We start from the raw sequence: 57,671 nt of genomic DNA on the forward strand, positions 1-57,671 counted from the left end.
GGGAAGCCTTCCTCAAGATGAGATATCCTTTAAGGGTCCTGGAAGAATACCAGGTTGATAGGTTAGAAGTGTAAGTATAGTAATATATTAAGCTGACTAATACTAATTACCCGTATCTTTGGCCATATTTTTATCTTCCTTATAAAAACCCTGGTGGTTAAAGAAAAGAGGAAACACCTGTTATCATTCCGAACACAGAAGTTAAGCTCTTATTCGCTGATGGTACTGCGAGTTCGCGGGAGAGTAAGTTATTGCCAGGGTTTTTATTTTGTATTTTAAGCCTTGATTTTATTGTGTATATTTATCTTTACATATTAGTAAGATTATTTTATTTTAATAAGGAAATTTTAAAATATTATGAAAAAAGCAAACTTTTTGAGTATTAATTTTTTAATTTTGCTTTTGGTTTGTTTTGTCAGCGTTAATTTATTTTCTAAGGATATTTTCAAGTTTAAGCTTGTAGGTCAATATTTTCCTTTTTATCATAAGAATGATAAAGGAGAATATGTAGGTCTTATTTTTTCTATTTTAGATAAATGGGCAAAAGATAATAATGTTAATATTAGAGTTGAACCTGTTGATAATTTAAATGAAAGCAAAATTGAAGACGAAGCAATATATTTAGGGTTGACTTATAATTCAAAATTAAATGATTTATTTTATTTCAAAAATGAGCTTGCCAGGAGTATTGCAATTTTATTTTCTAAAGGCTCTAATAAAAAATATAAAAATACCCATTCAACATTTTTATCCAATTTTAATATAGGGGTTGTTAAAAATACAATATATGAAGATATTTTAAGAATAAGAGGTGCTAACACTATTTTTTTGGCTGATAATGTCCAAGAGTTATTATTAGCTTTAAAAAATGATAAAGTTGATTATATATATGGTGATTGCAAGACTTTATCTTATGTTGCAAAGCGTTTTTTAGATGAAGGTCTTGAAATTTTTAATGGAGATATTTTCTACAGTATCAAAAATAGGGTAGCTATTAGTAGAAATGCTCCTGAGATAATAAAGAATTTGAATTTAGATTTGTTTTCGTATTTAATGAAAATGCCCGATGAACATATTTTTTCTTTTTTAGACAGTGCTTCTAAGGGAAATTTTATTGATGTTGGTTTATATAACGATTATCCTCCTTTGAGTTTTATTGATTCAAAGGGGAAATTGTCTGGCATTTTAGTAGATTTATGGAGTCTTCTCTCAAGACAACATATTTTTAAACCTATTTTTAAGGGATTTCCTAAAGAGGATATTAAGAAATCATTAGATGGAAAGTCAGTAGGCATTTTTGGAGGAATTATTAGCAATGATAGTGTATTTGAAAATGTTAATTATGTGGTAAGCAAGCCGATATATCCTCTTAATTTTAAATTTTATTCTAAAGATTTAAGCAATAATCTTGGTCCAATAAATTCTCAGTTTATTGATTTTGATTTTAATAATATTCAATTAAATAAGAATCAAGATATTGTTAATAACTTTGTAGATATTGTCAATAATTCATATGGGTTTATAGAAAATTCAATAACAACAAAATATTTATTGAAATTAAATGGATATAACGGCAGATTAAAATCTTACGATTCGATTTTTAATAAAAATAGATTTTTAGTATTAGCTATTGATAACAGGATTTATAAGATTATTAAATATATTCTCAATTCTATATTTGATGATATTTCATTTGAATCTTTACTTCAAATAGATAAAAATTGGCTAGATAAAGAAGAGATTAATAGCTCTCGAATAAATAGTTATAAAATTATGAATAAGGTTAAATTTAATATAGAAGAAAAAATTTGGTTATTAAAAAATAATAAATTAAATCTTGCTGTTAAAAATTGGTATCCAATAGATTATGTTGAAGAGAACAATTATAAAGGAGTAAATCAATTTTTGCTTGATAAGGTTAGAATGTTTTCAGGTTTGGAATTTAACATAATTGAAACACACAGCAATTTAGATCTTAAAAAATTAATCAAATCTGGAAAAATTGATATGCTAAATACTAATGCGATCGATTCAAATTTAGATAATGTTTTTAATATAAAACTAAATTCTAGAATTCCACTTTATATTTTTTCAAATAAAAAAAGGGTACTTCCGTCCAGATCTTTAGAAAGGTTTGCTGTACTTGATTTTTTATATAATAAAAATTTAGCTTCTAATATTAAGTCAAAGCTTATTTTAGTAAGTAGCTTTAAAGAAGCCCTACTTCTTCTTTATAAGGGAAAGATAGATGGGATTATTAGCGATGAGTATACAGCTGCTGCTGTATTTGAAGAATTAAATGTTGTTGATGTTGAAAAGCTTCCTACTTTTAGAGATTTGGCTTTCGATTTGAGTCTTGCTATTTATAATCAGGATTACATCTTGAAAGAAATTATTCAAAAAGTTGTTATGCGTTCAAATGTTGATAGTCATATGTATTTAAATGATTGGAAATTTGATGTTTATTATAAATCTAAAGACAGTAGGTTTAAAAATTTCAAATTTTTAGTGTTAACAGTCATTATATTTTATTTTACTTTTTTAGGATTTGTAATAATTTTTATGTTCAAATTGTCATTTGAGCAGAAAAGAAGATATTCTTTTGTGATGAATGAAAAAAATATTGCAGAAGCCGCTAATACCGCTAAGACCATTTTTATAGCAAATATCAGCCACGATATTCGTACTCCCATTAATGGAATAATGGCAGCTACTGAGCTTTTGGATACAACTATTCTTACAGATATTCAAAAAGACTATGTTAGGATGATAAATTATTCATCTGATTCTTTACTTTCTTTGATTGATGATATATTGTATTTGTCTCAAATAGATGTAAATGAATTACATATCGAGAGTCAAGAGATTGATTTAGAGAGCGAAATGGAAATGGTTTTAAAAACTTTTCAATCTCAATGTGCAAAGAAAAATATTGATTTATTCTCTTATTCTAAATCTATTTTTAAAAATTACATAAAAGGTGATATTGTAAAAATTAAGCAAGTTTTAATTAATTTAATAGGAAATGCTTTTAAGTTTACAGATGATGGTGTTATTGTTTTAAACTATGAAGAATTATGTAGAACAAGAACTGATGACAATAGAGTATTGGTTACGATTGAATTTAAGGTAATAGATACAGGCAAAGGCATTAAAAGAGAGAATCTTTCTAAAATATTTGAAATATTTAAACAAGAAGATGATTCTTCTTCAAGGGTTCATGAGGGTGCAGGATTGGGGTTGTCAATATCTAGAGAGCTTATAAGGCTAATGGGGGGGCTTGGCATTACTGTTGATAGTAAAGTGGGGGAGGGTACAACTTTTTCATTTATGTTGCCTTTTTTCTTGGGTGGCGAGCTTAAAAGTAAAAATTCATCAATCAATAGATTTCAATCAATAAATAGTAATAATAAAGTATTGAATGTACTTTCGAGTCAAAAGTCTATTAAAATTTTTGAGCACTGTTCGGCTTTGTTGGGCTACTCGTCTAATGTACACTATGTAGCTTCTTTTAAGGATGCTTATAAATTCTTTAAGGAATACTCTTTTTATAATTTTGTTTGTATTAATGTAAATAACGATAATATTGAAGCAAGTATTCGATTTGCTAATAATATTGAAAAACTAAGCTCTGATGTACAAATAGTTTTTTTATTTTATTATTTAGATAATGAAGCTTTAAAAAATTTAAAATATATGTATGTTAAAAAGCCTTTAATGGGGCTTAATATATTTTCTATTCTTTTTAAAAAAGAGTTTAAAATGGAAATGGATTTTGAAGATTTGGCTCCAATAGATAGTGATTTTAAGATAAAAGAACCTATTAAGGTGTTAATAGCTGAAGATAATAAGGTAAATCAAAAAGTATTGAAAGACATGCTTGTTGTAATAGGCATTAATGAAAATTTTATTGATGTTGTAGATGATGGGGTAAAGGCTTTAAAATTTTTAAGAGAAAAAAGATATGCTATCTCTTTTATTGATATACGAATGCCAAGATATGATGGATTTTCAGTGGCTAAAGAAATTAGAAAATTTGAAAAGGCAAAGAATTTAAAACCATGTGTTTTGGTTGCTGTAACAGCGCATGCTTTGCAAGAGTATAAAGACAAGTGTTTTGAAAGTGGTATGAATGATTATATTTCAAAGCCTATACACATAAGTTCAATTAAAGTTATATTAAAAAAATATTTACAGCTTGAAGTTGATAATATTTGGGAGAATGAAGAGTTGAATCAACCTATTAAGTTTCCCAATTTAGATGTTAATAGAGCTTTAAAAGAATTAAATCTTTCATATGCATCATATTCTGAACTATGTAGAGGGCTTGTTGATTTTATTTCTATCAATATTATTGATTTAGAAAAAGCTTTTAATGAAGAAAATTTATCTTTAATTAGGGATATATCTCATACAATATCTGGAGCTCTTTCTAATATGCGTAGTGAATTGTATAAAGATTTTAAAAAAATTGAAACAAGTAAAGATTCAATTTATGAGTTGAAAAAAATGTATTCTTTTGTAAAAGGTGATTTATTGCAGCTAATAAGTGATATAAAGGAGAATATTTTGTTTGAGTCTGAGATTGTTAGTGAGAATAAGCTATACTTTAAAAGCAATGATCAATTTTTATACCTTCTCAATAAACTTTTAATTGGTATTAAGACCAGAAAGCCAAGAGAATATAAAGAAATTCTTGAGAGCATTGACAAGTATGTTTTAGATGAGAATATTAAAGTATTATTTAGTGAGCTTCGCAGGAATTTAAGATTATATAGATTTGCTGAGAGTTCTAAGATTCTTAAAGGGATTATTGAAAGGTTTAGCAATAGAGATATTAGTAGTGGAGATGATAATTAAAGATAAAGTTTTTGAAGTAGAGAATCAGAAGCTTTTAATTGTGGATGATTCTCCCACCAATTTAGATTTATTGGTAAATATATTGCAAGATGCTTATGAAGTTGAGGTTGCAACAAATGGATTAGATGCCTTAAAGCAAGTTGAAAAAGATAATCCTGACCTTGTACTTCTTGATATAGGTCTTCCAGATATTAATGGCTATGAGGTATGTAGAAAGCTAAAAAGCGATCCTGATACTAAAGAGATTCCTGTAATTTTCATTAGTTCAAGAAGTTCTACAGATGATCAACTTGAGGGATTTAATGTTGGTGGAGTAGATTATATTTTAAAGCCTTTTAATAGTCGAATAATTGACGCTAGAGTTAAGACGCATCTTGAATTAAAGCGATTAAGGGATTATTTTAAAAGTTTGTCTAGAATTGATGGGCTTACTCAGATTCCAAATAGAAGATTTTTTATGGACAAATTTTCTAAGCTGTGGATGAAAGCTTTAGAAAATAAAGAAATAATAATTGTTGGGATGTTGGATATTGATAATTTTAAAAATTATAATGATAATTATGGCCATACCAATGGTGATGAGTGTCTTAAATTGATTGCTAAGGCTTTATATAAGGTTTCTTTAAAATATAAAATAGATGTTGCTCGATATGGAGGAGAGGAATTTATTTTTTTTTCTGTTAATAAGAGTTTAAGTGAAATGATTTGCATTATTAAAACAATGATTAATGATATAAAGTGTTTAGGAATAGTTCATGAGTATAGTGGTATTTCTGGCATTGTGACTGTTTCAATTGGGCTTGCTCAAGAAATTCCTATTGATAATAATTTTACCAATATCATAAAGCTTGCTGATAGCAAGCTTTATGAGGCTAAAGTTTCTGGAAGGAATCAGTTTAGATATTAAGATTTTTATATTTATTAAATTTTAGTATTTATAAGTTACAGAGATTCCAATAGAATCGTAGTAAAAATAAGAATTACCAGTTGCTATTCTTTTTGAAATATCAGCCAGTCCAGCTGTGTTATTTGTGTATGTAGGATTTGTAGCTAATTTTAATTGAAGACCAATTGCTAAGGGTTTGACAACTTCAAAATTAGCAATAATAGAAATATTGTGATAAAAAATGTCACTTCCCCAACCTTTGTTTTTCCACGAGCTTATGTTTCTTTCTTTGCCAATTTGTGTTTTTCCTTCATAAAGTAAACCTATAATGTTAAGAGGTATTGGCATTTTGTAAGCTAAAAGAGCGTAAGGCTTTATTAGTATGCCATTTATATTTTTACCATCGTCTGCTTTATATTTCCAAAGTTGATCTTTGTTTGCATGAGGATTAATTAAGTATGTAAAATCATTGCCAATAACTGTAATAATGTGTGTCCATTCTCCTTGAAAAATAGCGTTTAAATCAAATTGTAATCGTCCCCCTATTATTACTTCTGAATAAAATTCAATAGTATTTGAATATTTTCCATTTTCAATGTGCACCCCAACTCCTTTAAATCCAAAAGCTTCCCAACCTATACCAATTTCATTTGATGCATATAAATTTAAAAAAGCAATGGGAGTAAAGTTTAGCATGCTTTTAAATGAGATATTTACAGGAGACAATCCAATATTTAAATCGATGTCTATGCCATTGTTTTTAAAAAGTATAGAATTGGGATTGTTTAAAGCTTTAAAATTTTTATAGTATCCCAAGTATGATATTAATTTTATTCCTCCCCAATAATTGGCTGGAATTCTTAGACTTGGTTCAATACTTTTTAAGTTGGGATGTTTAAAGCTTCGTGAAAATTTGCTTCCATTTGTTCCCAGCTCGTGGGGAGGATAATAAGCAGATTGAAAATTGAAATAAAAATATTCATTATTGACTTCTAAGTTTTGTTGATCTTGAGCAAGAATCATTTTTGCTTGCAAAAATAACAAGCAAAAGCAAATTTTTTTTATTAACATTTTTACTTTAAATACCTTTTCCATTCATTTTTTTAACATTATTTTAATTATCTTTTCCCTTATTTCATCAATTTTAACAGATGCATCAATATTGTTAATTCTAGAGCATTTTGAGTAAAATTCTATTAGTGGTTTTGTTTGTGATTTATATTCTTTAAGCCTTGTTTTTAAGCATTCTTCTTTATCATCTTCTCGTTGGTAAAGATCTCCTCCGCAAATGTCGCAAATGCCATTGGTTTTTGTGGCTAGGGTGTATATATTGAAAATATTATTGCAAGATTTACAAATTCTTCTTCCCGAGAGTCTTTTTATTACCAACTCTTCATTGATTAAAAAGTTTATTATTTTTACATTTGGCAAAAATTTGTCAAGAGCTTCGGCTTGACAAATATTACGTGGAAACCCATCTAAAATAAAATTTTTGTTATTTTCAATGGCTTTGATTTTATCTTCTACTATTTTGATTGTAATTGTGTCAGAGACCAGTTCCCCTTTTTCAACAATTTTTTTTATTTCTTTTCCAAGGGTTGTAGAATTTAAAATATTTTCTCTAAATAAATCTCCTGTTGAAATGTGATGGTATTTAAATTCGCTAGAAATAATTTTTGAAATAGTCCCCTTTCCAGAACCTGGAGGACCCAAAAATACAAGTCCCATTATATATAACTCCTGTTTAGATATTTATTATTTTAAGGGTTTATTTAAAAACATTTAATAAAAATTTAAGTCCTACAATTGTTCCAATTGTAGATCCAAGGTTTACAAAAAGAACTATTAATAGAATTCTTGTAACTTTGTTTTTGAAATATCCTTTTGTTGTTGATAGTTCTTCTTGTAGATTTTCAAAATCTTTGACCTTTGGTTTGTTTATGTAAGCTTCAACAAGTCCTGCTACCATACCTGTTCCTATGAATGGTATTAAGGAAAATATTGGAGAACCTATAATAGCTGTTAAAATTGTTAAAGGGTGAGATTTTAATAATATGGCTGCAATGCCTGAGAAAAGAGAGTTGGATATTATCCAAAGCTTTAAATTTTTGTATGCAAAATCAAATCCTTTAAAGTAAAAAGAGCTTGCTATTAGCAAAATGATTGAAATTGCAATTAAGTAAGATAGTGCTTTGCTAAATGAAAAATGTTTTTTAGGTATTCTGTTGAGTTCCTCAACGTTTATTACTTTTTTATTTTGACTTATTTCTTTTAGAGTTCTCATTATTCCATTCACATGGCCTGCGCCTACAACGGCAAGAATAATGCCTGTTCCTTCGAGTATTTTGTTTGTAATAAATTCATCCCTCTCGTCAATTAAAGCTTTTTTTACTTTAGGTATTTCTTTGGAAAGTTCTTCCATTATTTTTGAAAGAGCGTCTTGTTCTTTGAGTTTTTCAATTTCATCTTTTGTAATTTTTGTATCTGTTAAGGAAAAAAGGCTTGAGATTATTTTTATTTTTTCAAATATTGGAATAGGTATCCAAGCTCTTTTTAGAGTTGTTTCAATTTTTCTGTCGGCAAGAATTATTGGAATATTGTGTTTTTCAGCTTTTAAAACAGCTGTTTTCATTTCCTCGCCAGGTTTTATTCCCTGTTCTTTTGCTAATTTTTTTTGAAAATTACTAAGAATTATGTTTATTATGAGGAAGAAGGCTTTTCCTTGTTTTAATGCTTTATCTATATCTAAGTTCCTCCATTTTTCATTTTCATCGGTGTTTAAGATCGAATGATAGCGAGCTTCATCAAGCTCAACAGCAATATAGTCTGGCTTTAAGATTTCTATTAAATTTGCAGTATCTTCTGAGCTTTTTTTTGACACGTGAGCAGTTCCAAGTATATATATTGTTTTATTATGTATATTAAATTTACTTACATGAGAAAAACAGTCTTCTGTATGGGTGTTTTCTTTTTCGTTGTCCAAAAAATATTCCTTGTTTAAAAAATTTAGCCATTAATCAGTTAGTATAGCTTTTAATAATTTTACCATATGGTTTAGTGGAACTATATAGTCTATGTTGTTTTCTTCTATCGCTATTTTTGGCATTCCAAAAACCATTGAACTTTCTTCATCTTGAGCAATAGTAAGTCCCCCGGCTTTTTTTATATCGCCAATTTCTCTTGATCCGTCATTTCCCATCCCAGTCATTATTAGGGCAATTGCTTTATCTTTTGCAATTTCTGCAATAGATTGAAATAGTACTCCAATAGATGGTTTGTGACCATTTATATGTTTGCCGTCGAAGGTTTGTATTTGATAGTTACTATCGATTTTTTTGATTTTTGTATGATGTCCGCCTGAGCTTATGTATGCATGTCCTTGCTTTAATATTTCTTTATTGGTGGTTTCTTTTACGCTTATTTTGCAAAGATTATTAAGATTTTTTGCAAATTCTTCTGTAAATCCTTTAGGCATATGTTGAACAATTATTATTGGTGGAAAGCTTTCAGGTATTTCTGGCAATATTGATTTCAAGGCTACAGGCCCCCCTGCTGATATTCCAATTGCTATTATGTCGAATTTTCTCATTTTAAGTTTTTTAATTTCTTTTTCATTTAATATTTTTTCTTTTGTATATTCTTCAAGTTTGGTTAATGAGAAAATGTCATTTTTGTGATTTAAAAAAAAATTAGCTTTTTCATAATTTTTTGTTTCCATATATTTATTGTGGACAATTTTGTTTTTTATAGATATCGATCCATAGGCTAAAAGAGAACTAATAATTTGTTCTTTTTTGTTTTCATGTGATTTTTTATTTTTAGATACCAATATAAGATCATCAGCGCCCTTTAAAGCAGCAATGTTTATTAGATTTTGATTTGAAGAGGTGACTACAATTGGTATTGTTTTGTGTATATTGTTTTTTTTCTCCAAAAAGAGAATATCTTCACTATTGTTTTCTTCTAAATTCATTAATATTACTTCGGGGTTATGTTTTTTAAGTTTGTTTGTTGCGAATTTGCCATTAGAAGCAGTTGCAATGACCTTGAGTTTAGGAGACGAATTAATAAGGTCTGATATGAGCTTTCTTTTTACAGCAAAATATTCTATGACAAGTACAGAAATTTTTGTTTCCACTGTTACTTTTTCCCTATTAAATTCTTGTTAAATTATAACTTATATTTATTTTTTAATTTAAATTTTTCTTTTTGATAGCCAGTATCTTTTTTTTCATATATTATTGCCCAGGGTGTTTTTAAAAATTTAAAAGGAAGGTTAAGTCCAAAAAGTGACTCTGAGTGTCCTATAAATAAATAGCTATTTTTAGACATGTTATTGTAAAATTTTTTAAGCACTTTAATTTTTGATTTTTCATCAAAGTATATTAATACATTTCTACAAAAAATAACATCAATTTGTGAAAAATTACTTTCAAAGTTTAGATTATGATAATCAAATCTTATGTGATTTTTAATTTCATTTTTAATTTTATATCCGTTTGAATGAGAATATATATAATGTCGGTATTCTTTGGGAATATTTTCACATTTATTTGATGAGTAATATCCTTCTTTTGCTATCATCAAAGATTTTAAACTTAAATCAGAAGCGATAATAACAAAATCTATTTCTTTTGGAAGTTTTGATTTGAGTACAAATGCTAATGAATAAGGTTCTTCTCCTGTTGAGCATCCTGCAGACCAGATAATAATTCTATTTTTTTCTTCTATGTTTTTAATATTAATTAAATTAGGAATTACAAATTTTTCAAAAGTTTGAAAATGTAGTGAATTTCTAAAAAATCTTGTTAAATTGGTTGTGACTAAATCTAAGAAATATTCTTTTTTTAATTTTTCACTAATTATTAAATTATAAAGTTGTGATGGATTTTCAATAGCAAGTTCTCTTACCGCGTCATTAATTCTGCTTTGAAGAACAAATTTATTTTTTTCGTCAAATCGCATTCCGCTGTTGTTGTATATAAAGTCGCAAAATTTTAAAAATAGTTCATCTTCAATTTCTAGCATTTTTGGGAACCTGCTTAATTATTCTCTTTATAAATAAGTATTGCTTATTTATAATAAATCTCTAGGTAAGAATATTTTTTTTGAAAAAACTGTAAAATTAACATAAATAATTTTATTATAAAATATGGATTTATAAAAAGGTTTTTGTTTATTTTAATTTATTTGCAGTAATAAATGAGGAATTTAATAAGTGTTGGAAAAAATATTTGCAAATTCCTATTTAATAATATCTATTTAAAAAGATTGATGATGAAGATTGAATGATGTTTAATGAGTTTAAAAGAATAATTTTTAAAGAAGATTTTAGGTATGAAATTTTTAGAAAATTTTTTCATATTTTTAGCTTAATTGTTTTGATTTTTTATGAAATAAATTTTTGGATAGGGTTTGTCTTTAATATGCTTTTTATGATTTTATACTTAACTTCTGAAGTTTTTAGAATTACTAAAAAAAAACTACTTTTCTTTAAGAATATTTCAGATATAATATTAAAATCAAGGAAAATATTGCCCAATAAAGTATCTTTTTCGCCCGTTTTTTTATTTTTAGGCATATTGGTATCATATTGCTTAGTTATGGAACCTTTTAATTATATTGGAATATTCTCAGTATGTCTTGGTGATGGATTTGCAAGTCTTGCTGGAAAGTTAATTCCTTCTTTTAAGCTTGTAAATGATAAAACGATTTCTGGTAGCTTTGTTGTATTTTGCGTTACTTTTTTTTCATATTATTATTTTTTTCCTTATTTAACAGCAGCTTTAATTCTTGGGATTTTAGCAGTATTAGTAGAGCTTTTTGATTTTGCGAATTATGATAATTTATTTTTACCACTTGTTGTTTCAAATTCGTCTTATTTTTTAACTTCCTTTTTTTATAGCCAATAAAAGAAAATTTTTCCTGATTTTTTTAAGTAGATTGGTATACCAACTGAGATTGGGAGAAAGGCATAGGGTATTTTTAGCAAATTTAAATAAATTCCACTTAATATTAAAAGCATTGAAACAAAAAGGAAAAAATAGTCAAGGTTTTTTTTTCTTAAAAAGGCTACTATAAAGTTTATTAAAATAAGCAACAAGAATGCGTCTATGTAAAATTTTGTGCTTTCGATTTTAAGAATGCCGTAGTCTTGGTTATTTTCGTATGAATTAATAGGCATTGTGTAACTATATATGCATGCAAAGGTCAAAATAATGTAAATTGTATAATGTATTGATTTTATTTTGAAATCGCATATATATAAACTTAGAAAAAATAAATTTAATAATGAAAAAGTATTTACAAAAAGGATAAATTTTGTAAATAGGTAATAACTTGAATTTAGGTTGTTTTTTAAAAAAAAATCTTCAGAGATCAAAATAGGATCTAATGTGAATGAACTGATGAAACAATAAAAAAGTATAAATTGTATATTATTGGTTCTTTTGTAGTTAATATATGACCATAGTGAGCCTATGATTCCAGTAATAAAGATGGCGAATTTATTAACTAGCATTATAAAATTATTATTGTAAATCTCTAGAACATAATTTTGATAATTTTCGTTGTATTTTATTTTATAAGAAAAAATCAGTATAACTAGTGTTACTAAAATTAAAATTATAAAGAGAAATAAATTAATAGAAGCGTTTAATTTTGCAAGTATTGACTTCATTTAAACTTCCAGGAATGCGTGTTTTTGATTTTTTTTATATTTTTTTTAATTTTTGAGTTAAGTTTTTCAAAAAAATCTATCTTTGTTTTTGTTTCAATTAAATCGACGCTGACAACATAATTTTTCAAATTCAAGTCTTTTGCTTTTTCATTTGGGATAATAAAAGAGATTATGTCATAAAAATTTTTGTTATTAATGTTTAGTACTATTTTATAAAAATTTTTAGGTATCAAAATTTTGCTTTTACCAATAAATCCTTTATTTTCCGTTAAAATTCCAGCACTAATGATATATATATATCCTTTTAAGATTGCCCATTCTCTTACCAATTTTTCAAGTTTTAGCCAAATTCCAGAATTAAATTCGCTTTTTTGAGGTGACATATTGGATAAAAAATATGTATCTCTCATTGCATCCTCAGAAAAAGACATGTCTGCAGAACTTACTATGTGTCCCCTGTCATAGCCGCTCTTAAAGTAATCTTCAAGTTTTGGAAAAGTGCCTTTGATGTTGGTGTCTTCAAAGAATTTAGAACTCCTTTTAATTTTTTTTGATTTTAACAAAGTCAATGCCAGTTCTACCATTTCTCTTTTAAGTGGATAAGCAGCCCATTCGGATTGTCTTGCACTTTCAGCATACCCTAAGGTATAGTGTTTTTTGTGTATTATTTGGGTAGTAAGATATCCTTTTGGTATTAATTGGGATTCTTTTATCGGAATAAATTTTGTAATGTTAATGTATTTATTTTCTATTATCTCTAAATAATTGTAAATTTTATGTTTAATTTGCTTTAGGACTTTTGGATTTAAGGAAAAAAATAAAAATCCTGTTAGACATAAAATATAGCAGTAAAGAAAAAATTTTGATCTTTTTTTCATGTTTCTGTTTCTTTTTCGTCCTTAAAATTATATCTAATAGTGAAATTAAAAGAAATGTTAAATGTATCTAAAAATAAAAAATCAATTTTAAAGTCCATTCCTATTAAAGGTATTGCATTTTTAGTAGAAATTTCAATAAACATGTAAGGCTCTAGTACATAGGGTAATTTTTCGTAAAATTTAATGTCCCCTATAAAGTTTGTAGATAAGTAAAAATGACCACCTATGCCAATAGTGGAGGAAAAATATTTTGTTTTTTTAATTAAGTTTGCAATATGCCAGTTTATTCCTCCTCCAATATACGATTTAAAGTATTGCATATTTTTAGGGATATTAAGGCTTTCTTTTGTTAATATCATAGCAACGATTAAAAAATCAAAACTATTATTAGAGAAGGTGTAGTAGGGTCTAAAAATAAGATGTTTAATATTTGAATTTAGAAAAAATCCAATTCCAATTCCAATCCCTGTAGAATATGTGAATCCTCTTTCCGGGCTAAAAAAATTAGAACTTTGTTCGGATTGATTATTTTTTTCATTAGTATTGTCTTTTTCATTTGCAAGTGCATTTAAAGCAGAAATGATGAGCAATGTTAAAGAAATACAAATGTTTGGAGTTTTTTTCATAAACAGATTATTTTAAATGGTATAAAAATTGCGGTGTCTTTTCAATACTATAATTAGAATATGTATTCAAGGAAAATTTTCCTGTTTAGTATAAAAAATATTTTTTATACTAGGTGGCTGTTGTATGCTATTTTTATTGTATATTATACAATATTACGATATGTTTAATTTCTAGGAGACTGCATTTATGTTTTTTAATTTTTTGAAAAAAGATCTTGTATTTGTTTTGCCAGAAGTAAATTCAAAAGAAGATGTAATTGATTTTTTAGTTGAAAAAATCGATGATAAGGGATATATAGATAGCAAAAAAGAGTTTCTTCAAGGAATTCTTGATAGAGAGAAAATAGGTGACACTTCTTGGGAAAATGGGGTTGCAATTCCCCATTTTATAGGAGATGTTGTTAAGACTAGTTTTATTTCATTGCTTTACATTAAAGGTGCTGGGGTTAAATGGTCTGAAGAAAATCCCCCTGTTAATTTAATATTTTTGATTTGTATGTCAAAAAAGCAACAAGGCAATGAGCATCTTAGGGCTATTGCGTTTATAGCTAAACTTTTTGAAGATGATGCTTTTCAAAATGCTTTAAGTGGTGTTGTTACTACTGATGACATTTATTATTACATAGAGAATGTTCAAAGAAAAGCCAAAGAAGAGGTTTTTGGAGCTACAAAATCAGAGAAAATAGTTGCTGTAACTGCTTGTCCTGTTGGAGTTGCTCATACGTATATTGCAGCAAAGAAAATTGAAAATGAAGCTAAAAAGCAAGGTTACAATATTAGAGTTGAAACCCAAGGATCTATTGGCATTGAAAATGCCTTAACAGAAGAAGAAATTAGGGATGCAGCTGTTGTGATACTTGCTGTTGATAAGGATGTTGATGAAAAGAGATTTGAAGGTAAGAGAGTTTATAAAGTTTCAACTGTAAAAGCAATAAACAATACGGAAAATATTATTAAGGAAGCGTTTAACGCTCCAGTATTTTTTTGCAAAGATTCTGGAGCTAATGGCAGTTATAAAGGCTCTATTGCAACAGGCAAAGATAGTTTTTATAAATATTTAATGAGTGGAGTATCTCCAATGATTCCTGTTGTTGCAACTGGAGGAATTTTAATTGCTCTTAGTATTGCTTTTGTTGGGATTGGTTCTGATGGACCTAATTTTTCTGAGCATCCATTTTATAAGCAGATTGCAGATATTGGTTCTGTAGCTTTTGGAATGATGCTGCCTGTGCTTGCTGGGTTTATTTCAATGGCAATTGCTGATAAGCCTGGTCTTGCTCCAGGTCTTGTTGGTGGAGTAATGTCTGGAAATGTAAAAGCAGGTTTCTTGGGTGCAATATTTGCAGGGTTTCTTGCAGGCTATGTTGCAAGGTTTTTAGCAAAGAGATCTGTTCCTGAGTGGTTAAGGCCCGTAATGCCTATATTTGTGATTCCGCTAATAAGCACTATTATTGTTGGCTTTTTTATGTTGTATGTTGGTGTTTATATTGGAGAATTTATGGCTGTGCTTGAGAGTGGGCTTAAATCTTTACAGAGTAATTCAGAAACGTTTGGTGTGTTGGGTAAAATTTTTTTAGGTTTAGTGCTAGGATCAATGATTACTATTGATATGGGTGGGCCCTTTAATAAAGTGGCATTTCTTTTTGGAGTAGGGCTAATTCCTCAAGTGCCAGAAATAATGGGGATGGTGGCAGCAGCAATTCCTGTTCCCCCTATGGCTATGGGGCTTGCAACTTTTTTAGCGCCTAAATTATTTGAAAATGAAGAGAAAGAATCTGGCAAAATAGCCTTTTTAATTTCATTTATTGGTATTAGTGAAGGAGCTATCCCTTTTGCTGCTAGTGATCCTGGAAGGGTAATTCCTTCAATAGTGTTGGGAGGAGCTGTGTCAAGCATTATTGCTGCTTTTTTAGGTGTTGCTAATCATGCTCCACACGGAGGGCCAATAGTGCTTCCTGTTATTGATAATAAATTTGAGTTTATTATTGCAATTGCTGTTGGAGTTGCAGTTGCAACAACTTTGGTAATTTTTTTGAAATCTTTAAAATTAAAGGAATCTGAATGAATGAATGAAGATAATATTTTTTTAATGAAAAATAATATTAAAGAATATGATTGGGGGGGGATTAGTTTTATTCCCAATCTTTTGGGCGATAAGATTGATGGAAGGCCTAAGGCTGAAATGTGGCTTGGAGCACACAAAACATTTTCTAGTAAGATTTTACATAGAAATGAATATGTGTTTTTAAGCGATTTTTTAGAAGATCATAAAGAGCTTTTAGGTTGTGATGACGAATTTCCTTTTTTGTTTAAGGTATTGTCTGCAAACAAACCTTTATCTATTCAAATTCATCCTTCTAAAGATATTGCCTTAAAAGGGTATGAATCAGAGAATAATAAAGGGATAGACATTAATGATCCTAAAAGGATATATAAAGATAAAAACCCTAAAATTGAACTTATTTATGCCCTGAGTGATTTTTATGCGCTAAAAGGTTTTTTACCTTTGGATGAGATTAAAAAAATTTGTGAAATTCTGAAATTAAATTTCGACTTTCAATCACATAGAGACTTTGTAAAGACTATTTTTGATTTACAAACTTATGAACTTGAGAATATTATTGAAAAAATTTTAAAAAATTTGAATCTTATTGATGATTTTAGAGGTTACTGGTTTAATGAAATTTACAATATTTATGGTGTAGATGTGGGTCTTTTAGTATTTTTGGGCATGAATATTTTAAAACTAAAGCCAGGCGAAGTTTTTTATACAAATAGTCAGGAAGTACATGCATATCTTAAGGGAGACTGCATTGAGCTTATGACCAATTCCGACAATGTTATTAGAGCTGGACTTACTACCAAATATATTGATAAAGAAGAGATGTTAAGAGTTGGGCAATTTGATGAAGGAGCTTTATCATTTTTAAATCCCGATTTTAAAAACAGTTTTAGTGTATTTAGACTTCCAAATACTAATTTGAAATTAATTCAAAAAAAAATAAATGAGAGTATTTGTATCAATAGAAATAGCGCAATGATCTTGTTAGTCTTAGATGGGCGTGTGAATATAAATAAATCCTTAGGCCTTAACAAGGGTGAGAGCATTTTTATAGGCAGAAAAGCTGAAAACTTGTTTATTAATGGAGATGGTCAAGCTTTTATTGCTGGTTTTAATTAAAATTAAGCTTGCTTGTGTAAGCTTAATTTTAATGCCAATTTAATTATTTGGTTAATTAAATGCAAATTTTATGAATCCAAATCCAAAAAAATTGAATTTAACTCCTTCAAATAAAATGTTTGGCTTTGTTAGTAATATTGTTGGTCCTAGTGCAGGATAAACTTTAAATCCTATGTATAAATTTTTTGCAAAGTTATATTCCATTATAAAAGGAATTCTTATAACAGTGCCTATTCTCTCATAATCAGTCTCTTCCTCCTCATCAGGAGGTATAAGGGATGTTTTTGACCAATCTGCACCTATTCCAATGCCACCTCCGATTTTCATATATTGTCCAATTTGCTTTTTGAAAATAATATCTATTCCGCCGTTTAGATAATTTTCAAAATTGTTTGATTTAAGGCCAATAAAACCTCCATATCCAAAATCAATATCTACATAAGGAATTGTAATTATAATGTTTGCAATAGGATTGCCTATTCCGATGCCCATTGAAAATAAGTCATAACTTTTTTTTTCTTTTATACCTTTAAGCTTTGCGATACAGGTGGTTGAATCTTCTTCTTTACTGCATCTGACCATATAATTGTCAGATGCAAAAGAAAGGTGCATTGCACTTAATGCTAATGTTAAAATGTATATTTTTTTAAAATTTTTTATCATTTATTCTCCATTATATATATATTTTTATAAAGCCTGTGCCCAAGAAATTAAATCTAGCTCCTTCAAATGACATTGGACTGCCCAATAGCATAGTTGTTCCAATGGTAGCAACAGCTTTAAACCCAATCACAATATTTTTAAGAAAGCTATATTCTATTACTAAGGGTAGTCTTATTACGACTCCTATTCTATTTTGAAGAGAATCTGATTGTTGAATTTCATTTTCTTCTTCGTCGCCAAGTTTTTCATTCGATTTTTCAGGACTTCCTTTTGACCAATCTGCACCTATTCCAATGCCGCCGGAAATCATAGTGTTTTTGTGTATTTCATCTTTGAATAAAAGATCTATTCCTGCTATAACATAGGGCATGAAATTGTTGGGTTTAAGTCCTACGAACCCTCCGTAGCCAAGGTCTATGTCTACGTATGGGACAGATATTGTAATATTTGTAAGTGGGTATCCAATTCCAAAGCCTATGCCAAATAAACGGCGTACAGACTCTTCTTTTGCAAGAAGTTTTTCAAAATCAAAGTCATCTTCAACCTCCGCTTTGCTTTTTGATTGGGCAGTTAATAAGCCCGTTGTTAAAATAAGTATTATTGTTGCTAATAGCATTCTCATTTAAATTCTCCTTTTTTATATCCAATTTTAGATATTATCTTTACAATATTTTTAATAAAGCGTAAAAAATCAAAAATATCGATGTTTATTTGCTTATTTTGATAGCAAAACTTTATTGTTAATTTGTTCGTTGTTTTGTTTATCAAAAAATTTTTAATCACAAATATAGGTATTATTATACTACTTGACTGGATATTGATGTTAATTTTGTTTGTTTGTATAATGCTTTTGAAAATATATTTTTGCTTTTCTTTTCCGGTCTTTGAAAAAAATGTAAATCTATGAATTTGCAATAAATAAATTTTATTGCAATGTTTTATTTTAAAATACTTGCAAAAAAACTTTATTTGCTTTAAGGCTTTTGAAACTAATTTTAGGCTATTGATCCTTTTGTTCAAAAATTTATCCCAAAAATTTGAATATTAAGTTTTTAATCTATAAACAAATAGTATGTCAAAGTTTTGAATTTAAAATGCTGTTTGATATTATTTTAATTAAGACTAAATTAATTAAAAATAAGTTTAGTATATAATTTATTTTTATTAAACTTATACAAAGCTTATGATTAAACTGTATATTGTTTTTTTTTATTTTTTTTCTTTTTTATTGGGATTTTCAGAAAATATTTTTTTTAAAAATTTAGGATTCTCTAATAATGATCAGTATTTTATGTTTGGCGAATATGGGTTTGAAAATGGATATTATTATTCTTCTGTATACTTTGTTGATGTTATTAAAAATAATTTTGCAGACTCTGGAGTGCATTCTAGGATTTTTAAGGAGCACATTGAGTATTCAGATAGTTACGATAAAAGTCTTTATGAACTTTTAAAGATGATTAATTTTAAAGTTAAGGAATTTAAAATTAATCATCTAAGAAGAGGACGAGAAATTTATTTTTATGTTAAGAGTGAAATTCCAGAAACAGATCTTTTAAATTTTGTTGATTTTAAAACAGGAAATGAATATCAAGTTTTTGTAAATAAGGATATTAATTTTCAAGAACTTTCTTCTTCTTTTAATATTTTTTTATCTGTCAGATATTGTAATTCAACTATAGAAAAACATCTTATTGTTGGAAGAGGGAATTACTATAGGAAAAATGTTATTGATTACAAAATAAGAGAGATTTTTTTATTTCCAAATGAAGATGGAATTGTTTTTGTTTTGGAAAAAATCATGTTAAATTCTTATGGAAATAAATATAAGCGATTTATGGTTGAAATTAAAAAATATTGAATATAATTATTTAGTGTTTTAAGAAGTTTAATGCTTTGTTAAGGATAATGTATGAGTGATTTTATAGCATCAAAAGAAGATGATTATTCTAAATGGTATTTGGATATAGTTCAGAAAGCAAAACTTGCTGATTATAGTCCCGTAAAAGGGTGTATGGTGATTATGCCTTATGGGTATTCTATTTGGAGCAAAATTCAGAGTATACTTGATAAAAAATTTAAAGAGACAGGACATGAGAATGCATATTTTCCCATGCTTATTCCTTATAGTTTTTTAGAAAAAGAAAAGGACCATATTGATGGATTTTCACCTGAGTTTGCTATTATTAAGGATGCTGGTGGAGAAAGTTTGGCGGAGCCTTTAGTTTTAAGGCCTACTTCTGAGACAATTATTTGGAATATGTATAGCAAATGGATTAAGTCTTACAGAGACCTTCCTATTAAAATTAATCAATGGGCAAATGCTATTCGATGGGAGAAGAGAACAAGACCTTTTTTGCGTACTACCGAATTTTTATGGCAAGAAGGACATACTGCTCATGCTACTAAAGAGGAAGCATTAGAAGAAACTTTGCTTATTTTAGATGTATATAGAAAATTTATAGAGGACTATTTAGCTATTCCAGTTTTTTGCGGTAAAAAATCTGAAAAGGAAAAATTTGCGGGAGCTGTTTCTACTTATTCAATTGAGGCGTTAATGCAAGATAAAAAAGCGCTTCAAGCTGCGACATCTCATTATTTAGGTTCAAATTTTGCAAAGGCATTTGGTGTAAAATTTCAAGACAAAGATGGCAAGATGAGACATGTATTTGCTAGTAGTTGGGGTGTTTCTACTAGATTGATTGGTGCTTTGATTATGGTTCATTCTGATGAGAAGGGTTTAATTTTGCCGCCTCGCATTGCTCCAATAGAAATTATTGTTATTCCTATTTTTAAAAAAGAAGATGAAATTAATAAAAGAATTTTGGACTATTCTGATTGTGTTGTGCAGACTTTAAAAAAAGCAGAATTTAGGGTTGAAATTGACAAGGATATTAGAAGTTCTCCAGGATTTAGATTTTCATCTGCTGAGTTTAAGGGAATTCCAATACGTCTTGAAGTAGGGATAAATGATATCCTTTTAAATTCTGTTACTATTGTAAGAAGAGATAAAGACAGAAAATTTAAGTATCAAATATCGCTTGATTCTCTTGTCAGCAAGGTTAAGGCAGAACTTGATTCTATGCAAAAGGATTTATTTAAAAAAGCACTAAATTTTATGACCCTAAATACCAAGGAGATTTTTAGAAACGGGAAGGATAGTTATGAATTATTCAAAGCTCATGTGAGTGATTATTCTGGATTTGTGATTTCTTGTTGGTGTGGTAGTTTGAATTGTGAAAATATTATTAAAAATGAAACTAAAGCTACAATTAGGTGTATTCCTGATGATTTTAAAGCCAAGGATTTAACAGGTATGACTTGTATTTATTGTTCTTCTAAGGCTAAGTATTTTGTTTTATTTGCCAAATCTTATTAATTTATTTGGCTTTAATTAATTTTTTCTTGATCTTCTAATTCTTTAAAATTTATTATATGTATAATTGCAATGTTAAAGGCAAAGTCAATTAGTAAAGCTAAAGAGATTAATATTGGTAGCATTGGTGTTATGTTGGAAACATTTAACTCTATTCCTTTTGTATAGGTAGAGCAAAGCATTGTAATTATATAAATTAAGCTGTTTGGAATATGAGGAAATGCAAGGACAAAAAAAAATGATAAAGTACTCATATAGCTTATTTCGTAGATAGAAATGGGTAAACTAGAATATGATTTTAAAATTATAAAAAATGATATTACTGAAACAAAAATAGTCCCAAATTTAGAAACGAAATTTATCAGAGGTATGTTTATAATTATAGATTTTTTTATATTTATTCTTTCATTTTTAATGTCTTCTATTAAGATCACATAGGGGGAATAAGAATCTTTTGTTAATCCTGAAAATATTATGTTTTGGAATGATACAAAGATTCCTTTATATATCATTCCAAAATTTTTTGTTAATCTATAACTGATTGTTGGTAATATTACGAATAAAATTATAATTGTCCATATCAAAAAGAATGTTATGCTATTTGTGTAATTTTGATAATCTTTAAAGTTTTTCAAACTTGCGGTGTAATCTGCTGTTATAAAAATGATTCCTACATTTAACATATTTGCAATAAATCCATTTGCATGGTAAAAAAGATTGGATGCGCTAAGCATCAGTTCTCTAGCTATTCTGCCCTTTTGTTTTGCATAATAAAAGCTGGTACCTATTATTATTGAAATCATATAGATGCTTAGTAGATTTGGATTGCTAGACGTAAATATTTTGAAAATATTTTTTGGGAAAAATGTTTCTAATAAAGCTTCTTTTTCAAAAAAATATGTATTTTGTACTGTTTTTTCCAGTATTGGAATTCTTTGCGGAAGATATATTATAGCAGCTGTTATTGATACAACAACTCCAGATAGATTAGTTAAAATTCCATAATAAATTGTTTTACTAAAGAGTTTTTTAAAGTTTTTATTTTCAATAATATTTTCAATTCCTAATGGAATTGAAAATATTAAAAAAGGAATAAGAGATAAGTATGATAATCTTATAAAAGCATGGGATAAAGAGCTGTAAATCTCAAGAGGGAGAAATAATCCCAAAAAGATTCCAATAGGTAGAGTGAAAAAAAAATTAATTTTTACATTCATATGACTTTTCCTTTCAGAGATTCAAGGTATACTGCGTATAATAAATAGTACTAAATTTTTTTGTAAATATAAACTTTAGAGTTAAAATTGTACTTGTGTTTTTGTATTGTTTGTTGGTGTTTTTGGGGGTTGTTTGTATAAATATCCTGATTCTGTAGATACAGATTTAGATGCAAGATTACCAAATATTTTAACTTTAGAGGAGCATGATAAGCAATTTTTTACTAAAGATTTTTATAAAAATCTTATTTCAAGCAGTAAAGAAATTGGTCTTAAGCTTCATAAAGTTTTAGTGGATTATTTAAATCCACAGTCAGAAGAGGTTGACAGAGTTTTAAAATATAATCAAGTGATTAATATTTATTGGTCTTTTCTCAGATCAATTGCAAAAAATATTTCAAAATTGACCATGGAGCAGAAAATTTTATTTAGATTTGCTGCTCTTATTCCGAATGCACTTGGATCTGAAATTCAGCTATTGATTTCAAAAACTATTTGGGACAATCATTATAATGAGTCTTTTATTTATTTTGATGAATGGCTTTATGGGGTTCATAGTTTTAAGCTTAGTAGATTAGCAACTGATTTATCGGTGGATAATTTTAAAGAAGAAGATCTAGAAAAAATTTTGCTCAATAAGAAAGAAAAACTTTTGGCAAATATTGATTTTGCAAAGAGCAGTCTTAAAAGAACCGATAAGATTAGAGAAGAAGCTCTTTGCAAGTTAAGAAGTATGTTTGGATTTTTATTTTCAAATAATAGTCAAAACGATTCAACTTATATGTCTGAATACGAAGTGCAAAGTCCTTATTCTAATTCAATTTTAAAGCCTTTAAATTTTGCTGGTGATTATGTTGATGACCTTATTAAGTCAAATAGAGATATCAATGTTTTTATTAATAAAATTGAAGATGCTAACAGAGAGCTTTTTGAAATTCAAAATAAAATGAATAATATTGGAATGTCTCTTGAATCAACCATTGCATATGATGAGGTTGAGGTTATCAGAAGTGCTAATAAACTTGCAATAGGGTCAAGAGGCAATCATTTTCCTATTCTTTTGAGAAATAATGTAGTTGCTAACCCCCAATTTTTTGGAAGTAGAGAAAGAATTATGCAGCTTGTTTGGGAAATCGAAGATATTCAGCCCAGACTTTTTCAAAAAGCTTACAGAGGAGATTTGATTAGGGTAGTTCCTTATTTTATATTAATACCTTCTTATGGAGATAAAGGAATTTGTTGGGAATCAATTGATATTAAGAACAGAGCAAATGGCAGGGGTAAAATATTAATACCTATGTATGCCAAAAACTTAAGAAAAGCGGTTATTTTAGGCATTGGCGATTTTGTTTGGGAACTTGCAAAAGAACAAGCTTCTTTTAGATGGATGGAAACAGGACTTACAGGGCAATATTACGATTATTATGTTAAGTTTATTAAAAAAGGAAATGTTAAAAATTTTTTTCTAGAAGATTATTTTCTTTGGATAGAGAAGGAAAGTAAAGGAATTCAAAAGCTTGAGAAATTGGTACGTGGTATAATGTGGAGAAATTTACCCTTTTCTAAAAATTTAAAAGAGGTACTTGCTAAAAAATCTTTTATATACAAGGATCTGATTGATAAAGATAAAAATATTCAAGCATCCGATGGATATTGAATTTGTTTTTTTATTTTGCTAGAATTCTAATTATTTCTTTGTTTTTAAGTGTTTTAAGTTCTTTTTTGTAATTGTCGTCAATGTAAATTTTTTTCTTCCCCATTGATTCGATTAATTTTATATTTTCTGTTTTTATTGCAGCTTGCATTGGTGTTTTTCTATTTTCAAGCGTAGAGCTTAAATCAGCTCCACTTTCTTTTAAAAATTCAAATATTTTTTCGTTACTAGTATATATTGCCCAAAATATTGGAGAATGACCCGTATCATCTATTTGATTAAGTCTTATTCCATAATCTATTAATATTTTTACGATTTCAAATTCATTGTTTATTATTGAAATTGAAATTGGAGATATTTTATGTTTAAAGTTTATTTCTGCTCCAAGATTTAGCGCAATTAAAACTCCTTTTTTATTGTTGAAAAAAACAGATATTATAAAAAGATCGTTTTTAATTTTTTCTAAATTTTGTAAGGTTTTTTTATCGTTTATATTTATTGAATTTATAAATTTATTTAGAGTGTTTTTATTGTTTTGATAATCTTTGCTATTGAAAGTATATAAATTTTTTTGTAATTCTTTTACTATTGAGACACTTGTATTAGTGTTTGTTGAATTTAAATTCATTATTATTTGTAATAACAATAAAGGTACAATGAATTCTTTTTTCATGTTTTAGAGATTTATGTTCCTTTAATAAAGTGTTTAATTTTAGATGATTGCTTTTTTAATAAGTATAAATTAACATTTATTATAGTTTATCATAAGAGCATTTTTCAATGTTTTTGGTCATAATTGACAATTATGAAATGATTTTTTGCCTATTTTATACTAAATTTATAATTTAGGTTTTAGTTTTACTGTTTTGATAGTTTTTGTATTGGTGTTGATATAAAATGTGGTTATGTTAAGTTAGTATTTGCAAAATTTTGATAATTTTTTAAATTGAGGTGTGTATTTTATTATATATAGTTTATATTGTAAAATGCTTTTATGAATCTGTTGATTGAAATTGCTAAATTTGTTTTGATTTTGTTTTTGTTTCTTTCTTGTAAGCAAAAACAAAGTGAGATTCAAAATCTTATTTATCTTTTAAAATCTTCTAATAAGAATAGATTAGATAAGTTTCTTATTATTGATAGGGTTGTTAATATATGTATTGCAAATAAAAATTATGAAAATGCTTTAGAAATTGTAAATAGTGGAATTATTGATGATGGATCTAGAGAATATTATCCTTTGTACCTTTATTTAATGGGCAACATTTATAATTCTATGGGAGAAGATTTTGTAGCTTTTAGTATTTACAAGCATGTTGTTGACAATTTTGATGATTTTTTTTACGAAAACCGTTCAGTGAAAACAAGAGTGGCTAAAAAGATTGTTAATTTAAATATTGATTCAATCGATAAGATCAAGTATTATAAATTTATATTAAATACAGGAATTGATGATTTAAATAGTGAGGAAAAGGGTAATTATTTTTATAATCTTGCATTAAGTTTGGAAGATGTTCAAGATTATGATGAATCTTATTTCTATTATAAAAAATTTCTTTCAATTCCAAGATCACAATTAAAAATAGATTCTAGAGACTATTTCAATGTTGTTACAAAAATTAATTATTTTAATAATCCAGAGTTTGTTGTTTATAGAAATTTGGGAGATTTAATCCAAGATGTTAAAAATTTTGTTCTTTCCGGGGATACTTCTAAATTGCTTAATATAAGAGATAAGAATAATTTTTTTATTCAAAGCTGGGATCAAAAGGGCGGAAAAAGTAATTCCATTAATACTAACAGCTTTTTAACCACTATGATTAAGCTTGGGGTGAGAAGAAAAAACGGAATACAATTTGCAAAGCATCTTGAGGCGGATTCTAGCGATGATATATCTTATCTTGAATCAAGTGGCTGGGACCATATTCGGGAATGGTATTTTGTTTTTAAAAAAATTGTTTATCCTAAAGATCCAGAAATTAATAATGGTTGGACTTGGATAGGTGTTTATTTAGGTAAAAAATAATAGGAAGAAGATAATGCATTTTCTTAAGTTTCTTTTTAGTTATTTATTTATACTTTATTCTAATGTTTCTATAATAAAAGATGATGTTGCCGAGACAAGTGTGCATAGAATAATCGATTGGGATAGGAAGGTTATTTGTTTTGATATTGTTAAGGAAATTAATGAAAATGAATTTAGGCCAGTAGGTTTAAATACAGCGTCTAAATTAATAGCAACCATTAATGATTTTAAAGATACGCTAATAAGAGAGTCTCTTTTTAAGATAATTATGGACTCTGAAAACACTTTTAAGGATTATTTTGACCTAAACCCCAGCTTAATACTTAATTTTTCAGGTCCCAATAGTATTTTGAAAAGATCTTATATAAAATATTCAGAAGATTTAAGAAGTTTAACTGTTAGGTATGAGCTTAGTCTTTTTCCCGATTTTATAAATTTATTTTTTTCGCATGAAAAACCTTATAAAGCTTTTTATCCATTGGTAAATTCTGATGTTGATAAAACCGATTATACAGGAGTTGTGATTTATGTAGGTGAAGTCTACAATAATGCTTTTGGTTCTAAAAAATTAGAAGACTCTTTTTTTATCAAAATTTATGATGAAAACATTAGGCCATATTTTGACAAGAGAATGGTTTCTTCAGAAGCTTTGAGAAAATGGGGAATGCTTGAATATAGTAATGATGTTCTTTATAACAATAAAAATAGGATTGGATACCGTCCTTTAAAATTAGTTGCCAAAAGTATTTATGGTAAAAACAATACAGATATTATACTCGACGAGTATAATATTAATAAGTTATTTTCAAATAGTAACAACATTAAGCTTTTACAAGACGGAAAACTTGTTGTAATAAAGTAAGAAAATTAAACTTGGTACTTGTTTTTTTCCAAGTAATCAACTAAGATAATAAAGAGTTTTATAAGGAATTAATGCCCTTATAGCTCAGTTGGTAGAGCACCACCATGGTAAGGTGGGGGTCGTCGGTTCAAGTCCGATTGAGGGCTTTTATTGGTAGTTAGGAGTTTTGTTGTATGGGTAAAAAGAAGGGAAAAGGAGCTGTTGAGCTTATATCTTTGATTTGCGAAGAGACCGGAATTAGGAATTATACCACTACTAAGAATAGACGTAATAAGCAAGAGAAGTTAGAATTGATGAAATATTGTCCAAAATTACGGAAACACACTCTTCATAAGGAAGGAAAAATAAAATAATAAATAATAGGTCAGTAGTTCCAACGGTAGAACGACAGTCTCCAAAACTGTATGTTGGGGGTTCGAATCCCTCCTGACCTGTTGTTAGAATTAAAGTGAGGCTTTAAGTGTTTAGGTTTATCAGAGATAGTATCTTGGAGCTTAAGAAGGTAACATGGCCTAAGTATAATGAGGTGGTTGAAAATGGAAAACAAGTTTTTTGGTTGGTATTATTTGTTTCAATCTTCTTAGGTATAGTTGATTATCTCATGTTTCTTGTTGTAACTTATGTATTTTAGTTTGATTTTAAGAAGGGCAAATTATGTCTAGAGCTTGGTATGTAGTTCAAACTTATTCTCAATATGAGAAAAAGATAGAGCAAGACATAAGACTTTTAATAAGTGAAGGTGTTTTTGGTAGTGTAGTGTTAGATGTCAAAGCTCCTATTGAAAAAGTGGAAGAGATAAGAAATGGTAAGAAAAGAATAAGAGAGAGAAAAATTTGGCCAGGTTATATTCTTATTGAGCTAGATCTTCCAGAAGTAGGTTGGAAAGATATTGTTGCTAATATTATTAAAGTTCAAGGTGTTATTAATTTTGTTGGTGTTAGCAAGGGGCAAAGACCTATTCCTATCAATGATGAAGAAGTAAAAAGTGTTTTTATGCTTACTGGTGAGATTAAAGCAAATAAATCTATTTTTATGCTTTATGACTTTGAAGAAGGAGAAAGGGTCAGAATTAAAGGCGGACCTTTTGATTCCTTTGAAGGGCTTATTAGTTCTATTGATTACGAAAGAAAGAAATTAAAAGTTGCAGTTCAAATTTTTGGAAGGTCAACGCCTGTTGAAGTTGATTTTCAGCATATAGAAAAGATTTAAAATTTGATACTAATGGGAGCTTTGAAGGCGTTATTACCATAAGGAGATAACAATATGGCAAAAAAAAAAGCAATTTCTTGGATTAAATTGCAGGTTCCAGCTGCTCAAGCAGCTCCAGGAGCTAAAATAGGGCAAGCGCTTGGACCCCATGGAGTTAGTGGGCCCCAGTTTGTAAAGGAATTTAATGAGAGAACCTCAAAGATGGATCCCGGCATTGTGGTTCCTGTTATCATTACTGTTTATAGCGACAAAAGTTTTTCTTTTATTATAAAGACTCCCCCGGCTTCAATTTTAATTAAAAAAGCTATTGGGATAGAATCAGGATCTAAAAAATCCAACACAGATAAAGTTGGAACTATATCAAAAGAAAAGTTGATGGAGATAGCAAAAATTAAAATGCCTGATTTAAATGCAAAGTCGGAATCAGCAGCATTTAAGATTATTTCAGGAAGTGCGCGTTCGATGGGTGTTGAGGTAGAAAAATAATGTCAAAAAAGGGTAAAAAATATATTGCGGCTTTTTCCAAAGTAGATAAGAGTAAGTTTTATAGCATTGAAGATGCAATTTTATTGTTAAAGGAAGTTAAATTTGTTAAATTCGATGAAACCATAGATATATCTGTTAACCTTAATTTAAAAAAGAATCATACTGTTAGAGACACTATAGTTTTGCCAAATCAGTTTATGAAGCCAAAAAGAATACTTGTTTTTGCAAAAGGTGATCGAGCAGATGAGGCTAGGGCTTTTGGTGCAACTTATGTTGGAGATGATGATCTTATAAATAAGATTAAAGGTGGTTGGGATGAATTTGATATTGTTGTTGCAACTCCTGATATGATGAAGGATGTTGGAAGACTCGGCCCTATTTTAGGGAAAAGAGGTTTAATGCCCAATCCAAAAACTCAAACAGTTACAAATAATCTTAAGGATGCAATCAGCAGCCTTAAAAAAGGTCGAACAGAATTTAGAGCAAATAAAAATGGTGTAATAAGCTTTTCTCTTGGTAAGTCTTCTATGGACAATGAAAAGATAAAAGAAAATTATGAGGAATTTATCAAGGAAGTTATTAAAAGAAGACCGAGCGACTTGAAGGGAGTTTTTATAGATAGTATTTATATTTCAAGTACTATGGGGCCTTCTATAAAAGTTGATTTTGTTTGGAGGTGACAGTATGAGTGCAAAGGTAAATTCTAAAAAGTTGGAAATGTTCGATTTATTAAAAAAATTTATAGATAGTAAGCAAAATCTTTTTTTCTTAGATTATAGAGGCTTGAGTGTATCTCAGTTGACAGATCTTCGCAATAAAATAGAAAGCGAACATGGAGCCTTAAAAGTTGTTAAAAACAATATAATGAAGATGGTTTTAAAAGAAAAGAATATTAATGTTGTTGATTCTTGTTTGGTTGGGCCTACAGTTGTTGTTGCTGCGCTGGAGGAGGCTAATGTAATAGCAAAGATTTTTTACGATTTTGTAAAAAATAGTACCTTAAAAGTAAAGGGTGGTTTTGTTTTAGGAGAGTTTTATAATGAGGCTAAAGTTCAAGCTTATAGCAAGCTTCCTACCAAAAAAGAGTCTATTTCTTTGTTTGCTAGCGTGTTAAAAGCGCCAGTTTCTAAGCTTGCAAGAACATTAAAAGCTTTGGCTGATGTTAAAAATTAACATGGCAGTGTTAGTCTTAATTTTTGAGTGCATGCTATCACTGTAAAATGAAATATATAAGGAGTTAATATGGCACTAAATAAAGAAGATATTTTAGCTTGGCTTGAGGGTGCAAAAACTATGGAAGTTGTTGACCTTGTAACAGCTATTGAAGAAAAGTTTGGAGTAACTGCTGCTGCTGTTGCTGCTGTTGGAGGGGGTGCTGCTTCAACAGGCTCAGCCGATTCTGAAGAACAAACCGAATTTGATGTAATTCTTATGTCTTTTGGTGATAGCAAGATAAATGTTATAAAAGAGGTTAGAGCTATTACAGGACTTGGTCTTGGAGAAGCTAAGGCTTTAGTTGAATCTGCTCCCAAAGCTATTAAAGAAGGTCTTTCTAAGTCAGATGCTGAGGAATTGAAAAAGAAACTTGAGGCAGTTGGCGCAAAAGTTGAAGTTAAATAAAAAATTAAAAATATATCAAAGTTGTTATTCCGCATGTCGTTATGATATGCGGCTTGTTATGTCTTAAAAAAGGAGTCTTTTAATGGTAAAAAGAGTTCATCTGGGACAAGGAAGAGCTGATGAGATTTTAGACTTACCTAACCTGATAGAAATACAATTAAATTCTTATGAAAAATTTTTACAACTTGATAAATTAAAAAATAAAAAACCTTTACTCAATGAAGGCCTTGAGTCTGTTTTTAGAAATATATTTCCCATCAAAAGTGGCAATGGTGATGTCGCTCTTGAGTATGAAAGATACTATATAGAAAATGATGCTCTTGATTTTACAGAAAAAGAATGTAAAAGAAAAGGTCAAAGTTATGAAGCTGTTTTAAAAGTAAGGCTAAATTTGCAATTTTTGACTACTGGGGAAATAAGGCAAAAAGACGTGTATATGGGAACTATTCCTTTAATGACAGAAAGGGGCACTTTTATTATCAATGGGGCTGAGAGGGTTGTTGTTTCTCAGATTCATAGATCTCCAGGAGTTGTTTTTTATAAAGAAAAAGATTTGTATTCCGCTAGAATAATTCCTTATCGCGGTTCTTGGTTAGAATTTGAGATTGATTCTAAAAAAGATTATCTTTATGTAAAAATAGATAGAAAAAAAAGAATACTCATAACTCTTTTTTTAAGAGCTTTAGGGTTTGATACGAGAGAAAAAATAATAGAAACTTTTTATAACATTAAAAAAATTAAAGTCGAGGACGGCACAAAAAGAGATCTTCCAGGTCAATATTTAGCCAAGAGTATTAGCATAAAAGAGAATATGTATTATCGAGCAGGAGATAAAATTACTCTGCAAGATGTTGAAGATTTTTTACAAAATGGAGTAAATGAAATAGAACTTGTTGATTTTGATGGTTATGATTCTATTTCTGGAAAGTACTTTGTGAGTTCAAATGTTATTTTAAATTGTCTTGAGAAAGAGGATGCTTTTTTTGCCTTAAAGGATGGTTCTAAAGAGCTCCCAAAAGAATCGGTTATGCTTGCTGTTTATGGTGCTCTTTTTCCCGGTGAGCCAATATCGATTGATAATGCTGAGAATGATTTAAAAACCATATTCTTTTCTGAAAGAAGATATGATCTTGGACGTGTGGGGCGTTACAAACTTTCTAAAAAATTTGGATTTGACGATTTAAGTACATCGGTTTTAACTATGAATGACATTGTTAATACTATATCTCATCTTTTGAGAATATATGAAGGCCATGATGTTCTTGATGATATTGATCATTTAGGAAATAGAAGGGTTCGTTCTGTTGGAGAGCTTCTTACCAATATATATAAAGGGGCTATGTCAAGAGTTGAAAAAATTGCTAAAGATAGAATGTCTAACAAGGAAGTTTTTAATCTAAAGCCCCAAGAATTAATAAGTGTTAAACCTATTGTATCTGCTGTTAAAGAATTTTTTGCAACCAGTCAGCTCTCACAGTTCATGGATCAGGTTAATCCTTTGGCCGAACTTACCCATAAAAGGCGTCTTAATGCTCTTGGGCCGGGGGGGCTTTCAAGAGATAGAGCAGGATTTGAAGTAAGAGATGTACATTATACTCATTATGGCAGAATGTGTCCTATTGAAACTCCCGAAGGACCAAATATTGGGCTTATTGTTTCTTTGGCTACTTATTCTAGAGTTAATGATTATGGTTTTTTAGAAACTCCTTATAGGAAGGTTGTTAATGGAAAGGTGACTGACGAATTAGAATATTTATCTGCTATTGACGAAGAGAAAAAATGTATTGCTCAAGCTAATGCTGCTTTTAATTCTAATGGAAAATATCTTGAAGATTTAGTTTCTGTTAGAATTTCTGGTGATTATACTACAACAAATCCTAAAAATATAGACTATATGGATGTCTCTCCTAGGCAGTTAATTTCAGTATCTTCGGCATTAATTCCTTTTCTTGAGCACAATGATGCAAATCGAGCTCTTATGGGTTCTAATATGCAAAGACAAGCGGTACCTCTGCTTTTTCCTAAACCTCCGATTGTTGGTACGGGCATGGAAAGTGTTGTTGCAAAGGATTCAGGAGTAGTAGTTAAGGCTAAAAGAAGTGGAGAAGTCATTCTTGCAACAAGTAATAAAGTAGTTGTTAAGCCTTTTGAATCAGAGAATGCTAAAGATTTAGATGAGTATCATATTGTTAAGTACGAAAGAACAAATCAAGATACTTGTTTTAATCAATCTGTTTTGGTTAAAGAGGGTCAAAAGGTTGAAAGGGGTGAGATAATAGCTGATGGCCCTGCTACTAGATATGGAGAGCTTGCTCTTGGTAATAATTTATTGTTAGGGGTTATTCCTTGGAATGGATTTAATTATGAGGATGCCATATTGATTTCTGACCGAATCGTAAAAGAAGATCTTTATACATCTATTCATATTAAAGAATTCAGCATAGAGGTAAGAGAGACTAAGCTTGGTCCTGAGAAGGTTACAGGAGATATACCAAATGTTAGCGAAAAGATACTAAACAAATTGGATGAAAATGGGATTATACGGATAGGGACTTATGTAAAGCCTGGGGATATTTTGGTTGGTAAAGTTACTCCAAAGTCAGAAGGAGACATTACTCCTGAATTTAGACTTTTAACTTCCATTTTTGGAGAAAAAGCAAAAGATGTTAAAAATAATTCGTTAAAAGTTCCCCATGGTACTGAGGGCACAGTTATTGATGTTCAAAGGATTACTAAAGAGGATGTTGGCAATCTTTCTCCTGGGGTTGAGGAGATACTTAAAGTTTATGTTGCTAAAAAAAGGAAGCTTAAAGAGGGTGATAAAATGGCTGGACGACATGGCAATAAGGGTGTTGTTGCAAAAATTCTTCCCGTTGAAGATATGCCTTATCTTGCAGATGGGACTCCCCTTGACATATGCTTAAATCCTTTAGGAGTTCCATCTAGAATGAATATCGGACAGTTAATGGAATCGCAATTAGGTCTTGCTGGTAAATATTTAGGTGAATCTTACAATGTTCCTGTTTTTGAATCTGCTACAAATGAACAGATTCAAGAAAAATTAAAAAAAGCTGGATTTAATCCAACTTCTAAAGAAGTTTTATATGATGGTTATACGGGAGAGCCGTTTGAAAATGAAGTAATGGTTGGAGTGATTTACATGCTTAAACTTCACCATCTTGTCGATGATAAAATGCATGCAAGATCAACAGGGCCATATTCTCTTGTTTCCCAACAACCTCTTGGAGGAAAAGCTCAATTTGGTGGGCAAAGACTTGGAGAAATGGAGGTTTGGGCTCTTGAGGCTTATGGTGCAGCTCACACTCTTCAAGAACTTTTAACAGTTAAATCTGATGATATGTCGGGTAGAGTCAAGATATATGAGAATATAGTAAAAGGTGTTCCTACTAATGTATCAGGGATCCCCGAGTCCTTTAATGTGCTAATGCAAGAGCTTAGAGGGCTTGGACTTGATTTGTCAATTTATGATGATAATGGCAATCAAGTTCCTTTGACAGAGAAAGAAGAAGAATTGATTAATAAAAGCTAAGTTTTTGGAGTTTTTATGAAAGAGATAAAAGATTTTGAAAGAATAAAAATTAAAATAGCATCTCCTGATCAAATTAGAAATTGGTCTTACGGAGAGGTGAAAAAGTCTGAGACTATTAATTATAGAACTTTAAGGCCCGAGAAGGATGGACTTTTTTGTGAAAGGATTTTTGGTACTACAAAGGAATGGGAATGTTATTGTGGTAAATTCAAATCAGTTAGATATAAAGGTATTATTTGTGATCGTTGTAATGTAGAGGTTACCCACTTTAAGGTGAGGCGTGAAAGAATGGGGCATATTGAGCTAGCAGCCCCAGTTGCTCATATTTGGTATTACAAATATATACCCTCTAGGATTGGTCTTTTGCTTGACATTACGGCATCTAGCTTGAATTCTATTCTTTATTATGAAAAATATGTAGTAATTGAACCTGGCGATACTGATCTTAAAAAAATGCAGCTTTTAAGTGAAGATGAGTACATAGAGGCCAGAGAGCGATATGGTATGTCTTTTAATGCTTCGATGGGAGCTGAAGCGATTAAAACTCTTCTTGAAAATCTTGATCTTGATGAGCTTTCATCTAAGCTAAGGATTCAAATGATAGATAAAGATGATAAAACCGATAAGAAGCTCTTAAGGCGTCTTGAGATTATTGAGAATTTTAAAATTTCTGGGAATAAGCCGGAATGGATGATTATGGAGGTACTTCCTGTTATTCCCCCAGAGATTAGGCCAATGGTTCAGCTTGATGGAGGACGATTTGCGACATCTGATCTTAATGATCTTTATAGAAGAGTTATAAATAGGAATAATCGTTTAAGGAAGTTGCTTCTTCTTAATGCACCAGAGATTATTGTGAGAAATGAAAAAAGAATGCTTCAGGAATCAGTAGACTCTCTTTTTGACAATTCTCATAAAAGAAAGGTTGTAAAAGGATCATCTAGTAGGCCTCTTAAGTCGCTTTCCGATGCTTTAAAAGGTAAGCAGGGAAGGTTTAGACAAAATCTTCTTGGTAAAAGAGTGGATTATTCTGGTCGTTCTGTGATTGTTGTTGGCCCCGAGCTAAAGTTACATCAATGCGGATTGCCTGCAAAAATGGCTCTTGAACTGTTTAAGCCTTTTGTGATAAGAAGGTTAATTGAGAGTGAAGCTGTTTTTAATATCAAAAGAGCAAAAAATTTAATCGAACAAGAAGTTGACGAGGTATGGCAAATTTTAGATCTTGTTATCAAGGAGCATCCTATTCTTTTAAATAGGGCTCCTACTCTTCATAGACTTGGAATTCAAGCTTTTGAGCCTGTTTTGGTTGAGGGTAAGGCAATAAAATTACACCCTCTTGTTTGTCATGCATATAATGCCGATTTTGATGGTGATCAAATGGCAGTACATGTTCCTCTAACTCCATCAGCACAAGCTGAAAGCTGGGCCTTAATGCTTTCAACAAATAATCTTTTAAATCCTGCCAATGGGCATCCTATTGTTTTTCCATCTCAAGATATTGTTTTGGGTTTATATTATTTAACAATGGAAAAAAAGAATGTTATTGGAGAAGGTAAAAAGTTTTTAAACTTTAGCAATGTTATTCTTGCTATAAATAATAGGAGTTTAGATTACAATGCTTCTATTTATGTAAAAATTAATGGCGAATACAAAAAGACAACAGCTGGTAGAGTTATATTTAATGAGGCTTTGCCCGATGGAATTGAATTTGTAAATAAAACCCTTAGCGATTTGGAACTACAAATTTTAATATCAAAAGTTTATGTAGTTCATGGTTCTTCTACTGTAATTGAAATGCTTGACATTATCAAGGAGCTTGGATTTAGGTATGCTACTAAGTTTGGGTGCACAATTAGTATGAGTGATATTATTGTTCCTGATGAAAAGAAAACTTATATAGACAGGGCCAATAAAGAGATTGCTAAAATTCAAAATGATTATGCCAAAGGTGTTATTACTGGTGAAGAGCGTTATAATAATGTAGTTTCTGTTTGGTTGAAGACAAACGAAGAACTTACTAACAAGATGATGGAAATTTTAAAGAAAGACAAAGATGGATTTAATGTTATATATATGATGGCAGATTCTGGTGCTAGGGGAAGTAGAAATCAAATAAGGCAACTTGCTGGTATGAGAGGATTGATGGCAAAAACCTCTGGTGATATTATCGAGCTTCCAATTATTTCTAACTTTAAAGAAGGTCTTTCTGTGATAGAGTTTTTTATATCTACAAATGGAGCAAGAAAGGGTTTAGCAGATACTGCTCTTAAGACAGCTGATGCTGGATATTTAACTCGGAGATTAGTAGACATTGCTCAAGATGTTGTTGTTAGAATAGAAGATTGTGGAACTATAAACGGAATAAAAGTTGAAACTGTAAAAAATGGTGAAGAAATATTAGAATCTTTGAAAGAAAAAGCCGTTGGGAGTTATTCTATTGAAAGAATAAAAAATCCAATTACTGGTGAGATCGTTTTGGATGCAAATGAAGAAATCTCAGAAGCTAAGATAGAATTGTTAGAGAAAATTGGTATTGAAAAACTTGTGATTAGATCTGTTTTAACATGTGAAGCTGAACATGGTGTTTGTCAAAAATGTTATGGTAGAGATTTCTCAAAGAACAAGCCTGTTAACATCGGCGAGGCTGTGGGAATAATTGCTGCTCAGTCAATAGGTCAACCAGGTACCCAATTGACCATGAGGACTTTTCATATTGGCGGGGTTGCTCAGGCTGGTAGTGAGGATGATAAAATATCTTTAAAGAATGCTTTTATACTTAATGGTATAGAAGGTTTTAGTGTTAAGGTTGATAATGGAATTCTTTTCACAAGAAAGGGAACTTTAAAAATAATCAATGTTTTTTATGAGGAAAAAATTAAGAACATAGAAGAGATTAAAGTTTTAGATTCTCAAAGAGTAATCAAAGGAATTTCTTTGTTTGTCAATAAAAAGGGTGTAGAGATTTTCTCTTCTTATATTGGTTATGTTAAATTAAGAGGTGATAAATTTTTCATAGTATCAGAAGAACAAGAAGTTTCCTTGAAAGCTGGTACAAAGCTTGAAATAGGGGTTGGTGATTATGTTGAATCGGGTAAAGTTATAGGTACATTTGATCCATTTGCAGAGCCTATTATTGCAGAGGTTAAGGGTAAAATTAAATTTAAAGATATTATTTTAGGAACTACCCTTAAAGAGGAAATAAATACCGAAACAGGTAATGTTGAGAAAAGAATTACGGATAATGTTTTTGAATCTCTTGATCCTAGAATTTTTATTATTGATAGTAGTGGTATGGAAGTTGCATCTTATGTGTTACCAGGTGATGCTTATCTTCAAGTTGAAGATGGTCAGAATATAAATATAGGAGATGTTATTGCGAAACTTTCCAAGGGGTCTGAAAAAACTCAAGATATTACGGGGGGATTGCCCCGAGTTAATGATCTTTTTGAAACAAGAATTCCTAAAAATTTAACTGAAATGGCTAAAGTAAGTGGAATTGTGCAATTTAAATCAATTCAAAAAGGTAAAAGACTTATTAATATTTTAGATGAGTATGGGGTTGAGCATAAGCATTATATTCCAGCTGGCAAGCATCTTTTGGTTAGAGATGGAGATGTTGTTAAAGCGGGAGATATGCTTTGTGATGGTAGAATTAATCCTCATGATGTGCTTGAAATTTTAGGAGGGATTAGCTTGCAAGAATTTCTGTTAGCAGAAATTCAGGACGTTTACCGAAAACAAGGTGTTAGTATTAATGACAAACATATAGGTGTGATAATTAAGCAAATGATGAAAAAAGTTAAGATTGTGGCAGTTGGTGATACTAATTTTGTTTATGGGCAAAAGATAGATAAGCATACTTTTTATGAACAAAATAGAAAAGTAATTGAACAAGGTGGTGAGCCAGCAATAGCAAGTCCCATTCTTATAGGAGTAACTAAGACGTCTCTTAATATAGATTCTTTTATTTCTGCAGCTTCTTTTCAAGAAACAACAAAAGTATTAACTGATGCTTCTATTGCTGGGAAAATAGATGATCTTAGGGGATTGAAAGAAAATGTTGTAATTGGGCATTTAATCCCTACTGGAACTGGTATGGGACTTTATAAAAAAATTAAAGTTAGTGAAAATATCGATTCTAAAGTTTAACTTGAAAATAAGTGATATATTTGCTACTATTTTACTAATGATTCCAAAAAAAGGAGAGCGTTGATAAATGCCCACAATTAATCAGTTAATTAGAAAACCTAGAAAAAGTCAAACGGAGAAGACCGCGTCTCCTGCACTTCAAAATTGCCCCCAAAGAAGAGGGATTTGTACTCGTGTAATGACCGTGACTCCTAAAAAGCCCAATTCAGCTTTAAGAAAAGTGGCGCGTGTTAGACTTTCAAATGGATTTGAGGTAACAGCATATATTCCAGGAATTGGTCATAATTTGCAAGAACATTCTGTGGTTCTGATTAGAGGTGGTCGAGTTAAAGATTTACCTGGAGTAAGGTATCATATTGTTCGAGGAGCCAAGGATACTCTTGGTGTTAACAATAGAAAAAAGGGTAGATCTAAGTATGGAACAAAAAAGCCTAAAGCTTAACTGAAAGGTGGGTTAATATTAAATATGTCAAGAAAAAATAAAAAAATCAAAAAGAAAATTTTTGTTGATACTAAGTACAATTCTAGAATTGTTGCAAAGTTTGCAAACAGAATGATGTATGATGGAAAAAAGTCAATAAGCGAGAGCATACTTTATAGTTCGATTGATTTGCTTGCCGATAAGCTTGAAGATACTGATAAAATGGCTGTTTTTTATAAAGCTTTAGACAATGTTAAGCCATTGGTAGAAGTGAGAAGTAGACGGGTAGGTGGCGCTACATATCAAGTTCCTGTTGAAGTTAGAGAAGAGAGAAGAGAGGCTTTGGCCATGAAGTGGATTATTTTTGCTGCTAGAAAATCTAGTGGTAAGTCTATGAAGGAAAAGTTGTCAAACGAACTTTTAAATGCATATAATTCTACTGGAGTTGCTTTTAAGAAGAAAGAAGATACTCATAGAATGGCTGAAGCAAATAAAGCTTTTACTCATTATAGATGGTAAGAAGACACCTTTTTTAAGGTGCCTTTTTTGTTTATATGTTGTAGGATTGTTAGGGTTATTTTTTGTTTTAATTTTATTAAAAGTAAGGGGGATATTTTTGTGTTAAAAAAAGTTTATTGTTTTTTAATTTTTTTATTTATTGTTGCCTGTTCTAGTTCTGATGATGGTAAGTCAAAGTCAAAAACAGTTTCGCTTATGGTTGATGGCGCTTTTGATGATAAAGGATTTAATGAAAGTTCTTCTAAGGCGATAAGAAAATTAAAGGCTGATTTTAATGTAAATATAATTGAAAAAGCATCTACAGGTAATTCTTATTTGGGAGATGTTACAAATTTAGAGGATGGTAATTCAAATTTGATTTGGGGAGTTGGATTTAGATTGTCGGATATTCTTTTGCAAAGAGCCAGTGAGAATGTTTCTATTAATTATGCAATCATGGAAGGAGTTTACAATGAAATTCAAATACCCAAAAATCTTCTTAACATTAATTTTAGATCCGAAGAGGCGGCTTTTTTAGCGGGATATTTTGCGTCAAAGGCTTCTAAAACAGGTAAGATTGGATTTATTGGGGGAGTGAGGGGAAAAGTTTTAGAATCTTTTATGTATGGATACGAAGCTGGTGCTAAGTATGCAAATTCTAATATTAAAGTGGTTTCCCAATATGTTGGAACATTTGGGGACTTCGGACTTGGTCGCTCAACAGCATCTAATATGTATCGAGATGGGGTTGATATTATATTTGCAGCTGCAGGACTTTCTGGCATAGGGGTAATTGAGGCCGCAAAAGAATTAGGGCCTGACCATTATATTATTGGAGTCGATCAGGATCAATCACATCTTGCTCCTAATAATGTTATTGTTTCTGCTGTAAAAAAAGTTGATTCATTGATATATAGTTTAACAAAAAATTATTTAGAAACTGGAATTTGGGATGGAGGCAAGACTATGTTGCTTGGACTTAAAGAAGATGGACTTGGTTTGGTTTTAAATGAAAACTTAAAATTAAATTATTCTGAGATTTATAATAAATCATTGAAAATTGGACAAAATATAATGAATGGTATAATAAGAGTGCCTTATGACAAAGTGTCTTATGATAACTTTGTTTTGCAAATGGCAGATTAACTTGATCTTTGTGGAGTTGGCCTGTGGAAAATGTTTTTAGTTATTTTTAGAGAGTCTTTTTATTGTTGTAATTTTAATTTAGATTAATCTTGCAAAAGAGTTTGAATTTGGATATTATGGTGATGTGGGAAAAATAATTTTTCTTACCACCATATTTTTATTAATGCTAAAGGCATTTTTTTTAAAAGGTTTATTGAGGTTTTTATTTTATAAGTAAAGAATACTATTTGTTAGTAAACTAAAGTTAGTATTTTGATTTTTAAAAAGTTCTGAATTTTTTAAATAAATTTTGTAAGGAGAGGATCGATTTTGTTTAAAAGGTTTATTTTTATTGCTTTGCCTTTATTAGTATTGGCCTGTTTTCAATCTAATAAAAAGGTTACTAAATCCGACAAAGTTGTTATAGGTGTTTTGGCTAGTGGTAGTTTTTATGATAAAGGCTATAATCAAAGTGTTTATGATGGTGTTGTAAAACTTAAGGATAATTTTGGGGTAAAACTTATAACCAAATCTTTAAGGCCTTATCCTATTGAGGGCAAAAGACTTCTTACTGTTGATGAGGCAATGACAGAGGATGCTTATGAGGTTCAAAAAAATCCTTTAAATCTTTTTTGGCTGATTGGATACGAATTTTCTAGTTTGTCGGTTAAACTTTCGTATGAACGTCCAGATATTTGTTATGGAATTATAGATGCTTTTGATTATGGTGATATTCAAGTTCCCAGGAATTCCTTGGCTATTAAATTTAGAAATGAAGAGGCCGCATTTCTAGCTGGGTATATTGCTGCTAAAATGAATAGAAGGGAAAAGATTGGATTTTTGACAGGCCCTAGAAGTGAACATTTGAATGATTTTAAGTTTGGTTTTAAGGCTGGAATTTTTTATGCTAATCCCAAATTAAGATTAGTTTCAAAAAAGGCATCCTCTTTTTTTGATAAAGAGAAAGGTAAAGAAATGGCTCTGTTCATGTATAAAGAGGATAAAGTAGGCGTTATTTTTCCAATAGCCGGTATAACTGGACTTGGAGTTTATGATGCTGCTAAGGAGCTTGGATCCAAGTATTATGTTATTGGTTTAAATCAAGATCAGTCATATATTGCGCCTCAAAATGTTATTACTTCAATACTTAAGGATATTGGTAAGGTTATTTATTCTGTTTCATCAGATTATATTAAAAATGGAATTTTTAAAGGTGGGGTCGTTATTGATCGGGGGTTAAAAGAAGGAGTAATTGAAATTGTTAAGGATCCCGATGTTTTAAATAATAGGTTACTTGATGAAGTTGTCGCTCTGGAGAATAAAATAATAAGTGGAGAAATTATTGTTCCTGATAGTGAATATGCATTTGATTTATTTAAATCAAAGTTATAAACTATTAGCTATAGCTTTATTTTAAAAAGGTGAATAATTTATGAATAAATTATTATTATTGATTTTATTTGAAGGTATTATTTTTTTATCTTGTAGTGGTAAGGGCAGTCTTGAGAGCGGGATTCCTAAGGTATCTTTAATAATTGATGGAACTTTTGATGATAAGTCTTTTAATGAGAGTGCTTTAAATGGCATAAAAAAAGTTAAAGAGGAATTTGAGGTTGATCTTGTTTTAAAAGAATCTTCAATAAATTCTTATTTATCGGATCTTGAAGGTCTTAAAGATGCGGGTTCAAATTTAATTTGGCTTATTGGGTATAGATTTAGCGATGTAGCCAAGACTGTTGCTTTGCAGAATTCCGAGATGAAATATGCAATTATTGATCCTGTTTATTCTAATGAGCCTATTCCTGCGAATTTAGTGGGCATGACTTTTAGAGCTCAAGAAGGCGCGTTTTTGACAGGCTATATTGCTGCAAAAGTTTCTAAAACAGGTAAAATTGGATTTTTAGGGGGAATAGAGGGTGAGATAGTAGATAGTTTCAGGTATGGATATGAAGCTGGTGCCAAGTATGCCAATAAAGATATCATTATATTTACTCAGTATATTGGTAGTTTTGCCGACATTGAAGCTGGTAGAAGTATTGCAACTAAAATGTATTCTGATGAGATAGATATTATTCATCATGCTGCAGGTCTTGGAGGAATTGGAGCTATTGAGGTTGCAAAAGAACTTGGTTCTGGGCATTACATTATTGGAGTTGATGAGGATCAGTCATATCTTGCTCCAGACAATGTAATTACATCTACAACCAAAGATGTTGGTAGATCTTTAAATCTTTTTACATCTAATTATTTAAAAACCAATACTTTCGAAGGCGGAAAATTAATAAATTATGGCCTTAAAGAAGGAGTTGTAGGATTTGTAAGAAATCCTAAAATGATTCCTTTCGAACTTGAGAAAGAAATTGATAGCCTTTCTAGCAAAATAATCAACAAAGAAGTCATTGTTCCATATAATGAGGAAAGTTATAAAAGATTTCTTAAAGAATTTGTTTAAGTAAAAAATCAATTTGTATTTTTTTATTTTTAAGTATAAAAAACTTATTGGTTTTGTTTGAATGATTAAAATAAGGAAGCGTTTTATATGAGGATTGCAATTTTTATATTCGGTATTTTGTTGGCTTCTTGCTTGAGTAAGAATGAAGTAGAATCTGATTCAAATAAAATTAAGATATCTATGTTGGTAGATGGTGTTCTTGATGACGAATCTTTTAATTCTAGTGCTAATAAGGCTTTATTGAATTTGAAAAAAGATTTTCCAGAAAGTATTGAAGAAGTTTTTTCTAGCGCTTCCTCTGGAGTTTATTCTAGTTATGTTTCAGATCTTGATAGTTTAAAATTGAATGGTTCGACCTTGATTTGGCTTGTGGGATATATGCTTACGGACGTTTCTTTATCGGTTTCATTAGAAAATCCAAAAATTAGTTATGGAATAATAGATCCTGTTTATAGAGATAGAGATGATGTTCAGATTCCTAAAAATTTGATTGGTGTTGTTTTTAATATAGAGCAAGGTGCTTTTTTAGCTGGCTATATTGCGGCTAAAAAAAGTGTTTCTGGTAAAATAGGTTTTATAGGGGGAGTAAAAGGCGATATAGTAGATGCATTTCGTTACGGTTATGAGGCCGGTGCAAAGTATGCTAATAAAGGCATAGAGATTGCCAGTGAATACTCTAATTCTTTTTCTGATATTGATATTGGTAGGGTCATGGCTAATAAAATGTATTCTAAAGGAATAGATATAATTCATTTTGCGGCTGGTTTGGCAGGAGTTGGTGTTGTTGAAGTAGCAAAAGAACTAGGTGATGGTTACTATGTCATTGGAGCTGATCAAGATCAGTCTCATCTTGCTCCTAAAAATTTTATTACTTCTGTTGTAAAAAATGTTGGCTACGCATTATATTTGATTACTAGCGAATATATTAAAAATAATAATGTTTGGGAAGGTGGAAAAATTATTCAAATGGGATTAAGAGATGGCGTTGTTGGTTTGTCTAATGCAAATGAATTTGAATACATAAAAGTCCTTGAAAGGAAAATAATCAATAAAGAGATTATTGTTCCTTCCAATCAAGAAGAATATGAAATTTTTATAAAACAGTTATTAAAGTTATAGACTTTTCAAATAAAAGATTTTAATTTTCTAGTTTTTAATTTTTTAATTATGTTATATTTATTGTGTTATAATAAATATAAGTTCATTTCTATTGTTTTAGAGGATTTAGCATTGAATAAAAAAATGTTTCCCAAAATTTACTATTATGATCAAGATTTTATTGATATTTATAATAAAAGTTTATCTTGGATTCAAGACAAGGTTATTTTACAAAAAATTGCCGATAAGAGCAAAAAAGATAAAAATTATTATTCGGAGAATTGCAATTATATAGATCAGATGCAAGCTTGTATGTCAAGCTTTTTTCTTGTCTATAGTAATGGGGAATATTCATCTACATCTGCAATTGATAAGTTTTATCAATTGCAAGAAGAATCTGGTGCAATCAGAGCTAGATATGATAATAATAATGCTATTATTGATCTTGATGAGAATGAAGAGAATATTGGGTTTCCTATTTTTGCATGGGCTGAATACAATTTGTATCATAAAACAGGAAATAAAAAGAGAATTTCTGAAGTTTTGCCAATTCTTGATAAGTATTATAAGTGGATAGAGAGCAAATTTTTAAAGGGAAATGGTCTTTATTCAATTGATGTAAATAGAGTTTTTTATAAAAATTCTCCAAGAGTAGATGCGCACTATCCTATAGATTTTAATTCATTACAAGTTCATAGTGCATATTGTATTTCTAAATTAGCAGATATTTTAAATGATAAAAATTTATCACTTGAATACAAAAAACGATTTTTTTCTCTTAAGGCCAAAATCAATTCTTTAATGTGGAGTGAAAAAGATGGATTTTATTATGATCTTGATGTTAATGAAAATATTCTTGAAATTAAGACAATAGTGGGGTTTTTCCCAATGCTTTCCGAGATTCCTAGTGAAGATAGAATAGAGAGGATGATTTTTTATTTAAAAAGCACTGAGCATTTTGGGACTCCAAATCCTTTTCCAACGCTTTCTGTTAGTGAGTCAGGTTTTAGTGAGGATGGCAATGGATATTATGGTTCAGTTTATACTTATATGAATTTTTTTGTAATCAAGGGTCTTGAATATTGTGGTCGTGCAAATATTGCAAGAGAATTTACCATAAGACATTTGTATTATATATTAGACACTTTAATGCCGTTTAATAAAATTAAAGGGCACATTTGGGAAGCTTATAAGCCTATGCAAGAAGGACCTGCATATTTTGATTCTAATAAAAAAACTTATACTGAGAAAAATCTTGTCTGTTATCTTGCGCTTTTTAGCATTAGTTTGATGATAGAAAATATTATTGGACTTACAATTAGTTTGCCCGATAAAACTGTATATTGGAACATACCCACTCTTGAGATTATGGGGATAGAAAGCTTGTCTCTTAAAAAGAATCAAACTACAATAATTTGCAATAAAGGAAAAAGAGGTTGGGAAATAAAAATGGAATCTGAGAAACTTTATTATTTTACAATAAATATATTAAATAAAAAAGAAAAAACTCTTCCTATTCCTTCGGGAAGATGTTCTATGTTATTGGATAAGCTTTGATGAATTAGATTCATTAAATGTCTTGTGAAATTTAAATTTTTGGAGGCCTTTTAATGATAGATATTGATGAATTGAGGATTTTTCTTAAAGAGAAGAGTTATTCTAAAATTAAAGAAAAATTTTTAAAGCACGATTCCTTTGACATTGCTGAGGCTCTTAAAAGACTTAATGGATCTGAATTGATTTTACTCTACAGATTTTTGCCCAAAAAAATAGCAGTTGAAACTTTTTCTAATTTTGACCAATCTACAAAAAGCAAATTAGCAAATTCTTTTACAAATAAAGAAATAAGCGAAATGATTGATGAGCTAAATCTTGATGACGTTATTGATCTTTTAGAAGAGGTTCCTGCAAATGTTGTTCAGAGATTTTTAGCAAGCTCTACAGAAGAAAATAGAGAAATTATTAATAAATTTTTGTCTTACAGTGATGATTCTGCAGGTTCGATTGTAACAATTGAGTATGTTGAACTTAAAGAAGATTTCACTGTTGGTCAAGCTCTCGATTATATTAGAAGGGTAGCTAAAACCAAAGAAGATATTTACACTTATTATATTACAGATGATGAAAAGCATTTAAAAGGAGTTATAAAAATTGAGGATTTAATATTAGCTAAAGATGATGTCATATTATCGTCAATAATGAGAAGTAGTGGGTTTTATATTGTGGGAGTCAATGATGAAAAAGAGGATGTTGCACTTCTTTTTCAAAAGTATGATATTACCAGTGTTCCTGTTGTTGATAACGAAGGAAGAATGATAGGAGTCATTATTATAGATGATATTTTAGAAGTTATTCAATCTGTAAATACTGAAGATTTTCAAATGATTGCGGCTGTTAAGCCCTTAGGTACATCTTATCTTGATACTTCTATTTTGGTTATGACAAAAAATAGGATAATTTGGCTTTTAGTTCTTATGATATCTTCTACTTTTACAGCAACGATCATTTCAAATTATCAAAATTTAATGTTGTCTTTAGTAGTTTTGGCTAGTTTTATCCCCCTTTTAATGGACACTTCAGGCAATGCCGGTTCCCAAGCATCTGCTTTAATAATTCGTGAACTTGCTCTTGGCACTGTTAAGGTAAAAGATTTTTTTAAAGTTTTTTTAAAGGAAATATGTGTCAGTATTTTGGTAGGAATAATTCTTGCTGGTGTTAATTTTTTAAGAATTGTATTTTTTGTAGCTCCCCAACATTCTGATAAGCTAAAAATAGCGTTTGTAGTTTCAGCTTGTTTGATGGTAAGCTTGACAGTATCAAAGATATTGGGAGGTCTTTTGCCCATTGTTGCTAAAATTTTCAAGTTGGATCCAGCACTCATGGCAGGTCCTTTGATTACTACGATTGCAGATGCTATTACTTTAATAGCATATTTCAATATAGCAAAATGGGTTTTGGTTAGCTATGCTGTTTAAACTTTATTTAAACATGTTAATTGTTGTTTTTTTATAATAGGACATGTTAATGTATGATTGCATTTTTTGTAAAATAGTAAAAAAAGAGCTTCCTAGATATGAAGTTTATGAGGACGATTTAGTTTTAGCATTTTTAGATATCAATCCTTTAACTGTTGGGCATACTCTTGTTATCCCTAAAGAACATAGTGAGAATTTATTGAATATGGATGATAAATTTAACGATAGAATTTTAAGAGTATGTAAAAAAGTTTCGAATGCTTTAAAAATAATAAATTCTAGCATTTGTGATGGAATAAATATTTATTCTTCTTTGGGGGCTGGTGCAGGGCAAGAAGTTTTTCATACTCATTTTCATGTAATTCCAAGATTTAAAAATGATGGTTTTGGTTTTAAGAGAGGCAATAAACTTAATCTTGAGATTGAAAAATTTAAAGAGTTGTCTATACAAATAGGCATGAATATTTAATTTTACTTTGCCAAAAAGGATTCTTTATGAAAAGAAACTTATTTTTCTTTTTTGTTTTTATGTTTAATGCATTAAGAATTTATTCAGGAATTCCTGGTTATCTTAATGTATACAGTGGAGTTGGGGTCGGTGTTGATAATTTTACTCGAGATTTATTCTTCCATGAAAGACTTAAGTATCAATTTTTCAGCGGACTTGGTATTAATGTTTCTCAAAATTTTGCATTTGGTGGAGAATTTAATTTAGATATTAAATTTTTGCCAAGCTATACTCCTTATACCAAAGAGATTATGTTCATGTTGGACGATCAAGCATATTTAAATCATTCTCTAAGTTATTTCATGGTAAAAGATGTTTCAGTTTCAATGAGGATGTATGGTAATTATTTCTTTTTACCTTATACCCCAATGTTTAGTTTAATATTTTTTACAGGTTTAAAATTTTCATATATTGGTGCTGAAGTTAATTTTAGAGGTTCAAGTAATTGGAAATTATTTAATAATTTTGTTTTGGGGTTAGATATTGGAGCTAGAATTAATATAGATTTTATTTTTTTGGAATATACAATTTCTCCTATTTTTTATAACAAACTTTTACTTCTAAATCAAATGCATAAAATAACCTTGGGCTTTATTTTCCAGTTTGACGTGGCAACAAGAAATGATAGCGATATACTTTCTATTTTGTAAATTTTATGAACTAAGGATACTTTAAATTTTCTTCTTTGATATTGTTTAATATTTGTAAGTATTTAGAAGATTCATATTTAGCCATATCAAGGTTATGCTCTTTGTAATTTCCGCATTCTTTATGGCTTGCGCCTGGAATGGGCTCTGAAAAATTTATAATTTCGGAAAAAAGCCATGATATTAGGTCAACAAGATCTTTACTTTCATAGTTTCCAAAAATTATTAAGTAAAAACCAGTTCTGCATCCCATGGGGCCAAAATATACTATTTTTTCGGCCCAAACTTCATTATTTCTAAGTAAAGTGGCTCCTATATGTTCTATTGTATGTATTGCTGCGTTTTCAATTATTGGTTCGATGTTAGGAGATTTGATTCTAATGTCTATTGTAGTAAATATTACATTTTCAAAGGTATCTTTTCTTGAGACATATATGCCAGGTTTTAACTTTGTATGATCTATTGTAAAGCTTGTTATTTTTTTCATTTTTTTAGCACCGTTTGTATTTTTTTTACAAAATCTAATTTTTCCCATTCGAATTCATTTTTTCCAAAATGACCATAAGTGCAAGTTTTAAGATATATGGGTTGTTTTAGTTTTAATTTTTTAATTATACCGTTAGGAGTTAAATCGAAGTTATTGATAATGAAATTTAATATTTTGTTTGCATATTTGGGATCATTTATTCCCGCAGTTATTTGAATAGATATTGGGTTTTCAATCCCAATTGCATATGCAAGTTGTAGTTCAAATTCTTTGGAAATGCCGGCTGCTACCATATTTTTTGCGATATATCTTGCCATGTAGGCAGCCGATCTATCTACTTTTGTGGCATCTTTTCCGCTGTATGCTCCCCCTCCGTGTCTTGCAAATCCCCCATAACTGTCAGCAATAATTTTTCTTCCTGTAAGGCCTGTGTCTCCAGTAGGTCCTCCAATTACAAAATTTCCAGAAGGATTAATACAATAGGTAGTATTTTCATCAAGTATTGATTTGTCTTGAATGGTGGGCTTAATAATTTCTTCAATTATTGTTTGCCGTATTAGTTTTTGGGAGATATTTGGATGGTGTTGGTGAGAGACTATAATGTTTTTTATTTTTACAGGTCTTCTGTTTTTATCGTATTCTATAGTAACTTGAGATTTTGAGTCGGGTCGCAACCACTTTATTGCTCCCGATTTTCTAAGCTTACTAGCTTTTTTTAGAATTGAATTGGCAAGTTCATAAGGAGCTGGTAAAAAATTTTTTGTTTCATCGCAAGCATATCCAAATATTATCCCTTGATCACCTGCTCCAAGGGTATTAGATCCCTTTTTTTCAATTGCGTTTATAATGTCACGTGATTGATTGCCAACCGCGTCTATTACCGTTATTGTTTTGTAATCAAGCCCATAATCAATATTTGTATAGCCTATATCTTTAATGATGTTTTTAGCAATTTCTTTTATATCTATGTTTTTTTTTACAGGACTATTTATTTCTCCCGCTATTACTACTAAATTTTGTGCAATTATGACTTCGCAAGCCACTTTTGCATTTTTATCTACTTTTAGCATTTCATCAAGGATGGCATCAGATATTTGATCTGCAATTTTATCTGGATGTCCTTCAGATACAGCCTCAGAAGTTAAAGTTTGGTTAGCTGCTATTATTTTATTCATATTAGCTTAATAAGTTCCTTTGTCATTTTGCTTGAATTTATTGAGGATGTTTTTAAAAATTTATTAAAGTCTACATGATTGTTTTTATTGTTTGGTAAATCAGAAATTGAACGAATTATTATGAATGGTATTTTAAACGTGTGTGCCACTTGAGCTATTGCAGCTCCTTCCATATCTACAGCTAAAGCATCTTTGAAATTTTTTTTAATTGTCTCAAGATTTTTTTCACTTTCAACAAATTGATCTCCTGTTAGTATTAAGCCAATATGGATATCAATGTTTAAAAGCTTTTTGTCAACAATATTGACTACTTTTTTTAAGAGCTTTTCATCTGCTTTAAATTTTTGTGGCAAATTAGGGACTTGTCCTATTTTGTGTCCAAACTTGGTTAAGTCAAAATCATAGTATGCTGCTTCTGAGGATACCACTATGTCTAATATTTTAAGGTTAGAGTTTTCTTTTATTCCGCCAGAACTTCCAGAGTTTATTATATGAGTGATTTTATATTTAGATATAATTTGATTGCTCCAAGTTGCTGCGTTAACTTTTCCAATTCCTGTAGTCAAAGATACTACGTCTTTTCCCAAAATTTTTCCTTTATAAATTTTTTTATTTTCTAAGTAGCTGTCTAATACAATTTCTTCTTTGTTGTCAATCATTTTGTTTATTTCTTCCGATTCTTCTTGCATAGCCGATATGATTAAAATCATGCTTTTTCTCCTTTTGAGCGTCTTATATACTATCTGTTAAAGAATGTTTATTTTTAATTAGTTCTATTTCATTTTGATTGAGTATTTTTTTTATTCCTGTGTTTGTGTTTGGTATAGACTGAACGCTAGGCTCATTTTTGTCCACAACTTTTCCATTTTTTATTATGTAATTTACGTATGGGAAATTTGGTTTAGAATTATCTATATCTACTATTTTAGCTATAGAATTGTCATTAAGCTCTACAATAAAGTCTAAGGGACAAGAAGATATTGTATTAATTATTAACTTTAAGACTCTTTTGTCAAATTTTTTGTCAGCATCTTTAATTAATTCAATAATAGATGCTCCAGAATTAAAAGATTTTTTGTATGTTTTATCTAAAATGATAGCAGAATAGGCGCTAGCAGCTCCTATTATATTTGATTCTATGCTGATATTTTCACTTGTTAGACCTTTAGGATAACCTGTTCCGTCCAGATTTTCTTTATGTGTTAAAAGTGTTAGACATATTGATCGTGACAAATTGCTTGTTGAGGCTACTTTATAACTGATTATAGGATATTTTTTTATTATTTCTAGTTCTTCGCCAGTCAATGCTTCTTTTTTTTCGCTGATTTTTGTAGGGATAAATAAAAATCCGATTTTATGTAAAAGAGCAATACTGCAAAGTTCTACTGTTTTGTAGTTATTTATACCCATTTCATTACCAAGTGCTACTGTTAGGATGGCCGTATTTACCGAATGAATAATGTGATAGTTTGCAGAAAGCTTAGGAATTCTAAAATATTTGATAAAAATTTTTTTCTGTTTTTTATAAAATTCTATTACTTTTTTTACAGTGGGCATAATATCTTGGTAATATATTTTTTTATTTCTTTTGCAATTTTCATAAATTTCTTCTAAATTGCTTATTATTACATGATAACTAGAAATAGCTTCTTCGTTGAATTTTTTGTGTATTTCTTCGTATTCTTTTTTAACAGAATCATCACTGAAAAAATTTTCTCTTTTTTTAATGTATGATTTTAATTTCCATTTTTCAATAAGCTCAATGTTTTTGTCCCCAATAAATGCATTTTCAGGCCAAACTAAGAATTCCTTGTCTATTAAATATGATGAATTTTTTATATTTTTGATGATGCTTTCAAAATTTTGCATTTATTACCTTGAAATTAAGCTACATTAACCATGTATATCATATTATTTATTAATTGTCTATCTATTAGTATAATGTATTTATTATATCTCAATTTTTGAATTGAGCTTTTTTTGAAGAGATTTTTATGGTAGAAAAAATACGTTTAGGCTTTAACATTATATTTCTTGGATTGTTTGTTTATTTTCTGACAATTTTAAGATTTCAAATGGAATTAAGCTTTATTTTGTTTAATTACCAATTTATTGTAATTTATTTTTTATTAGTGATTGTTTTTAATGTTATTTATTCTCAATATTTTTTTTCAAGATTGTATTTTATTTTAAATGGGATGGAAGATACATTTACCTTTTTAAAGCTTAAAATGGTTCGTAAAAAGCTTAAAAACGTTTTTGAAATATCTATTCTTCTTAGGTTTATTTTAATAAAACAAGATAAAAAAAGCCTTGATGAGCTTTATTTTTATTTAAAAGACAATAAATTAAGACATAAGACAATAATAGAGCTTTATTCTGTTCTTATTAGTTTTAGGGAGAAAGAAAAAGCTTCTAGTTTAATTTTAAATTACAAGTACAGTAAACACAAGTGGGTGAAATATTGCGAGGCTCTTAGCATGTTGTCATTTGAAGAGCATTTAAAGCTAGAAGAGTTAGTAAATTTTTTAGATAAGTTTTTTTTAAAAAATGATATTTTTACTATTTATTTCTATTATTTATTGCGAAAATCGAAAATATCTTTTGATTTGATTGAAAGTAAGAAAATTGAGATTAGAAATCGATATTGTAAATTTAAAAATAAGATAGATTCTAAGCATACAAGGCTACTTGGTTCAAATTTATTTTTTGTTGTTTTTTATTATATTTATGATTTTTCTAAAAAAGATGTTTTTTATTGAAGGAGTTGTGTTTTGAGTATAAGAGTTCGTTATGCGCCTTCTCCAACGGGTTTGCAACATATTGGTGGGATTAGGACAGCTTTGTTTAATTATTTTTTTGCAAAGTCTTGTGGTGGTAAGTTTTTACTTAGAATTGAGGATACAGATCAGAACAGATATTTTCCAGAAGCTGAAGATGATCTTTATTCAAGTCTTAAATGGCTTGGTATTTCTTTTGATGAAGGTCCTATTGTAGGAGGTGATTATGCGCCTTATGTGCAGTCCCAAAGAAGTGAAATATATAGGCGATATGCTAAATATTTGATTGAATCTGGGCATGCTTATTATTGTTATTGTAGTCCTGAAAGATTGGAAAGAATTAAGAAAATTCAAAATATTAATAAGATGCCGCCTGGATATGATAGGCATTGTAGAAATTTAAGCGATGAGGAAGTTAAGAATGCGCTAATTAAAAAAATCAAACCTGTTGTCAGATTTAAAATCCCTTTAGAAGGAGACACTAGTTTTGATGATATTTTGCTTGGAAAGATTACATGGTCGAATAAAGACATTAGTCCTGATCCTGTAATCCTCAAGTCAGATGGACTGCCGACTTATCATCTTGCTAATGTTGTTGATGATTATTTAATGAAAATTACTCATGTATTAAGATCTCAAGAGTGGGTTTCTTCAGGTCCATTTCACATACTTCTTTATAAGGCTTTTAAATGGAAGCCACCCATTTATTGTCATCTTCCAATGGTTATGGGAAATGATGGTCAAAAATTAAGCAAAAGACATGGATCGACAGCTTTAAGGCAGTTTATCGAAGATGGATATCTTCCAGAAGCTATTATTAATTATGTTACTTTGCTTGGTTGGTCTTACGATGATAAGAGAGAATTTTTTTCAAAAAATGACCTTGAGCAATTTTTTTCAATTGAGAAGATCAATAAATCTTCTGCTATTTTTGATTACCATAAGCTAGATTTTTTCAATAGCTACTATATTAGAGAAAAAAAAGATGAAGATTTATTTAATCTTTTACTTCCCTTTTTTCAAAAAAAAGGGTATGTTTCTAAGCTTATTACTGTAGAAGAGAGTCAAAAATTAAAATTATTAGTTCCTCTTATAAAGAGTAGGATTAAAAAGCTAAGTGATGCTTTGAATATGACCAAATTTTTTTATGAGGACATTAAATCTTGGAATTTAGATGAGTTTTTAAGTAGGAAAAAAACAGCCAAAGAGGTTTGTTCTATTTTAGAATTAATAAAGCCTATTTTAGAAGGATTTGAAAAAAGGTCGTCAGAGGAAAATGATAAAATTTTTTACGATTTTGCTGAAAACAATGGTTTTAAATTGGGTGAAATTCTTCTTCCTATTAGAATTGCAGTGCTTGGCAGCAAAGTCTCTCCGCCACTTTTCGATTCTTTAAAATTGATAGGCGAGTCTAAAGTTTTTGAAAGAATAAAATTGGCGCAGGAATTTTTAAGAATAAATGAATAGCTATTAAGGATATTTTTATGGTTAGAATGGAAGATATTATTTCTCTTGCAAAAAGAAAAGGGTTTGTATTTCAGTCTTCAGAGGTTTATGGAGGCCTTTCTGGAGCTTGGGATTATGGTCCTTTGGGAGTTGAGCTTAAAAAAAATATAAAAAGAGAGTGGTGGAAGAGCATGGTGTACTTGCATGAAAATATTGTGGGTTTAGACAGTGCTATTTTTATGAGACCTGAAGTTTGGAGTGCATCTGGGCATATTGATGGTTTTTCAGATTATATGGTTGATTGCAAAGATTGCAAGAGTAGATTTAGAGCTGATTTTATTGATTTATCAAAAAATTGTCCAAATTGCAAAGTCGGGAATAATTTTACTTCTCCGAAAAGTTTTAATTTAATGTTTAAGACCCATATTGGAGTAGTGGAGGACAGTTCTAGTGAGATTTATTTAAGACCTGAGACAGCACAAGGAATTTTTGTTAATTTTAGAAATGTTTTAGATTCTTCAAGGCTTAAGATTCCTTTTGGAATTGCTCAGGTAGGTAAAGCGTTCAGAAATGAGATAGTTACTAAAAATTTTATATTTAGAACTTGTGAATTTGAGCAAATGGAAATGCAGTTTTTTGTTCATCCTAATCAAATAGATGAATGGTTTTGTTATTGGCAGCAAAATAGAATGAATTTTTTTAAAGAAACTCTTAAAATTAGGCCTGATAAATTAAGGTTTAAAGCTCATGATTCAACACAACTTGCTCATTATGCAAAATCTGCATTTGATATTGAGTACGAATTTCCATTTGGATTTCAGGAAGTAGAAGGTATTCATAATAGAGGTAATTATGATTTAACTCAACATTCTAAATTTTCTAACAAGTCTAAAATATTTGAATATCACGATTTGTTGACAAAAGAGAGATATGTGCCTTATGTTATTGAAACTTCTGCGGGGCTTACAAGGTCTGTTTTAATGGTTCTTTGTGATGCTTATTCTGAGGAAGATCTTTCAGAAGGAGGCAAGCGCATTGTTTTGCGATTGCATCCCAAGCTGGCTCCTTACAAGGTTGCTATATTTCCTCTTGTTAAAAAAGTTGAGCTTGTTGAGGTTGCTAGAAGGATTTATGTAGAACTTTGTGATGATTTTCATATATTTTACGATGATAGTGGAACAATAGGCAAAAGGTACAGACGTCAAGACGAAATAGGGACTCCTTATTGTGTAACAGTAGATTACGACACTATCGAGGACGAAACAGTGACTATTAGGGAAAGAAACAATATGACTCAGAAGAGAATTCTTATTAATGATTTATATTCATACATTAAAACAGAGATTTTGAATTACAAAGAGGATTTTAATAAATGAATCTTGCTTTAAATCTTTTACATAGGCGAGGATTTTTAAAACAGTGTACATCTTTAAAAGTTTTAAGCGATTTAATGGATAGTGAAAAAATAGTTTTTTATGCAGGAGTTGATGCGACATCTAGTTCTCTTCATATTGGTCATTTGATTCCTTTTTTAGCAATGATGCATCTTAAACAACATGGTCACATACCAATTGTTTTGATTGGAGATTCTACAACAAGAATAGGCGATCCTTCTGGGAGAAGCGAAATGAGAAAGATTTTATATTCAGAAGAGATTAGCAATAATGCTTTGTCAATAAAAAATCAACTTCAAAGAATAACGAAGTTTAGTTCAAGATGTTTTATTCATAATTCAGATTGGTTAGATAATCTCAATTATATTGAATTTTTAAGAGATATTGGTATCCATTTTTCTGTCAATCGCATGTTGAGCTTTGAAACTTATAAAAGAAGGCTGGATTTTGGACTTTCATTTATTGAGTTTAATTATCAACTTTTGCAGTCTTATGATTATTACATGCTTAATAAAATTAAAAATTGTCGACTTCAAATTGGCGGTGATGATCAATGGGGGAATATTGTCTCGGGTGTTGACTTGATTAGAAGAAAAATTGGGGTAGAAGCTTTTGGGCTTACATTCCCATTAATTACAAGAAGTGATGGGAAAAAGATGGGCAAATCAGAAAAAGGCGCTGTTTATCTTGATTCTAGTCTTTACAGTATTTATGATTTTTATCAGTATTTTAGAAATACTTCAGATTCTGATGTTAAAACTTTTTTATATCTTTTTACCTTTTTAGAAGAAGATGAGATTGAATTAATTTCAAATTTTAAGGGAAATTCTTTAAATAAAGCTAAAGAGATTTTAGCTTTTGAGATAACTAAAATTGTTCATGGAGAAGCGGAAGCTTTGAAAGTTCAAGAGGCATCCTTTGCTGCATTTAGGGGAAGTGGCGATAGAAGTAATATTCCATTTTTTAAATTTAGCTTTTCTAGTTTAGAAGAAAAGGTATTGTTGGTTAATTTAATGCTAGATTCAAAAATTGTGCCTAGTAAGTCAGAAGGCAGAAGGTTAATTAATTCTGGAGGAGTTTATATCAATGGTAAAAGGGTGAAAAATCAGAATCATTGTCTTGCTAGAGAGGATTTTAATGACAATGAAATTGAATTAAGGGTAGGTAAAAAAAAAATTTTACGAATTGTTTTATAGTTGATTTTGAATGTATGACAGAAGAACTTTAAATTGTTTGTTTTTTAACACGTTTTTGTTTTTCATGGAGTCTAAGCATCTTGTTTTTACAGAAGAACATATTTTTTACGGCTTGATTAAAAGCGACAAAGTTAAAGAACTACTTAATTTGTGTACAATTGACTCTTATAAACTTAATAAACAGCTGGTAGAATTTTTTGGCAAGCTCCCCCTAAGAGACAATTATATTCCAGATTATGTTTCTAGTATGGATTATTTGTATGACGATATAATCAGTACTCTTTTTTTTTATAAAAAACCTTATAAAATACAAGAAAAAGATTTATTGTGGGTACTTGTCAAAAAAAGAAAAAATAGCATTTTAGATACTTTGCTTAACTCAGGGTTTAATTTGACTATTTTTGACAAACTTATCGAAGTTCATGATCATTTGGCTTTAAATACTAGATCTGATTCAGGTCATGATAGTGAATTAATTTCAGAATATATTCACCATAATGCGCCAAAAAATAAAGGAGGCTTCCACATTTTTGATGATAATCGTGATAAGTTGGATCAAAATAATGTTTTTTTAGAAAATAAAGACTCCATTAGTAATTTTTTAACAAATGTTATTGATGCTTTGGATTTGAAGCACAAGCCTTTAATTGGCAGGAAGCAAGAATTATCTAGGTTGATCCAAGTAATACTTAGGAAGCATAAAAGTAACCCTATTTTATTTGGAGAACCTGGTGTTGGAAAAACAGTATTAATTCAAGGTCTTGCATATAAAATAAAAACAGAGAATGTTCCAAGGGATTTAATGGGGTATGAAATCTATTCTCTCGATATTGGTAGGCTTATTTCGGGTACTAAATATAGAGGAGATCTTGAGAGTAGAATTAACAGAGTTTTGGATTTTTTAAATACAAGAAAAAAAGTTATGCTTTTTATTGATGAGATTCATATGATAGTAGGTGCAGGAGCCACTTCATTTGGCAGTATGGATATTTCTAATTTATTAAAACCTATTCTTACTTTGGGAAAAATCAAATTTATTGGAGCTACTACAGAATATGAATATAGAAAATTTTTTTTAAAAGATAAGGCTTTAATGAGAAGGTTTCAGAGCATAGAGCTTAAAGAGCCTAATTTTGACGACACCTATGATATTTTGCAGGAGATTAAAGAAGATTATGAGAGATATCATAATGTGGAATATACAGATGAGGCAATAAAAACTTGCATTGTTATGTCTCAAAAATATATTAAAGATAGATTTCTTCCAGATAAAGCTTTTGATATTTTGGATGAACTAGGCTCTAAGTTTAAGCTTGAAAACATAAAAAGGATAATAACAAAAGATGATGTTTGTGATTTTATTAAGTCTGTTGTTGGCTCTAATATTTTTAATTTTGAAGAGTATGATAGTGAATTACTAATTAATTTAGAAAATAGAATAAAAAAAGAGCTTATTATACAAGATGGTTTGGTATTTGATTTGATATTAAATATCAAACTATTAAAATTTAATATGCTTGCCAACAGAAGTACTATTGGCGTATTTG

At 29.5% G+C, this 57,671-nt stretch carries 51 protein-coding genes, 2 tRNA genes and 2 rRNA genes (1 of these 55 running past the window's edge); 38 read left to right on the forward strand and 17 right to left on the reverse strand.

Going from position 1 to position 57,671, the window contains the following annotated elements; genetic code table 11:
* From BLO14_RS02185 to BLO14_RS02200, 4 genes are all read left to right on the forward strand, one after another.
* Window positions 1–126, forward strand: a 23S ribosomal RNA gene (locus BLO14_RS02185); the annotation flags it as partial.
* A 23-nt stretch (window positions 127–149) separates the two neighbouring features.
* Window positions 150–260: ribosomal RNA gene (gene rrf / locus BLO14_RS02190) — 5S ribosomal RNA — on the forward strand.
* Window positions 261–357: 97 nt separating this feature from the next.
* On the forward strand, window positions 358–4,860 hold the full coding sequence (locus tag BLO14_RS02195) for an ATP-binding protein (protein ID WP_091972310.1): 4,503 nt from the start codon (window positions 358–360) through the stop codon (window positions 4,858–4,860).
* Window positions 4,844–5,767, forward strand: a complete 924-nt coding sequence (locus BLO14_RS02200) for a GGDEF domain-containing response regulator (protein ID WP_091972761.1) — start codon at window positions 4,844–4,846, stop codon at window positions 5,765–5,767. Before BLO14_RS02195 ends, BLO14_RS02200 begins: the two co-directional genes overlap by 17 nt.
* Before the next feature lie 21 nt (window positions 5,768–5,788).
* On the opposite strand, the gene BLO14_RS02205 is transcribed toward BLO14_RS02200, so the two are convergent.
* From BLO14_RS02205 to BLO14_RS02225, 5 genes are read right to left on the reverse strand one after another with little or no spacing between them, the layout of a single operon-like run.
* Window positions 5,789–6,817: a hypothetical protein gene (locus BLO14_RS02205; protein ID WP_091972763.1), complete on the reverse strand. Its 1,029-nt coding sequence runs from the start codon at window positions 6,815–6,817 to the stop codon at window positions 5,789–5,791.
* Between the two features lie 24 nt (window positions 6,818–6,841).
* Complete coding sequence (locus BLO14_RS02210; RefSeq protein ID WP_091972312.1) at window positions 6,842–7,474, reverse strand: adenylate kinase; 633 nt, start codon at window positions 7,472–7,474, stop codon at window positions 6,842–6,844.
* 40 nt (window positions 7,475–7,514) lie between these two features.
* Window positions 7,515–8,729 carry a TraB family protein gene (locus BLO14_RS02215; RefSeq protein ID WP_091972314.1) on the reverse strand — a complete coding sequence of 405 codons (1,215 nt, stop codon included), beginning with the start codon at window positions 8,727–8,729 and terminating at the stop codon, window positions 7,515–7,517.
* A gap of 30 nt (window positions 8,730–8,759) precedes the next feature.
* On the reverse strand, window positions 8,760–9,884 hold the full coding sequence (locus BLO14_RS02220; RefSeq protein WP_091972316.1) for a chemotaxis protein CheB: 1,125 nt from the start codon (window positions 9,882–9,884) through the stop codon (window positions 8,760–8,762).
* Between the two features lie 32 nt (window positions 9,885–9,916).
* A complete protein-coding gene (locus BLO14_RS02225) occupies window positions 9,917–10,774 on the reverse strand; it encodes a protein-glutamate O-methyltransferase (protein WP_091972318.1) in 858 nt (285 codons plus the stop codon).
* A gap of 263 nt (window positions 10,775–11,037) precedes the next feature.
* Between BLO14_RS02225 and BLO14_RS02230 the strand changes: the two genes are divergently transcribed.
* Window positions 11,038–11,658 (forward strand): diacylglycerol/polyprenol kinase family protein, encoded by a 621-nt coding sequence (locus BLO14_RS02230; protein ID WP_091972765.1) that lies wholly within the window; start codon window positions 11,038–11,040, stop codon window positions 11,656–11,658.
* On the opposite strand, the gene BLO14_RS02235 is transcribed toward BLO14_RS02230, so the two are convergent.
* Genes BLO14_RS02235 through BLO14_RS02245 form a run of 3 tightly spaced genes read right to left on the reverse strand, consistent with a single transcriptional unit; the run spans window position 11,646 to window position 13,929 of the window.
* Entirely contained in the window at window positions 11,646–12,425 is a 780-nt protein-coding gene (locus BLO14_RS02235; RefSeq protein ID WP_091972320.1) for a hypothetical protein, read from the reverse strand. The genes BLO14_RS02230 and BLO14_RS02235 overlap by 13 nt on opposite strands.
* Window positions 12,422–13,303 (reverse strand): DNA/RNA non-specific endonuclease, encoded by an 882-nt coding sequence (locus BLO14_RS02240; protein WP_091972323.1) that lies wholly within the window; start codon window positions 13,301–13,303, stop codon window positions 12,422–12,424. Before BLO14_RS02240 ends, BLO14_RS02235 begins: the two co-directional genes overlap by 4 nt.
* Complete coding sequence (locus BLO14_RS02245; RefSeq protein ID WP_091972327.1) at window positions 13,300–13,929, reverse strand: hypothetical protein; 630 nt, start codon at window positions 13,927–13,929, stop codon at window positions 13,300–13,302. Before BLO14_RS02245 ends, BLO14_RS02240 begins: the two co-directional genes overlap by 4 nt.
* A 187-nt stretch (window positions 13,930–14,116) precedes the next feature.
* Between BLO14_RS02245 and BLO14_RS02250 the strand changes: the two genes are divergently transcribed.
* Together BLO14_RS02250 and manA are read left to right on the forward strand one after the other, a co-directional pair.
* The gene (locus BLO14_RS02250) at window positions 14,117–15,994 is read left to right on the forward strand and encodes a fructose-specific PTS transporter subunit EIIC (protein ID WP_091972329.1); all 1,878 of its coding nucleotides are present in this window, start codon (window positions 14,117–14,119) and stop codon (window positions 15,992–15,994) included.
* Window positions 15,995–17,110, forward strand: coding sequence for a mannose-6-phosphate isomerase, class I (manA, locus tag BLO14_RS02255; protein ID WP_091972331.1), 1,116 nt, complete (start codon window positions 15,995–15,997; stop codon window positions 17,108–17,110). It begins immediately after the preceding gene.
* Window positions 17,111–17,161: 51 nt separating this feature from the next.
* On the opposite strand, the gene BLO14_RS02260 is transcribed toward manA, so the two are convergent.
* The 3 genes from BLO14_RS02260 to BLO14_RS06115 are packed head-to-tail and all read right to left on the reverse strand — an operon-like array spanning window position 17,162 to window position 18,793.
* Entirely contained in the window at window positions 17,162–17,773 is a 612-nt protein-coding gene (locus tag BLO14_RS02260) for a DUF3996 domain-containing protein (RefSeq protein WP_091972333.1), read from the reverse strand.
* A 10-nt stretch (window positions 17,774–17,783) separates the two neighbouring features.
* The gene (locus BLO14_RS02265) at window positions 17,784–18,395 is read right to left on the reverse strand and encodes a DUF3996 domain-containing protein (protein WP_091972336.1); all 612 of its coding nucleotides are present in this window, start codon (window positions 18,393–18,395) and stop codon (window positions 17,784–17,786) included.
* Complete coding sequence (locus BLO14_RS06115; RefSeq protein WP_091972338.1) at window positions 18,392–18,793, reverse strand: hypothetical protein; 402 nt, start codon at window positions 18,791–18,793, stop codon at window positions 18,392–18,394. Before BLO14_RS06115 ends, BLO14_RS02265 begins: the two co-directional genes overlap by 4 nt.
* A 163-nt stretch (window positions 18,794–18,956) precedes the next feature.
* Here BLO14_RS06115 and BLO14_RS02275 point away from each other — a divergent pair, with 163 nt between their 5' ends.
* Together BLO14_RS02275 and proS are read left to right on the forward strand one after the other, a co-directional pair.
* Window positions 18,957–19,634 (forward strand): DUF2259 domain-containing protein, encoded by a 678-nt coding sequence (locus BLO14_RS02275; protein WP_091972340.1) that lies wholly within the window; start codon window positions 18,957–18,959, stop codon window positions 19,632–19,634.
* Window positions 19,635–19,685: 51 nt separating this feature from the next.
* Window positions 19,686–21,152 (forward strand): proline--tRNA ligase, encoded by a 1,467-nt coding sequence (gene proS, locus BLO14_RS02280; RefSeq protein ID WP_091972342.1) that lies wholly within the window; start codon window positions 19,686–19,688, stop codon window positions 21,150–21,152.
* An 11-nt stretch (window positions 21,153–21,163) separates the two neighbouring features.
* Here proS and BLO14_RS02285 read toward each other — a convergent pair whose 3' ends face one another.
* The gene (locus tag BLO14_RS02285; protein ID WP_091972344.1) at window positions 21,164–22,366 is read right to left on the reverse strand and encodes a dicarboxylate/amino acid:cation symporter; all 1,203 of its coding nucleotides are present in this window, start codon (window positions 22,364–22,366) and stop codon (window positions 21,164–21,166) included.
* 106 nt (window positions 22,367–22,472) lie between these two features.
* Here BLO14_RS02285 and BLO14_RS02290 point away from each other — a divergent pair, with 106 nt between their 5' ends.
* A complete protein-coding gene (locus BLO14_RS02290) occupies window positions 22,473–24,023 on the forward strand; it encodes a hypothetical protein (protein WP_091972346.1) in 1,551 nt (516 codons plus the stop codon).
* Between the two features lie 10 nt (window positions 24,024–24,033).
* On the opposite strand, the gene BLO14_RS02295 is transcribed toward BLO14_RS02290, so the two are convergent.
* Window positions 24,034–24,693 carry an ankyrin repeat domain-containing protein gene (locus BLO14_RS02295; RefSeq protein WP_091972347.1) on the reverse strand — a complete coding sequence of 220 codons (660 nt, stop codon included), beginning with the start codon at window positions 24,691–24,693 and terminating at the stop codon, window positions 24,034–24,036.
* Between the two features lie 321 nt (window positions 24,694–25,014).
* Here BLO14_RS02295 and BLO14_RS02300 point away from each other — a divergent pair, with 321 nt between their 5' ends.
* From BLO14_RS02300 to BLO14_RS02410, 23 genes are all read left to right on the forward strand, one after another.
* Window positions 25,015–26,046 carry a hypothetical protein gene (locus tag BLO14_RS02300; protein WP_091972349.1) on the forward strand — a complete coding sequence of 344 codons (1,032 nt, stop codon included), beginning with the start codon at window positions 25,015–25,017 and terminating at the stop codon, window positions 26,044–26,046.
* A gap of 13 nt (window positions 26,047–26,059) precedes the next feature.
* The gene (locus BLO14_RS02305; protein WP_091972351.1) at window positions 26,060–26,908 is read left to right on the forward strand and encodes a hypothetical protein; all 849 of its coding nucleotides are present in this window, start codon (window positions 26,060–26,062) and stop codon (window positions 26,906–26,908) included.
* Between the two features lie 73 nt (window positions 26,909–26,981).
* Window positions 26,982–27,054, forward strand: a tRNA-Thr gene (locus tag BLO14_RS02310).
* Window positions 27,055–27,081: 27 nt separating this feature from the next.
* Window positions 27,082–27,261: a 50S ribosomal protein L33 gene (gene rpmG / locus BLO14_RS02315; RefSeq protein WP_002556991.1), complete on the forward strand. Its 180-nt coding sequence runs from the start codon at window positions 27,082–27,084 to the stop codon at window positions 27,259–27,261.
* Window positions 27,262–27,269: 8 nt separating this feature from the next.
* Window positions 27,270–27,342: transfer RNA gene (locus BLO14_RS02320), tRNA-Trp, on the forward strand.
* A 26-nt stretch (window positions 27,343–27,368) separates the two neighbouring features.
* Window positions 27,369–27,539 carry a preprotein translocase subunit SecE gene (secE, locus tag BLO14_RS02325; protein ID WP_091972353.1) on the forward strand — a complete coding sequence of 57 codons (171 nt, stop codon included), beginning with the start codon at window positions 27,369–27,371 and terminating at the stop codon, window positions 27,537–27,539.
* A 23-nt stretch (window positions 27,540–27,562) separates the two neighbouring features.
* Window positions 27,563–28,117, forward strand: a complete 555-nt coding sequence (gene nusG / locus BLO14_RS02330) for a transcription termination/antitermination protein NusG (RefSeq protein WP_091972355.1) — start codon at window positions 27,563–27,565, stop codon at window positions 28,115–28,117.
* 54 nt (window positions 28,118–28,171) lie between these two features.
* Window positions 28,172–28,603 carry a 50S ribosomal protein L11 gene (gene rplK, locus BLO14_RS02335; protein ID WP_091972357.1) on the forward strand — a complete coding sequence of 144 codons (432 nt, stop codon included), beginning with the start codon at window positions 28,172–28,174 and terminating at the stop codon, window positions 28,601–28,603.
* The gene (rplA, locus tag BLO14_RS02340) at window positions 28,603–29,283 is read left to right on the forward strand and encodes a 50S ribosomal protein L1 (RefSeq protein ID WP_091972359.1); all 681 of its coding nucleotides are present in this window, start codon (window positions 28,603–28,605) and stop codon (window positions 29,281–29,283) included. The genes rplK and rplA overlap by 1 nt, the downstream gene beginning before the upstream one ends.
* A gap of 4 nt (window positions 29,284–29,287) precedes the next feature.
* Window positions 29,288–29,776 (forward strand): 50S ribosomal protein L10, encoded by a 489-nt coding sequence (gene rplJ / locus BLO14_RS02345; protein ID WP_091972361.1) that lies wholly within the window; start codon window positions 29,288–29,290, stop codon window positions 29,774–29,776.
* 69 nt (window positions 29,777–29,845) lie between these two features.
* Window positions 29,846–30,223, forward strand: coding sequence for a 50S ribosomal protein L7/L12 (rplL, locus tag BLO14_RS02350; RefSeq protein WP_091972363.1), 378 nt, complete (start codon window positions 29,846–29,848; stop codon window positions 30,221–30,223).
* A gap of 82 nt (window positions 30,224–30,305) precedes the next feature.
* Window positions 30,306–33,773 (forward strand): DNA-directed RNA polymerase subunit beta, encoded by a 3,468-nt coding sequence (rpoB, locus tag BLO14_RS02355; protein ID WP_091972365.1) that lies wholly within the window; start codon window positions 30,306–30,308, stop codon window positions 33,771–33,773.
* A gap of 15 nt (window positions 33,774–33,788) precedes the next feature.
* Window positions 33,789–37,922, forward strand: a complete 4,134-nt coding sequence (gene rpoC, locus BLO14_RS02360; protein ID WP_091972367.1) for a DNA-directed RNA polymerase subunit beta' — start codon at window positions 33,789–33,791, stop codon at window positions 37,920–37,922.
* Window positions 37,923–37,989: 67 nt separating this feature from the next.
* A complete protein-coding gene (gene rpsL / locus BLO14_RS02365) occupies window positions 37,990–38,364 on the forward strand; it encodes a 30S ribosomal protein S12 (protein ID WP_002656492.1) in 375 nt (124 codons plus the stop codon).
* Between the two features lie 24 nt (window positions 38,365–38,388).
* Window positions 38,389–38,862: a 30S ribosomal protein S7 gene (gene rpsG, locus BLO14_RS02370; protein ID WP_091972369.1), complete on the forward strand. Its 474-nt coding sequence runs from the start codon at window positions 38,389–38,391 to the stop codon at window positions 38,860–38,862.
* A 99-nt stretch (window positions 38,863–38,961) separates the two neighbouring features.
* On the forward strand, window positions 38,962–39,987 hold the full coding sequence (bmpD, locus tag BLO14_RS02375; protein WP_091972371.1) for a nucleoside ABC transporter substrate-binding protein BmpD: 1,026 nt from the start codon (window positions 38,962–38,964) through the stop codon (window positions 39,985–39,987).
* Window positions 39,988–40,296: 309 nt separating this feature from the next.
* Window positions 40,297–41,358, forward strand: coding sequence for a nucleoside ABC transporter substrate-binding protein BmpC (gene bmpC / locus BLO14_RS02380; protein WP_091972373.1), 1,062 nt, complete (start codon window positions 40,297–40,299; stop codon window positions 41,356–41,358).
* Window positions 41,359–41,398: 40 nt separating this feature from the next.
* Window positions 41,399–42,418 (forward strand): nucleoside ABC transporter substrate-binding protein BmpA, encoded by a 1,020-nt coding sequence (gene bmpA, locus BLO14_RS02385; protein ID WP_091972375.1) that lies wholly within the window; start codon window positions 41,399–41,401, stop codon window positions 42,416–42,418.
* Window positions 42,419–42,505: 87 nt separating this feature from the next.
* Window positions 42,506–43,537: a nucleoside ABC transporter substrate-binding protein BmpB gene (gene bmpB, locus BLO14_RS02390; RefSeq protein ID WP_091972377.1), complete on the forward strand. Its 1,032-nt coding sequence runs from the start codon at window positions 42,506–42,508 to the stop codon at window positions 43,535–43,537.
* 111 nt (window positions 43,538–43,648) lie between these two features.
* Window positions 43,649–45,073: an MGH1-like glycoside hydrolase domain-containing protein gene (locus BLO14_RS02395; RefSeq protein WP_091972379.1), complete on the forward strand. Its 1,425-nt coding sequence runs from the start codon at window positions 43,649–43,651 to the stop codon at window positions 45,071–45,073.
* Between the two features lie 53 nt (window positions 45,074–45,126).
* A complete protein-coding gene (gene mgtE / locus BLO14_RS02400) occupies window positions 45,127–46,491 on the forward strand; it encodes a magnesium transporter (protein ID WP_091972381.1) in 1,365 nt (454 codons plus the stop codon).
* A gap of 49 nt (window positions 46,492–46,540) precedes the next feature.
* Entirely contained in the window at window positions 46,541–46,960 is a 420-nt protein-coding gene (locus BLO14_RS02405) for an HIT family protein (RefSeq protein WP_091972383.1), read from the forward strand.
* A gap of 26 nt (window positions 46,961–46,986) precedes the next feature.
* Complete coding sequence (locus BLO14_RS02410; protein WP_091972385.1) at window positions 46,987–47,649, forward strand: hypothetical protein; 663 nt, start codon at window positions 46,987–46,989, stop codon at window positions 47,647–47,649.
* A 10-nt stretch (window positions 47,650–47,659) separates the two neighbouring features.
* Here BLO14_RS02410 and BLO14_RS02415 read toward each other — a convergent pair whose 3' ends face one another.
* The 4 genes from BLO14_RS02415 to pdeB are packed head-to-tail and all read right to left on the reverse strand — an operon-like array spanning window position 47,660 to window position 51,177.
* Complete coding sequence (locus tag BLO14_RS02415; RefSeq protein WP_091972767.1) at window positions 47,660–48,133, reverse strand: S-ribosylhomocysteine lyase; 474 nt, start codon at window positions 48,131–48,133, stop codon at window positions 47,660–47,662.
* Entirely contained in the window at window positions 48,130–49,308 is a 1,179-nt protein-coding gene (gene metK / locus BLO14_RS02420) for a methionine adenosyltransferase (protein ID WP_091972387.1), read from the reverse strand. Before metK ends, BLO14_RS02415 begins: the two co-directional genes overlap by 4 nt.
* The gene (locus tag BLO14_RS02425) at window positions 49,305–50,018 is read right to left on the reverse strand and encodes a 5'-methylthioadenosine/adenosylhomocysteine nucleosidase (RefSeq protein ID WP_091972389.1); all 714 of its coding nucleotides are present in this window, start codon (window positions 50,016–50,018) and stop codon (window positions 49,305–49,307) included. Before BLO14_RS02425 ends, metK begins: the two co-directional genes overlap by 4 nt.
* 22 nt (window positions 50,019–50,040) lie before the next feature.
* Window positions 50,041–51,177 carry a cyclic di-GMP phosphodiesterase PdeB gene (pdeB, locus tag BLO14_RS02430; RefSeq protein WP_091972391.1) on the reverse strand — a complete coding sequence of 379 codons (1,137 nt, stop codon included), beginning with the start codon at window positions 51,175–51,177 and terminating at the stop codon, window positions 50,041–50,043.
* Between the two features lie 125 nt (window positions 51,178–51,302).
* On the opposite strand from pdeB, the gene BLO14_RS02435 reads away from it, so the two are divergent.
* The 5 genes in view from BLO14_RS02435 to BLO14_RS02455 are tightly spaced (at most 17 nt apart) and all read left to right on the forward strand, a layout consistent with a single transcriptional unit that may run on beyond the window.
* Complete coding sequence (locus BLO14_RS02435; protein WP_091972393.1) at window positions 51,303–52,070, forward strand: hypothetical protein; 768 nt, start codon at window positions 51,303–51,305, stop codon at window positions 52,068–52,070.
* Between the two features lie 12 nt (window positions 52,071–52,082).
* Window positions 52,083–53,555, forward strand: coding sequence for a glutamate--tRNA ligase (gene gltX / locus BLO14_RS02440; RefSeq protein WP_091972394.1), 1,473 nt, complete (start codon window positions 52,083–52,085; stop codon window positions 53,553–53,555).
* A 17-nt stretch (window positions 53,556–53,572) separates the two neighbouring features.
* On the forward strand, window positions 53,573–54,910 hold the full coding sequence (locus tag BLO14_RS02445) for a glycine--tRNA ligase (RefSeq protein WP_091972396.1): 1,338 nt from the start codon (window positions 53,573–53,575) through the stop codon (window positions 54,908–54,910).
* A complete protein-coding gene (gene tyrS / locus BLO14_RS02450) occupies window positions 54,907–56,124 on the forward strand; it encodes a tyrosine--tRNA ligase (protein ID WP_091972398.1) in 1,218 nt (405 codons plus the stop codon). The genes BLO14_RS02445 and tyrS overlap by 4 nt, the downstream gene beginning before the upstream one ends.
* Before the next feature lie 10 nt (window positions 56,125–56,134).
* Window positions 56,135–57,671 carry the 5' portion of an AAA family ATPase gene (locus BLO14_RS02455; protein ID WP_200780483.1) on the forward strand. It continues 758 nt past the right edge of the window, so only the first 1,537 of its 2,295 coding nucleotides appear in the window; it begins with the start codon at window positions 56,135–56,137; its stop codon lies off the right edge, out of view.

Origin of the sequence: Borreliella japonica (genome assembly GCF_900099615.1) — a bacterium.
GTDB classification, from domain to species: domain Bacteria; phylum Spirochaetota; class Spirochaetia; order Borreliales; family Borreliaceae; genus Borreliella; species Borreliella japonica.

Excerpts from the sequence above, each read along its gene's own strand:
- BLO14_RS02195 (WP_091972310.1), top strand. The coding sequence starts at position 358 with ATGAAAAAAGCAAACTTTTTGAGTATTAATTTTTTAATTTTGCTTTTG.
- BLO14_RS02205 (WP_091972763.1), bottom strand. The coding sequence starts at position 6,817 with ATGTTAATAAAAAAAATTTGCTTTTGCTTGTTATTTTTGCAAGCAAAA.
- BLO14_RS02210 (WP_091972312.1), bottom strand. The coding sequence starts at position 7,474 with ATGGGACTTGTATTTTTGGGTCCTCCAGGTTCTGGAAAGGGGACTATT.
- BLO14_RS02225 (WP_091972318.1), bottom strand. The coding sequence starts at position 10,774 with ATGCTAGAAATTGAAGATGAACTATTTTTAAAATTTTGCGACTTTATA.
- BLO14_RS02230 (WP_091972765.1), top strand. The coding sequence starts at position 11,038 with ATGTTTAATGAGTTTAAAAGAATAATTTTTAAAGAAGATTTTAGGTAT.
- BLO14_RS02235 (WP_091972320.1), bottom strand. The coding sequence starts at position 12,425 with ATGAAGTCAATACTTGCAAAATTAAACGCTTCTATTAATTTATTTCTC.
- BLO14_RS02240 (WP_091972323.1), bottom strand. The coding sequence starts at position 13,303 with ATGAAAAAAAGATCAAAATTTTTTCTTTACTGCTATATTTTATGTCTA.
- BLO14_RS02245 (WP_091972327.1), bottom strand. The coding sequence starts at position 13,929 with ATGAAAAAAACTCCAAACATTTGTATTTCTTTAACATTGCTCATCATT.
- BLO14_RS02250 (WP_091972329.1), top strand. The coding sequence starts at position 14,117 with ATGTTTTTTAATTTTTTGAAAAAAGATCTTGTATTTGTTTTGCCAGAA.
- manA (WP_091972331.1), top strand. The coding sequence starts at position 15,995 with ATGAATGAAGATAATATTTTTTTAATGAAAAATAATATTAAAGAATAT.
- BLO14_RS02260 (WP_091972333.1), bottom strand. The coding sequence starts at position 17,773 with ATGATAAAAAATTTTAAAAAAATATACATTTTAACATTAGCATTAAGT.
- BLO14_RS02265 (WP_091972336.1), bottom strand. The coding sequence starts at position 18,395 with ATGAGAATGCTATTAGCAACAATAATACTTATTTTAACAACGGGCTTA.
- BLO14_RS02275 (WP_091972340.1), top strand. The coding sequence starts at position 18,957 with ATGATTAAACTGTATATTGTTTTTTTTTATTTTTTTTCTTTTTTATTG.
- proS (WP_091972342.1), top strand. The coding sequence starts at position 19,686 with ATGAGTGATTTTATAGCATCAAAAGAAGATGATTATTCTAAATGGTAT.
- BLO14_RS02285 (WP_091972344.1), bottom strand. The coding sequence starts at position 22,366 with ATGAATGTAAAAATTAATTTTTTTTTCACTCTACCTATTGGAATCTTT.
- BLO14_RS02295 (WP_091972347.1), bottom strand. The coding sequence starts at position 24,693 with ATGAAAAAAGAATTCATTGTACCTTTATTGTTATTACAAATAATAATG.
- BLO14_RS02300 (WP_091972349.1), top strand. The coding sequence starts at position 25,015 with ATGAATCTGTTGATTGAAATTGCTAAATTTGTTTTGATTTTGTTTTTG.
- BLO14_RS02305 (WP_091972351.1), top strand. The coding sequence starts at position 26,060 with ATGCATTTTCTTAAGTTTCTTTTTAGTTATTTATTTATACTTTATTCT.
- rpmG (WP_002556991.1), top strand. The coding sequence starts at position 27,082 with ATGGGTAAAAAGAAGGGAAAAGGAGCTGTTGAGCTTATATCTTTGATT.
- nusG (WP_091972355.1), top strand. The coding sequence starts at position 27,563 with ATGTCTAGAGCTTGGTATGTAGTTCAAACTTATTCTCAATATGAGAAA.
- rplK (WP_091972357.1), top strand. The coding sequence starts at position 28,172 with ATGGCAAAAAAAAAAGCAATTTCTTGGATTAAATTGCAGGTTCCAGCT.
- rplA (WP_091972359.1), top strand. The coding sequence starts at position 28,603 with ATGTCAAAAAAGGGTAAAAAATATATTGCGGCTTTTTCCAAAGTAGAT.
- rplJ (WP_091972361.1), top strand. The coding sequence starts at position 29,288 with ATGAGTGCAAAGGTAAATTCTAAAAAGTTGGAAATGTTCGATTTATTA.
- rplL (WP_091972363.1), top strand. The coding sequence starts at position 29,846 with ATGGCACTAAATAAAGAAGATATTTTAGCTTGGCTTGAGGGTGCAAAA.
- rpoB (WP_091972365.1), top strand. The coding sequence starts at position 30,306 with ATGGTAAAAAGAGTTCATCTGGGACAAGGAAGAGCTGATGAGATTTTA.
- rpoC (WP_091972367.1), top strand. The coding sequence starts at position 33,789 with ATGAAAGAGATAAAAGATTTTGAAAGAATAAAAATTAAAATAGCATCT.
- rpsL (WP_002656492.1), top strand. The coding sequence starts at position 37,990 with ATGCCCACAATTAATCAGTTAATTAGAAAACCTAGAAAAAGTCAAACG.
- rpsG (WP_091972369.1), top strand. The coding sequence starts at position 38,389 with ATGTCAAGAAAAAATAAAAAAATCAAAAAGAAAATTTTTGTTGATACT.
- bmpA (WP_091972375.1), top strand. The coding sequence starts at position 41,399 with ATGAATAAATTATTATTATTGATTTTATTTGAAGGTATTATTTTTTTA.
- bmpB (WP_091972377.1), top strand. The coding sequence starts at position 42,506 with ATGAGGATTGCAATTTTTATATTCGGTATTTTGTTGGCTTCTTGCTTG.
- mgtE (WP_091972381.1), top strand. The coding sequence starts at position 45,127 with ATGATAGATATTGATGAATTGAGGATTTTTCTTAAAGAGAAGAGTTAT.
- BLO14_RS02405 (WP_091972383.1), top strand. The coding sequence starts at position 46,541 with ATGTATGATTGCATTTTTTGTAAAATAGTAAAAAAAGAGCTTCCTAGA.
- BLO14_RS02410 (WP_091972385.1), top strand. The coding sequence starts at position 46,987 with ATGAAAAGAAACTTATTTTTCTTTTTTGTTTTTATGTTTAATGCATTA.
- BLO14_RS02415 (WP_091972767.1), bottom strand. The coding sequence starts at position 48,133 with ATGAAAAAAATAACAAGCTTTACAATAGATCATACAAAGTTAAAACCT.
- metK (WP_091972387.1), bottom strand. The coding sequence starts at position 49,308 with ATGAATAAAATAATAGCAGCTAACCAAACTTTAACTTCTGAGGCTGTA.
- BLO14_RS02425 (WP_091972389.1), bottom strand. The coding sequence starts at position 50,018 with ATGATTTTAATCATATCGGCTATGCAAGAAGAATCGGAAGAAATAAAC.
- pdeB (WP_091972391.1), bottom strand. The coding sequence starts at position 51,177 with ATGCAAAATTTTGAAAGCATCATCAAAAATATAAAAAATTCATCATAT.
- BLO14_RS02435 (WP_091972393.1), top strand. The coding sequence starts at position 51,303 with ATGGTAGAAAAAATACGTTTAGGCTTTAACATTATATTTCTTGGATTG.
- BLO14_RS02445 (WP_091972396.1), top strand. The coding sequence starts at position 53,573 with ATGGTTAGAATGGAAGATATTATTTCTCTTGCAAAAAGAAAAGGGTTT.
- tyrS (WP_091972398.1), top strand. The coding sequence starts at position 54,907 with ATGAATCTTGCTTTAAATCTTTTACATAGGCGAGGATTTTTAAAACAG.